The organism is Mycobacterium sp. 852013-51886_SCH5428379 (assembly GCF_001665575.1).
Classification (GTDB): domain Bacteria; phylum Actinomycetota; class Actinomycetes; order Mycobacteriales; family Mycobacteriaceae; genus Mycobacterium.
Genome location: NZ_LZSU01000035.1, coordinates 1 through 56641, shown reverse-complemented (window position 1 = coordinate 56641; position 56641 = coordinate 1). Strand labels below are relative to the sequence as shown.

The following is a 56641-nucleotide window of genomic DNA, read 5'->3' as shown; positions in this document are numbered from 1 at the left end:
CCCGGCGATCTCGACCTCGTAGCGGCGCAGCAGATGCACGATGCCGCGCGGGGTACACGGCAGCGGCGCCGGCTCGTTGAGCACCAGCCGGCCGAGGTTCGTCGGATGCAGGCCGTCGGCGTCCTTGACCGGGTCGATGCGCTCGAGCGCCGCGTTCTCGTCGAGATGTCTGGGCAGCGGGAGCTGGACGATGTACCCGGTGCAGGACGGGTCGGCGTTCAGCTCGTCGATCGTGTCCTCGAGCTGCGCCTGGGTGATGTCGGCCGGCAGATCGCGGCGGATGGAGTTGATGCCGACCTTCGCGCAGTCGGCGTGCTTCCCGCGCACGTAGGCCTGCGAGCCGGGATCGTCGCCGACGAGAATGGTGCCCAGCCCGGGCGTGCGTCCCTCCGCGGTGAGCGCGGCCACCCGTTCTTTGAGGTCGACGAAGATCTCGTCGCGCGTGGCTTTTCCGTCCAGAGTTATCGCACCCACATCGGACATTGTGACAGGAGCCTGTGGCAGGCTTCGGGTATGAACACCACGCCGGATGTGTTCACCCCGGCCAAGCTCGGCCCGGTGACATTGCGCAACCGCATCATCAAGGCCGCCACGTTCGAGGCGTCGACGCCGAATGCCCTGGTCACCGACGACCTCATCCATTACCACCGGCTCCCCGCCGCGGGCGGGGTCGGCATGACCACCGTCGCCTACTGCGCGGTGGCCCCCGGAGGACGCACCGACGGATGGCAGATCTGGATGCGCCCGGAGGCGCTGCCCGGCCTGCGGCGGCTGACCGAGGCCGTGCACGCCGAGGGCGCGGCGGTCAGCGCGCAGATCGGCCATGCCGGTCCGGTCGCCAACTCCCGCACCAACAAGGCCAAGGCACTGGCGCCGGTACGGTTCTTCAATCCGCTGTCGATGCGGTTCGCGAAGAAGGCCAGCCGTGAGGACATCGCCGACGCCACCGCCGCGCACGCCACCGCCGCACGGCTGGCGATCGACGCCGGTTTCGACGCCGTGGAGATCCACCTCGGCCACAACTACCTCGCCAGCTCGTTCCTCAGCCCGCTGATCAACAAGCGCAGAGACGAGTACGGCGGATCGCTGGAGAACCGGGCCAAGGTCGCGCGTGGGGTGGTCAGAGCGGTCCGCGACGCCGTGGACAGGTACGGGGCCAAGCAGTTTGCGGTGACCGCCAAACTGAACATGACCGACGGCATCCGCGCCGGGATTCCGCTCGAGGAGTCGCTGCAGACGGCCAAGTGGCTCGAGGAGGACGGCGGGCTGGACGCCCTGGAACTCACCGCGGGCAGCTCACTGGTCAACCCGCTGTACCTGTTCCACGGCGACGCCCCGGTCAAGGAGTTCGCCGGCGCGTTCAAGCCGCCGCTGAGCTGGGGCATCCGGATGACCGGCAAGAAGTTCTTCCGCGAGTACGCCTACCGCGAGGCGTTCCTGCTCGACAAGGCCAGGTTGTTCCGCGCTGAGCTGACGATGCCGCTGATCCTGTTGGGCGGCATCACCAACCGCGAGACGATGGATCTGGCGATGGCCGAGGGCTTCGAGTTCGTCGCGATGGGTCGCGCGCTGCTCGCCGAACCGGACCTGCTCACCCGCATCCAGGCCGAAGAGCAGACCGGGTCGGTCCGCTCGGCATGCACCCACTGCAACAAGTGCATGGCGACGATCTACAGCCACACCCACTGCGTGGTCACCGGAGCGCCGGACTCGCTGCGGGTCTGAGACGACGTGTCCGACACCGCCTGAGGCACCGCTCGATCCGGGCCGGGTACCTATACAGTTGACCCCGATGAGCCGACCTGTCCCACCTGCGCTTTCCGTTCGGTACGAGGGATCGACCCGCACTTTCGCCCCCGGCAACGACGTGGTCATCGGCCGCGATCTGCGGGCCGACGTGCGGATCGCCCACCCCCTGATCTCGCGGGCGCACCTGGTGTTGCGCTTCGACCAGGGGCGGTGGGTGGCGATCGACAACGGCAGCCTCAACGGCATGTTCGTCAACGGTCGCCGGGTACCCGCCGTCGACATCCGCGACGGTCAGACCCTGAACATCGGCAACCCCGACGGGCCGCAGCTGACCTTCGAGGTGGGCCGGCACCAGGGCGCGGCGGGCAGTCCCCCGCAGACCACCGTCGTCCCCGTCGCGCGGCCCGCCACGTCCGGTGGTTGGGGCCAGCAGCAGTCCGCTCCTCCTCCGGCGCCGCCGATGTCGCGGCCGCAGCCCCGGTATCCCACCGGACCGCACCCGACCGGCTATCCGGCCAGCGCACCGCAGCGCCACCCGACCGCCGGCCAGCCGGTGCGCCACACCGCGACCAACAGCGCGCTCGCGCCGCCGCTGTCCCAGCAGGCCGGGCTCGAACCGGTCACCCGGATGGGCCCCACGGCCGCACCCCGCGCGAGCGCCGGCGAGGGCGGCGGCAACCTCGCGACCAGCATGCTCAAGATCCTGCGCCCGGGTAAGCCGGCGGAGGCGCCCCCCGGCGCGATCAAGATCGGCCGCGCCAGCGACAACGACATCGTCATTCCCGACGTGCTGGCCTCCCGCCACCACGCCTCCCTGGTCCCCGTGGCCGGTGGCACCGAGATCGTCGATGCGCGCAGCATCAACGGCACGTTCGTCAACGGCAACCGGGTCGAGTCGGCCCGGCTCAGCGACGGCGACGTCGTCACCATCGGCAACATCGACCTCGTCTTCTCCGGCGGCACGCTGGTGCGCCGCACCGAGTCGGCGATCGCGACCGGTACCGGCGGCCTGGACGTGCACGGCGTCACGTGGACGATCGAGAACAACAAGACGCTGCTGGACAACATCTCCCTGACGGCGCGGCCCGGGACCCTGACCGCCGTGATCGGCCCCTCCGGCGCGGGTAAGTCCACCTTCGCCCGGCTCGTCGCCGGCTACACCCATCCGACGAACGGTTCGGTGCTGTTCGAGGGGCACAACGTGCACGCCGAGTACGCCTCGCTGCGTTCCCGGATCGGGATGGTGCCGCAGGACGACGTCGTGCACGGACAGCTGACCGTGCGGCAGGCGCTGATGTACGCCGCCGAACTGCGGCTGCCCCCGGACACCACGAAGGCCGACCGCGAACAGGTCGTCATGCAGGTGCTCGAGGAACTCGAGATGACCAAGCATCTCGACACCCGGGTGGACAAGCTGTCGGGCGGGCAGCGCAAACGCGCGTCGGTGGCCCTGGAGCTGCTGACCGGCCCGTCGCTGCTGATCCTCGACGAACCGACCTCCGGTCTGGACCCGGCGCTGGACCGCCAGGTGATGACGATGCTGCGCCAGCTCGCCGACGCCGGCCGCGTGGTGCTGGTGGTCACCCACTCGCTGACCTACCTGGACGTCTGCGATCAGGTGCTGCTGCTGGCCCCCGGCGGGAAGACGGCGTTCTGCGGTCCCCCCGCCGAGATCGGCCCATCGATGGGCACCACCAACTGGGCCGACATCTTCAGCTCGGTGGCCAGCGATCCCGAGGGCGCCAACCAGCGCTACCTGGCCCTGCACGGCCCACCGCCGCAGCAGCCACCCACCTCCGAACCGGTCAACCTCGGCGAGCCGTCGAAGACCAGCCTGCGCCGCCAGTTCTCCACGATCGCGCGACGGCAGATGCGGCTGATCGTGTCCGACCGCGGCTACTTCATCTTCCTGGCGCTGCTGCCGTTCATCATGGGCGCGCTGTCGATGTCGGTGCCCGGCACCGTCGGGTTCGGCGTGCCCGACCCGATGGGCAACGCCCCGAACGAACCCGGCCAGATCCTGGTCCTGCTCAACGTCGGCGCGATCTTCATGGGCACCGCCCTGACGATCCGCGACCTGATCGGCGAACGTGCGATCTTCCTGCGCGAACAGGCGGTCGGTTTGTCCACGACGGCGTATCTGCTGGCCAAGGTGTGCGTGTACTCGGTGTTCGCGATCGTGCAGTCGACGATCGTCACCGCCATCACCATCGCGGGCAAGGGCACACCCACCCAGGGCGCCACGTTCCTGGGCAGTGCGACGCTCGAATTGTTCGTCGGGATGGCCGCCACGACCGTCACCGCGGCGATGGTCGGCCTGGCGCTGTCCGCGCTGGCGCGCACCAGCGAGCAGATCATGCCGCTCCTGGTGGTGGCCATCATGAGCCAGCTGGTGTTCTCGGGCGGCATGATCCCGGTGACCGACCGCATCGGGCTCGACCAGCTGTCCTGGATCACGCCGGCCCGCTGGGGCTTCGCCGCGTCGGCTTCGACGGTCGACCTGACCAAGCTGGTGCCCGGTCCGCTGACCCCGAAAGACGCCCATTGGGAGCACACCAGCAGCGCCTGGCTGTTCGACATGGCGATGCTCGTCGTGCTGAGCCTGTTCTACGTCGGGTTCGTGCGCTGGAAGATCCGACTCAAGAGCGGCTGATCCGCTGCCCGCGGACGCCGGATGAGCGTGCGGCAAAGCCATGCACCTGCCCGTTGAGCCACGGTAAGGTCACCCTATCGAGGAGCTGACGTGGGAGGAACGTCAGTCGCCGTGGAGTAACGCCCGTAGGGGTCCTGGTATGGCAACGGAGATCCAGCACACGAGCTGGACGACCACCGATCTCGGCGAGGCCTGCGACAGGCTGGGCACCGAGTTCGGCGCCCGACTGCGCGTCGGCGAGTTCCGGGGCGCCGCGAAGCGGTTGAGCGTCGACAAGCGCGGGACCGAGCAGTTCCAGTGCGGGACCGTGCGCCTACCCACCCAGCTGCACTTCGACTGCGTCGACAACGACGTCGTCATCGTCAACACCATGCAGGCGGGCATCCTCGGCGGGATCGGCGGGCTGCACGATTTCGCCTACCGCCGCGGGGACGTCTTCCTGTCCAATTTCCCCGGCGCCCACTACCGCTGCCACACCGACCACACCGCGGCACACATCGTCGCCCTGCCGACCTCCTACTTCCTCGACGCCGTCGGCGCCTCCTCCGCGCTGCGCTTCCTGTCGGTCAACCCGGTCAGCCCCGAGGCGACCAAACGCTGGATCGAGACCGTCAACCACGTCGAGCAGATCCTGCGCACCAAGGACGCGCAGACCGAGCTGTCACTGGCCAACACCGCCAGGACGCTGGCCGCACGAATCCTCGAGACCTTCCCCACCACCACGACGCCGGCCACGACCTATCCCGGCCGGCTGCTGCCCAACACGCTGCGCCAGGCGATCGACTTCATGGAGGAGAACGCCGGTGTCGACATCGGGGTCTGGGAGATCGCCCGCGCGGTCGACGTCACCCCGAGCGGGATCGCCTACCTCTTCCGCCGCCACCTCGGCATCACCCCGATGGCCCACCTACGGCAGATCCGGCTGCGCAACGCCCATCAGGAACTCGTCGACGCCGATCCGGCCGCCACGACCGTCGGCCGCGTCGCCGCCCGGTGGGGCTTCGCGCGGCCCGGATCGTTCGCCGCGCTGTACCGCACGTGTTACGCCCAGAGTCCGTACGTCACGTTGCGGGGCTGATCTGTAGGGTCGCAAGGTGATCCGCGCGTGGCAGGTAGTGGTCCGACACGTCTCGCAGGCCCCGGCCACGTTCGGCTGGCTGCTGGTGCTGCTGGCCACCACCCGCGTCCAGCGCTCCGCCGGCCACGACCGCGGGCAGCTGATCCGCAGCCAGTCGACCAATCTCCACCATCTGTCGAACGAGCCGACCCGTGTGCTGACCGCGAGCCTGTTCTGGCTCGACGGCCGCCGGTGGTGGCCGTACGTGCTGCCCTACGTCACCGTGCTGGCCCCCGCCGAACGCCGGCTGGGCACCTCGCGCTGGCTGGCGGTCGGGTTGGCCGCCCACGTCACCGGCACCTACCTGGGGCAGGGCTATCTGCGCTGGTCGATCGAGCGGGAGAAGGCGCCGCCGAAGCTGGCCGAGGCCAGCGACGTCGGGGTGAGCTACTTCCTGCTCGGGGTCGCGGGCGTGCTGTCGGCATACGTCCCGCGGCGGTATCGGTGGCTCTGCCGGGGTGCGGCGGTCACCACCCTCACCGCCAACGTCGTGGTGCGCCCCACGTTCACCGAGGTCGGGCATCTGAGCGCGTACCTGACGGGCCTGGCGCTCGGCCCGCTCGCACCCGATGCGCATGAGCGGCCGTATCCGGGTATCCACCGGCATGCGGACAGCTGACATCAGAGCCCTCGGTGAGGTCGCCGGCGAGGGCCTCCACGTACTCAACGACATCGTGCGCGGTATGCATACCGGGATCTCCGGACGGGTGTTCTCCTCGATCGGGCCGGTGGCGCGGCCCGTCGAGATGGTGCACGACGCGATCGCCCACACCGTCTACGGCGCCGTCGGTCTGGCCGGGCAGCGGGTTCCGGCCGCGGTCGGCGCGCTGGCCGCCTCGGGTGCCGGCGCAGACACCGACGCCCCGATCGACGAGCAGCCCGCGGCCAGTCTGGCGATCGCGGCGTTGAACGGCCTGTACGGCGACGAGCTCGCCGACCGCGGCAATGCGCTGGCCCACGGTATGGCGGTGCGGGTGGACGGTCGCCGGGTCGACGTGACGCCGGAGGCGGTCGCGGCCGCATTCCCGGATGCGACGAACCGGGTCGTGGTGTTCGTCCACGGGCTCATGCAGACCGAGGCATCGTGGTGCAGGCCGCCGCGCCCCCAGGTCGAGGCACCCGATCCGCGACCGTACGGTGAGCGGCTGCACGACGACCTCGGGTTCACGCCGGTGTACGTGCGCTACAACACCGGTCTACACATCTCCACCAACGGCCACGAACTCGACGAGTTGCTGACCGCGATGGTCGCGGTGTGGCCGGTCCCGGTCCAAGACATCGCCCTGGTCGGGCATTCGATGGGCGGACTGGTCGTCCGCAGCGCCTGTCACTACGCGGCAGACGGTGACCGCCGATGGGCGACGCTGGTGCGGCAGGTGGCGTGCCTGGGCTCGCCGCACCTGGGTGCGGATCTGGAGAAGGGCGTCAATGCGGCGTCCTGGGCGTTGGCCCGCCTGCGCGAGACCCGCGCCATCGCACGGTTTCTGAACCTGCGCAGCGACGGCATCAAAGATCTGCGGTACGGCGCGCTGCTCGACGAGGACTGGCGCGACGGCGATCCCGACGAGTTCCTCCGGGACCGTTGCGGAGAGGTGCCGTTCCTGCCCGACGCGTCGTACCACTTCGTCGCGACGTCGACGGCGCCCCGGGTGGCCGGTGCGGTGTTCGGCGACGTGCTGGTGCGGCCGGCGAGCGCCTCGGGTCGGGGTAAGACGCGGCGGATTCCGTTTGAGGAGTCGAACGGTCTCGTGCTGACCGGTCTGCACCACTTCGACCTACTCAACCACCCCGAGATCTACGACCGGCTGCGCGCTTGGCTCGGCGTCACCGCAGGGTGACGAGCTCCTGAACGGAGTCGCGCGGCAGGTCCCCCTCGACGATCGCGGTGACGACCATGTTCTTGAGTTCGATCTGGCCGCGATGGTTGTCGAGGAACGCGGTGTCCGCGGCGTCGCGCCCGGTGGCGATGCGCACCATGGATTGCCGAGGCGCCAACAGGGTCGCGTCGACGACGCGCCATTGATCCTCGACGTAGGCCTCGGCGACGGCATGGAAGTCCATCGGGCTGCAGCCGGGTGCGTACACCGAGACCAGGCGGGCCGGGACGTTGACGGCACGCAACAACGCGACGACCAGGTGGGCGTAGTCGCGGCACACACCCGCGCCGGCGAGCAAGGTGTCGGCGGCACCGTCGATCGGATCACTGGAACCGGGCACATAGTTGAGCCGGGTGCCGACCCACGAGGCGATCTTCTCGAGCAGGGTGGTGGTGTCGGCGAGATCGCCGAATTCGGTTGCGGCGAAACCGAAGAACTTGTCGGCCTCGGCGTAGCGGCTGGGCCGCAAATAGGTCGACAGGTCGATCTCGCGCACGGGCGGCGGGTCGGCCAGTCCGGTCACCGTCGCCTCGTAGGTCGCCCGGACGAGGCCCTCTGCGGCGTCGAACTTGTGGATGCGGGTGCCGTGCTCGCCGATGATCTCCTGCGGCGTGACGGGATTGCCGTCGTGCAGGAAGGTCAGTTGCTCTTTGACCTCGGCGCCCGGCTGGGGGGCGAGGGTGATCTGGAACTCGAGCGTGGTGGCTGCGGTGACCTCCACGTCGAGTTCACAGCCGACCGTGCGGATCATCGTGTCGCTGGGCATCGGCCAAGTGTCCTCTCGATCCTGGGCGGACGCAGCGCGGGGGTGGGTCGAGAAAGCAGCCGTCGTGTCACGTCCCCTGACATACCCGGACACACGTTCGGCACACGTTCGACTGCCTCACTCCCCGTGGACGTCGAGTCCGTGTGCCGCCGCGTACAGCAGCGCCTGTTCGATGTCGACGCGCGCACCGCGCAACTTGGCTGTCGTCCAGAACGTCGGATCGGCTCGCGCCCCACGCAGATCGGCCTTCTCGAAGCGGGCATTCTGCACCCGTGCGCCCTGGAGGTCGGCCCGGCGCAGCACCGCATCACGCAGGTCGGTACCGACGAGGCTGGTCTCACGCAACCGGCAGTCGGAGAGGTCGACGCCGCGCAGATCGCACCCGGCCAGCACTGCGAGGGTGAAGTCCATCTCCACGACAGTCAACGGGCGCAGGCGGCACTCGGTTATCTCCGAGCCGAGCATGCTGCAGTGTCGAAAGGTGCTGTGCCACAGCGATGTCCGCCGAAACTTACAGTTGCGGAAGGCCGACCCGACATGCTCGGACTCTGACATGTCCGCCCCACTGAAATCGCAGCCGTCGAACACCACGCGTTCGGTGCGCAGCCCGCTCAGATCCTCGTCGCGGAACTCATGGCCGACGAACTCCTGATCACTCCACTCAGCCACCGGTCAGCCCGGCAATGCCGAGAGGCGGTTGAGCGAATACTCGGTGATCGTGATCAGCGCGGCGCGGGCCGACTGCCGGTTGCGGGCGTCGACGCTGATGAGCGGAACGTGGTCGGCCAGCGCGAGCGCTTTGCGCACCGACTGCGCCGGATACACCGGCGCGCCGTCGAATTCGTTGACGGCCACCAGGAACGGCAGCCTGCGGGCCTCGAAGAAGTCGATCGCGGCGAAACTGTCCTGCAGGCGACGGACGTCGACCAGCACGATCGCGCCGATGGCCCCACGCACCAGGTCGTCCCACATGAACCAGAACCGGCGTTGCCCCGGCGTCCCGAACAGGTACAGCACCAGATCGTCGGCCAGGGTGATGCGGCCGAAATCCATCGCCACGGTGGTGGTGCGCTTGTCCGGCGTGGTCTCGAGCCCGTCGACACCGGCGGAGGCGTTCGTCACCAGCGCCTCGGTTCGCAGCGGCATGATCTCCGAGACCGCTCCCACGAATGTGGTCTTGCCGGCACCGAAGCCGCCGGAGACGACGATCTTGGTGGCGGATGAGCGCTCGCGCGAAGACCATGTGGGAGCGGAGTGCCGGCGGCGGTCAGAGTGCTCGTAGGCCACGCAGTGTCCTTCCTAAGAGTTCGCGCCGCTCGTCTGTCGTCGAATCACCGAGGGTGGTGTGCACCCGCAGATAACCCTGCGCCACGAGGTCCCCGACAAGCACGCGCGCCACGCCGAGAGGCACCGACAAACGTGCCGAGATCTCCGCCACGGACGGTCGTCCCTCGCACAGCGCCAGGATGTCGCCGCGGACATCACCGGCTGGCCAGCGTGGTGCATCCGACGTCTCCAGGGTCTCGACCGGAGCCTCCACCGGCAAGTCGACGCCGGCTTCGGTCCGCCCCGCGGTCAGCGTGTAGGGCCGGACCAATCGCGGTTCGGAAGCGGATACCGGATCGTCCACGCGTCACTCACGAGTGCTGATGCGACCGTCGGGCCGCCTGCACGACAGTCCCCACGCGCTCGACGAGGATCGCCATCTCGTAGCCGATCTGACCGATGTCGCACGACCGCGTCGCCAGGGTGGCGAGGTTCGACCCGTCCCCCACCCGCATCAGCAGCAGGAATCCCTGCTCCATCTCCACTACGGATTGCAGCACGTAGCCGCCGTCGAACAGCTGCGCCGCACCCGTGGCCAGACTGGCCAGTCCGGACGCCACCGCGGCGAGCTGGTCGGCCCGCTCGATGGGCATGTGTTCGCTGGCGGCCATCAGCAGACCGTCGGCCGACACCAGCACCGCGTGCGAGACCCCGGCCACGTCGCGGGCGAATCGCGAGACCAGCCAGTCCAGCGATTCCCGTTGCGTCGGACGTGGCGGATAGGTCATTCGCGGTCGGTTCCTCTGGTTTCTCGAGCGTGTTGCCGCCCGGCTGCCACGCCACCGAAATGGCTGCTGATGCTGGCGCGGACGGCCTGCGGATCACGCTGCGGTTGCGCCGCCGATGCTACCTCGCCCGGCGTGTCGTCGCCGCTGCCCGGAACGAGCCGGGCGCCGGGATCGCGGACCGGCAGACCGTCGTCGGTGACCTCACGGACCGGGGCTTCGTCGGCGGCAGCGGCGGCCGACCAGCCGTGGTCCCACACCGTCTTCCAGTCCAGATCGGTGCTACTGCCCAGCTCGGTCGGGTCGATCAGCCATTCCGAGAGCATGGACTGGTAGATCGCATCGTCGGATCCGGCGTTGGCGCTGACCGCGGGCGCGGGCGGACTCGCCGGGACGGGATCGGGCTCGGGCACGGGGTCAGGTTCGAGGGCTGGCGCGACCGTGATCCCGCTGGCCCCCGGATCGCGTTGCGGCAACAGCAGCCCGGGCTCCTCGACAGGCTCCCGGGTCGGCAGCGGCGGCGGCGCAGGTTCGACGGCCGCGACGGGCGGCTCCGGGTCGCGGACCGGCGGCGGCGCCTCGTATCCGGCCAGCAGTTGGGCCGGTACGTACACCCCGGCCGTCATCCCGGAGTTGGGTTCGTCGGCCACCGTGCTGCGCAACCGCACCACGAATCCATGCTGGGCGGCCAGCCTGCCGACGACGAACAGACCCATGTGACGTGCGGTGTACGGGGTGACCTCGCCGCCGGACTGCAGGCGCGCGTTCGTCACCCGCAGATCGGTCTCGGTCATGCCGAGCCCGAAATCGCTGACCTCGATGACCAGCCCGCCGTTGCCGGTGTGCACCCCGGAGACCCGTACCTCGGAGCCCGGCGGCGAATGGCGCAGCGCGTTGTCGAGCAGTTCGGCGAGCAGATGAATGAGATCGCCCGCGGCTGACCCGACGATCCAGCTGTCGGGCACCGTCGTGGTGACAACCCGGGTGTAGTCCTCCACCTCGGAGGCCGCCGCGTTGATGATCGCCGTCACCGGCATCGCTTCGGCGCGGTCGCGCGGGATCCTGGCCCCGGACAGCACCAGCAGGTTGGCGCCGTTGCGCCGCATCCGGGCGGCGAGGTGGTCGAGACGGAACAGACTGTGCAGCCGCTGCGGATCGTCCTCTTCGCGCTCGAGTTGATCGATCAGGGCCAGCTGCTGATCGACCAGCGACCGGCTGCGCCGCGACAGCGTTTCGAACATGTCGCCGACCTGCAGCTGCAGCCGGGACTGTTCGGCGGCCAGCAGTACGGCCTGTTCGTGCAGCTCATCGACGGCGTGTGCGACCTGACCGATCTCCTCGGTGGTGTGCACCGGGATCGGGGTCACCGGTCCTGGTTCGGCGCCGCCGCGCACCTGCTCCACCTCCCGCGGCAGGTCCTCGTGCGCGACCCGCAGCGCACTGTCGCGCAGCCGGCGCAGCGGCTGCACCAGCGAACGCGCCACCAGCAGCACGACGGCCAGCGCGGCCACGATCGCCACCAGGACGATCACGGTGTCGCGGATGGCCGCGGAGCGCTGCGCGTCGGCCCGGTCCGCGACGGCAGCCGGGATCTGCTCGGCGTTGTCGGCGATCAGCCGGTCGGCGATGGCGGCCGTCACCTGCTGGGAGGCCAGAAGTTCGGGATTGCCCGCGAGGACGACCGCGGGGTCGGCGATCAGCGCCATCCTGGCGAACATCTCGCGGCGCAGATCGGCGGCCTCGGTGGAGGCGCCGCCGAGCAGTTCGGCCATCCCCGAGACGGTCGACGGTTCCGTGCCGGCCAGGGTCACCAGCGCGGCCCGCAGCACCGGTTCGGGCAGCTCGGCGCCCCGCGTGACGAGCATCGTCTGCATGGCCATCTGCCCGCGGGCACCGATCGCGCGCGCGAGGCCGTCGGCCCGCGCCTGCACGTCCCCGGCGTCGGCACGGGTCGATCCGGTGACGGCCGTCTCCGCGGTCAGCAGCAGCGGTGCGTAGGTGGTCACCCGCTCGCGTACGTCGATCGAACCGTCCGCGACCCCGTCGACCAGCTTCTGTCCCAGGTCCAGCAGGTTGGTCACGGCCAACCGCACATCCGGCAGGGCGTCAGTCTCCGCGAGCCGCTGCCGCAGGCTGTCTCTGCGGTCGTCGAAGTCGGCGGCCGAGGCGTCGGTGAAGACGGCGCCCTCCAAGGCGGCCAGGTAGTCGCTGATCGCGGGGATCAGTTCGGCGCGCTGCGCGGCCAGCCGCGAGTCGGTGGCGTCGTCGACGTTGGCGGCGATCCGCAGCCCGCCGAAGACGCCGGCCAGGATCAGCGGCACCAGCACGATGGCGAACACCTTCCAGCGCACCGGCCAGTTCGCCGGCGACCACCGGGCCGGCCGCCGGGTGGGCGGTGAGGTGTTATGCCTGATAGGAGTGGAGATTCGCCGATTATGGCAGTCGCCGACACCGGTTTGAAGAGTTGTTCCGAACGGGGATCGGTTCGTGACCGGACCGATGCGCCGCCATCATCGTCGGATGTGCGGGTTACGCCGGCCGGAGCAGGGCGACGAGGAAATCCGAATCCGCGGTGAACGGTCGCAGATCCCAGCTGGACAGCAGCAGATCCGGCTCCAGCCCCGCCTCGGCGGCGTCGGCGAGGAACTGGCCGAACTCGTAGTCGCGGCCCGCGCCGAAACCGATCACCGCCCGTCCGTCGTCGCTCAGGTGGGCGCGCAGCCGCGACAGCACCTGCGTCCGGGTGCTCGGGGCGAGGAAGGTCATGACGTTGCCGGCCGACACGATCACGTCGAACGGCTCGGCGATGCCGCGTGCGGGCAGGTCGAGTTCGGCGAGATCGCCGACGAGCCAGCGCGGTCCGGGATGGTCGTGTTCGGCCGCCTCGATGAGTTCCGGGTCGACGTCGACACCGACCACGTCGTGACCGACCTCGGCGAGATAGCCGCCGACCCGACCGGGGCCGCAGCCGGCATCGAGGATGCGGGCGCCGCGCGGGACCATCGCGTCGACGAGGCGCGCTTCGCCGAACAGATCGTCACCGGCGCGCGCCATGGCGCGGAATCGCTCGATGTACCACCGCGAGTGCCCCGGATCGGCCTCGACTTTCTGCATCCAGAGACTGGTGTCGGCCATGCGAGCATTATCGCTGTGTTCAAGGTGATGTTTTATTCACCCCGGATCGCGCCCAACACCGGCAACGCCATCCGCATGGTGGCCGGCAGCGGATGTGAGCTGCACCTGGTGCAGCCGCTCGGCTTCGATCTGTCCGAGCCCAAACTGCGCCGGGCTGGTCTGGACTACCACGATCTCGCCTCGGTGACCGTGCACGACGATCTGGCCGCCGCGTGGCGGGCGATCGCGCCGACGCACGTGTACGCCTTCACCGCCCATGCCACCACGTCGTTCGCCGACATCGCCTATGAGCCCGGCGACGTCCTGATGTTCGGCCCTGAACCGACGGGTCTGGATGCCGAGACGCTGGCCGATCCGCACATCACCGCCCAGGTGCGGATCCCGATGCTGGCGGGCAGGCGCTCGCTGAACCTGTCGAACGCCGCCGCGGTCGCGGTCTACGAGGCCTGGCGTCAGCACGGATTCACGGGAGCGGTTTGAGCTGCTCCTGCTGCTGCGCCGGTTACGCCTCGCGGGTGCGGTCGGCGGTGATGTCGATGATCTGCGAGATGAAGCACTGCGGCTGGTCGCGCGGGGCGCGCACGAGCACGACGGTCAGCGCGCCCCACACGACGCGGCCGTCGGCGGCGAGGTAGCGCTTGTCGATGCGGTACGAACGTCGGCGGCCCTCGAGGCAATCGTTCAGCAGCGACAGATCGGTGTCGAGATCGTCGGGATGGGTGATGTCCTGGAACGTCCGGCTGGCCAGCGCCCGCCGCCCGTATCCGAGCATCGAACGCAGCGCCCGGTTGGTGCGCAGGAACTTCCCGTCCAGTCCGACGACCGCCATTCCGATGGGTGAATGGGCCAGCGCAAGCTCGAATCGCCGCTCCCCCAACAGATCCACGGCGGTGGGCAAGGGCGCATCGCGCGCGGCGGCCACACCGGCGGGCGGGAATCCGTGCGTGTACGGCCGGGGACGGCCCAGATAGAAGCCCTGCGCCCACGTGATGCCCGCCGCGCTGAGGGCGTCCAGTTCACCCTGGGTCTCCACCCCCTCGGCGATCGCAACGGCGCCGATCTGACCGGCGAACTCTGCGATCGCGTGGGCCAGTCGCCTGCGGGCGTCGTCGACGTCGATGTTGCGGGTGATGGATTTGTCGATCTTCAGGAAGTCCGGCGCCAGCTCGAGCACGTGGGAGAACGAGGCGAACCCGGCGCCGACGTCGTCGACCGCCACCCGCATGCCGAGCAACCGGCAGGTCTCCAACACGTCGTCGAGTGCGCCGTAGTTGGGCACGGCGTCGTGTTCGGTGATCTCCAGGACGAGTCGCGACGGGTCGACGTCGTTGAGCAGCGTGCTCCATGACGCCTTGAGCGCGGCCGCGGGTGAGATGTTGATCGACACGAACACGTCGGCGGGCAACTGCCGCATCAGCGTGAGGACCCGCTCGACGATCGCCGTCTCCAGTTCGATGCCCAGTCCCAGCCGGCCGGCCTCCTCGAAGAACAGGTCGGGTCGGAACGGTTCGCACGGGAAGCGGGCGAGCGCTTCGAGCCCCAGCACCTTGCCGGTCGCCACGTCGTGCATCGGCTGGAAGACGACCTCGAAATCGCGTTCGGCCACGACCCGGCGGATGGCGCGGTGCTGGTCGACCGCCGAGCCGGCGTCCGGTTCGTCGTCGGACGGCCGCATCAGAGTGCCGAGGAGTTCGGCGACCTGTCGGACGGTGCGGAGGTCGGCGTCGGCGAGCTGCGGTTTGGGTTCGTCGCTCGCCGCGCACAGCATGCCCATCGGGGTGCCGTCGGCGCCCATCACGGGCACCCCCACGTAGGCGCCGAGGTTCCACTCGCGCGTGACGGGGAGCATGGCGGTGATCTGGTTGGCCGAGGTGTCCGGGATGACCGACGGTAGACGTCCGTCGATGACCCGGACGCCGTAGGACTCCGACAGCGACGCCCGGTCGCCGGGCCAGCGGCCGAGTGCCGCGGCGTTTCCGTCGACGACCTCGAAGGTCTGTATACCGCCGTGGAACGACGACAGCCACGCGGTGTCCAGGCCGAGCCGGTGGCGCACGAACTCCAGCAGGTTTTGAATGAGCTCGACCGGGATGGCGTCGTCGGCGACGACGCCGTCACCCCGATCGACGGTCATAGCGAAATGGTAAGTGGACCTACGGGTGTATCAGCGCACATTCACACACCGTCACCAGGAATCCCAGTGAGTGAGCTGCTCAGCGGGCAACCGCTTGGCCTTCTTGAACTCGGTGCCCTTGGTGTAGGCGATGGGGAACAGCCCACCCTGGGCGTAGGTGTCGAACGGGATCCCGAGCAGGTCGGCGGCCTGTTTCTCGCCCTCCCCCATCAGGTGCAACGTCGTCCACGCCGAGCCCAGACCACGCGAGCGCAGCGCGAGCATGAAGCTCCAGACCGCCGGCAGCAGCGATCCCCAGTACGACGCGCTGATCCCGGCGGGCGCCCCGTCGGGCCGGCCCTCCAGGCACGGGATCATCAGCACGGGTGCCTCGTGGAAGTGCTCGTTGAGATATTTCGCGGAGCTCATCACCGCGTCCATCTGGGAATCGCGGATGTCACCCCGCTCCGGTTTGGGCAAATCGAGATACGGCGTGGCGTTCGCGGCGTAGATGTCGGCGAGCGCCCGTTTCTTGTCGGGGTCCTCGACGAACACCCACTGCCAGCCCTGCGCGTTGGACCCGGTCGGCGCCTGCAGCGCGAGGTCCAGGCATTCCATGATGACCTCGCGGGGCACCGGCCTGTCGAAATCGAGACGCTTGCGCACCGAGCGCGTGGTGGTCAGGAGTTCGTCGACGCTGAGGTTGAGGGTCATGTCGACGAGGCTACCGAGGTGGCGACTAGCTACCGGAAGTCCCGCGACTTCGACCCCACTCGCATGTCGAGCCGGTCGAGGCGGTCGGCCACCACCGTGACCGCACCAGTGGCGTTCTGCACGATGCCGCGGATCACCATCGCCGACGCGCTCTGGGCCAGCCTGCGGTGCCGGGCCCACAACTGGGGGGCGCACAGCACGTTCACCATGCCCGTCTCGTCCTCGATGTTGATGAACGTCACCCCCTGTGCGGTCGCCGGGCGCTGCCGGTGGGTCACCGCCCCGGCCACCAGCACCCGGGTGCCGTCCGGCACCTCGAGCAACCGGGCGGCGGGGACGACGCCCATGGCGTCGAGATCCCGGCGCAGGAACTGGGTGGGATAGCTGTCCGGGGAGACCCCGGTGGCCCATACGTCGGCGGCGGCCAGTTCGAGCTTGCTCATCCCCGGCAGCGACGGGACCTGCCCCGCCGATCCGACCCCGGGCAACCGGTCCGGCCGTTCGGCGGCGGCCGCACCCGCCGCCCACAGTCCCTCACGGCGGGTGATGTCGAAGCAGCCCAGCGCCCCCGCCGTGGCCAGCGCCTCGATCTGCGGCACCGACAGCTGCACCCGACCGGTGAGATCCAGCAGATTCCGGAAGGGGCCGTTGACTCTTCGCTCGTCGACGATCCGCTCGGCGAGGTCGTCGCCGATGTGGCGGACCGCGCCCAGACCCAGCCGAACCTCGGTCCCGGCGTTCTCCAGCGTCGCGTACGCCAGGCTGGCATTGACGTCCGGTTCGTGCACGAGGACACCGTGGCGGCGGGCATCGGCGACCAGGGACTGCGGCGAATAGAAACCCATCGGCTGCGCCCGGAGCAGGGCGGCGCAGAACGCGGCCGGATGGTGCAGCTTGAACCACGACGAATAGAACACCAGCGAGGCGAAGCTCAGCGAATGACTCTCCGGGAAGCCGAAATTGGCGAAGGCTTCGAGCTTCTCGTAGATCCGGTCGGCGACGTCGCCGGTGATGCCGTGCCGCACCCGCATACCCTCGTAGAACCGGCCGCGCAGCCGGCGCATCTTGTCCGTCGACCGCTTGGAACCCATCGCCCGGCGCAACTGGTCGGCCTCGGCGGCGGTGAACCCCGCACAGTCGACGGCCAACTGCATGAGCTGCTCCTGGAACAGCGGCACCCCCAGCGTCTTGCGCAGCGCCGGTTCCATCGACGGGTGGTCGTAGGTGACGGGCTCTTCGCCATTGCGGCGCTTGATGTACGGATGCACCGAGCCGCCCTGGATCGGGCCGGGCCGGATCAGCGCGACCTCGACCACCAGGTCGTAGAACACCCGCGGTTTGAGCCGCGGCAGGGTGGCCATCTGCGCGCGGGACTCCACCTGGAACACCCCGACCGAATCGGCCTTCTGCAGCATCTCGTAGACGCCCGGTTCGGACAGGTCGAGCTTCGACAGGTCGACCTCGAGACCCTTGTGTTCGGCCACCAGGTCGATGCAGTAGTGCAGCGCCGAGAGCATGCCCAGACCCAGCATGTCGAACTTCACCAAACCGATTGCCGCACAGTCGTCTTTGTCCCACTGCAGAACGCTGCGGTTCTCCATCCGCGCCCACTCCACCGGGCACACGTCGGCGATCGGACGGTCGCAGATCACCATGCCGCCCGAGTGGATGCCCATGTGCCGCGGCAGATTCGAGATCTGCAGCGCCAGATCGACCACCGGCTCGGGGATGCCCTCGACGTCGGGAGAATCGGCCAGCCCGTTCCACTTGCTGAGCTGTTTGCTCCAGGCGTCCTGCTGTCCCTGGGAGAAACCGAGCGCGCGGGCCATGTCGCGGATCGCGCTGCGGCCTCGATAGGTGATCACGTTGGCCACCTGCGCGGCGTAGTCACGGCCGTAGCGCCGGTAGACGTACTGGATCGCCTCCTCCCGCAGATCCGACTCGATGTCGATGTCGATGTCGGGCGGACCGTCACGGGCCGGGGACAGGAACCGTTCGAACAGCAACTCGTTGGCGATCGGGTCGACGTTGGTGACGCCGAGGGCGTAGCAGACCGCGGAGTTTGCCGCCGACCCCCGGCCCTGGGACAGGATGTTGTTCTCCTTGCAGAACCGCGTGATGTCGTGGACGACGAGGAAGTAGCCGGGAAAGCAGAGCTTCTCGATGACCCGCAACTCGTGCTCGATCTGGGTGTATGCCTGCGGCGCGCGTTCCGGAGGGCCGTAGCGGTCCCGCGCGCCGGCCATCACCAGATGGCGCAGCCAGCTGTCCTCGGTTTCACCGGGCGGCACATCTGGGTACGGCGGCAGCTTCGGGGCGATCAACGCCAGGCCGAACGCGCACTGCTCACCGAGTTCCGCCGCGGCGGTCACCACCTCGGGGCAGTGGGCGAACAGCCGGACCATCTCCTGCCCCGACCGCAGGTGCGAGCCGCCGAGCGGGGCCAGATATCCGGCGGCCTCGTCGATCGAGTGGCGGGCCCGGATAGCTCCCATCGCCATCGCCAGCCGGCCGCGCGACGGTTCGGCGAAATGCGCCGCCGTGGTGGCCACCACGGTCAGCCCGAAGCGCGGAGCCAGCGCGGCCAGGGCGGCATTGCGTTCGTGGTCGAGGGGGTGACCGTGGTGGGTCAGTTCGACGGTGACCCGCTCGCGGCCGAACCGGTCCACCAGGTCGGCCAGCGCGCGTTCCGCCGCCTCCGGCCCACCCTGGGAAAGCGCCTGCTGGACATGGCCTTTGCGGCACCCGGTGAGGATCTGCCAGTGACCGCCCGCGGCCTCGGTGAGCGCGTCGTAGTCGTATCGCGGTTTACCCTTCTCACCGCCGGCCAGGTGGGCGTCGGCGATCTGACGGGACAACCTGCGGTACCCCTCCGGTCCGCGGGCGAGCACCAGCAGGTGCGGTCCGGGCGGATCCGGCAGCTCGGTGCGGGCCACGTTGCCCAGCGACAGTTCCGCGCCGAACACCGTACGCATGTCGAGTTCCCTGGCCGCCTCGGCGAACCGGACGACGCCGTAGAGCCCGTCGTGGTCGGTCAGCGCGATGGCCCGAAGGCCGAGCCGGGCCGCCTCCTCGACGAGCTCCTCCGGAGTGCCCGCACCGTCGAGGAAGCTGTACGCCGAATGGGTGTGCAGTTCGGCGTACGGGACGGTCGACGATCCGGAATCGGCATGCGGGAGCTCGGGCGGCTGGTAGACCCCGCGTTTGCGTGACCAGGCCGGGCTGTCACCGCCGTCGCCCGCGGGTTCGGCCAAGGACGTACCGGCGCGGCGCGGCTTGCTGGAGAGCACCCGCTGCATCTCCGGCCAGTTCGGCGGCCCGTCGTTCCACGCCACCCCACGAGTGTATCGAACAAATGTTCGACAGGAGTCAGGACTGGGCGTCTCCCCCGGCCTGGGCGCGTGGGACCACGACCATCGGCACGTCGAGGACCCGCAGCATCTTCGCCGCCGTGGAGCCGAGGAACAGCCGTCGCGGTGCGCTCAGCCGGCTGGACCCCACCATGATCAGATCGCCGTCATGCCACACGAGATCGCCGACCGCCGCTTCGACGGTCTGCCCGAAGACCACTGCGGAGGTGACCGTGAAGTCCTCCGGCAGATCTCGTTTCGCGGCCTCGACCGTGCGGTTGGCGTGGTCGAGCGCCTGTTCGCGCACCGCGTCGACGTCACCGCGCAGGGTGCCGAACGTCGGGTCGAGCGCCACCAGCGACACCAGCCGCAGCGGGGTGCCCGCGGCCCGGCTGAACCGGACCGCGGACTCGAGCAGCAGATCCGCGCCCTCACGCCTACCGATCGCGCAGGTCACCTCACGTACCCGGCGGACGGGTGATTCGCGGAGACCGCGCGGCGCGACGGCGACCGGCACCGGCGCCGAGTGCAGCAGCGAGTTGACGACGCTGCCCAAGGAGAAGCTGCCGACCAGACCGCCTCCCGAGCCGCCGACGACGATGGCCGTCGCCTCGAGATCCACCGCCTGGCGGATGAGGCCGTCGGCGAAGGAGTCGTCGAACGTGACGTGGCCCTGGGCGGTGACATCGTCCGGGATGTCCGCCAGCGCTTCGGTGAGCCACCCCTGGGCCTGTTCGGCGAGCAACTCGTCGTAGCCCTCGGTCTGCACCACCGTGCGCAGCATCCGTTCCGGGGGCAGGACGATGCACACGTCGAGCGCGGCGCCCAGCGTGCGCGCCAACCGGACGCCCAGCGCGAGCGCGTCAGCGCCGCCCGGGGTGGCGAGGTAGCCGACGACCAATCTCATGCTCGAATCCTGTCAACCTCCGGCACGGTGCACCACGCCTTTCCCGGAAACTCCTCCGAGAAATCACGCGTCCGAGATCACGTGAGGTATTCGGCGGTTCCGTCTTCGAGCACCACCCGGGAATCCGAACCGTCGGAAGCCGCGGCCTCGGTGCGGAACACCGCTGCGCCATCGCCGGTGCGCCAGATGGAGGTGGTGAGGGTTTCGCCCGGGAACACCGGGGAGGTGAAGCGGGCGCCGACGGCGGTGATCTTGGTGGCGTCACCGCCGCCGAGTTCGGCGACCAGCGCGCGGCCCGCGACGCCGTACGTGCACAGGCCGTGCAGGATCGGCCGCGGGAACCCGGCCAGCTCGCGGGCGAACCACGGATCGCTGTGCAGCGGATTGCGGTCTCCGGACAGTCGGTAGATCAACGCCTGATCCTCGCGGGTCGGCAGCGCGATGCGCGCGTCGGGCTCACGGTCGGGGATCTCCGGGGCCGCCGGCCGCGAGCCGGGCCGACCGCCGAATCCACCCTCACCGCGGATGACGGCGGTCGACACGGTCTCGGCGAGCACCTCACCGGTGTCGGGATCGCTGCCGGTGCCCTTGAACACCAGGATGGCGTTCTTGCCCTCCCCCTTGTCCTGGATGTCGGCGACCTCGGAGACGACGCTGAGCCGGCCCGCGGGCGGTAGCGGCGCGAAGAGCCGCACCGTCTGCGACCCGTGCAGCAGCTGGCTGAAGTTGAACGAGCCGACCGCCCCGACCGCACCCCAGGCCGGGCTGGCGATCACGGCGTAGGTCGGCAGCACCTGCTGGTCGATGTCATGGCTGTTCTCGGTGGTGAACGCGAGGTCGGCGGTCCCGGCGCCGACGCCGAGGGCGTAGAGCAGGGTCTCGCGATCGGTCCACTCGTAGAGCTGCGGCTCGGACTTCCGGCCAATGGCGTTGGGATCGATCGGCATGGACACTCCCTTCGTGGCGTGGATCGGACCCTATCGTCGGTGAATAGTCCGCCCGATTGCGGCTATCGAATACCGCATGGCCGACCCTCGCGCGATGCGTTCGGTCCTGCTGCTGTACCGATCCATGACGGCCGTGCTCGACACCGAACTCAAGAACGGCTTCGGGTTGCGGGTCATCGATTACGAGATCCTGCAGCACCTGCGGTCGCGGGATGCGGGTACGGGTCTGCTCAGTGCCCTGGCCCGTGAGCTCTCCGTGCACGCGACGACGGTCAGCATCGCCACCGACCGGCTCGCGCCGCGAGATCTGGTGCGGCGCAGCACGCACCCCACCGACCGCCGCGCCGTGCTGGTCAGCCTGACCGACGCCGGCCGTGACCTGGCCGATGCGGCCACGGCGGCGCTGGCGAAAGTCGAATTCGGATTGGCGGGTCTGACCGCCGGTCAGCGCGAGACGCTGTCCGGTCTGGACGCCTGCCGTCCGGCGCACCGGTGATGGCTGTTGGGCAGCTCGGGCCCGCGTATCGTCTGCGCAATGTCGGATGACCAATCCCCGCGGCGGATACCGGTTTTCGCCGACGTGGACACCGGGGTCGACGATGCGATGGCGCTGGTCTATCTGCTCGCCAGTTCCGAGGCCGCGCTGGTGGGCGTCGCGTCGACCGCGGGCAACGTCGGCGTCGACCAGGTCTGTGTGAACAACCTGGGGCTGCTGGACCTGTGCGGGGTCACCGACGTTCCGGTCTCGCGGGGGGCCGACGGTCCGGTCGCCTCGCCGTTGCGTACCGCCGAGGACACCCACGGACCCGAAGGACTGGGGTACGCGCGGATGCCGTCACCCGGGCGGGAGCTCACCGCGTATGACGCGGCGCAGGCGTGGGTGCGTGCGGCGCGCGCCCATCCGGGCGAACTGGTCGCCATCGCCGTCGGTCCGCTGACGAATCTCGCACTGGCCCTGCGCATCGAACCCGCGCTGCCGACGCTGGTGCGCCGACTGGTCATCATGGGCGGCGCGTTCGACTACCGCGGCAACACCACCGCGGTCGCGGAGTGGAACATCAGCGTGGATCCGGAGGCGGCGGCGGAGGTGTTCGCCGGCTGGGTCACCGGACCGGATGCGGGACCGGTGCGTCCGCCGATCGTGTTGGGCTTGAACCTGACCGAGCACATAGCAATGACGCCGGCGCTGCTCACCCGGCTGGCAGAGGCCGCTGGGTCGACGTCGACGCGGATGAGTGTGCTCGACCCGCGCGGCACCCGCTCGACGGCGTCCAACCCGTTGATCCGGGTGCTCGAAGACGCGATGCGGTTTTACTTCGAGTTCCACTTCGACCAGGGCGAGGGGTATCTGGCGCATCTGCACGATCCACTGGCCGCGGCGGTGGCACTGGACCCGGACCTCGTCGAGTACCGGCCGGCGACGGTCGACGTCGAACTGATGGGCACACTGACCCGCGGGATGACGATCGCCGACTGGAACGGCCGGTGGGGACGCCCGCCGAACGCGCTGGTGGGCGTGAGCGTGGATGCGGACGTGTTCTTCGACCGCTTCATCGCCCGGGTCGGCCCGTTCGCGCAGCGCGTCGGCTGACGTCTGTGCCGGCCGTGAGCGCTAGTCGTCGGTGACGTTCACCGTCACGTCGATGTTGCCGCGGGTGGCGTTGGAGTACGGGCACACCTGGTGGGCTTTGTCGGCGAGCCGGCGGGCGGTCTCCTGGTCGACATTGGGCAGCGCGACCTCGAGTTCGACGGCGAGGCCGAAGCCGCCGTTGTCGAGCTGGCCGATCGACACCCGCGCCCCGACCGTCGAGTCGGTGACGTCGGCCTTGTCCTGACGGGCGACCAGGCGCAGCGCCGAGTGGAAGCACGCCGCGTAGCCGACGGCGAACAACTGCTCGGGGTTGGTGCCGTCGCCGCTGCCGCCCATCTCCTTGGGGATCGCCAGATCGAAATCGAGGCGGCCGTCGGAGCTGCGGCCGTGGCCGTCGCGCCCTTCGCCGGTGGCGAGCGCTTCTGCGGTGTAGAGAGGCTTCATGTCGATTCCTTCCGGGGGCGTGGTGAGGCCCGTGTGTGTTCTGCACTGAGCACGTCGCTCAGCTGCCGGACGGCGTCGCGCAGCTCTTCGGCGTCCGCCACCGACATCCCGGTGGCGGCGAAGAGCTGTTCCGGGATGCACTGCGCGCGCTCCTCGAGTGCGCGGCCGGCCGCGGTGAGCACGACCTCGACCTGACGCTCATCGGAACGCGAGCGGTGACGCTCGAGAAAGCCGTTGGCCTCCAAACGTTTCAGCAGCGGCGAGAGAGTGCCCGAGTCGAGATGCAATCGCTCGCCGAGCCTGCTGACCGTCACCGGCCCCTCCTCCCACAGCACCAACAGCACGAGGTACTGCGGATAGGTGAGGTTGAGTTCGGTCAGCACCGGCCGGTAGGCCGCCGTCATGGCACGCGTGGCCGAGTACAGCGCGAAGCACAGATGCTGATCGAGGCGGAGCGTGGCCATGACACGAAGGTAGCGCGCAATTAAGTTGTGCGCAATCAAAATGAGTCTCTATTCGTAGACCCCCTCGACGTACCAGTGCCGCTGCCGGTAACAGAGCAGGAGCGCCGCCTGCCCCTTGGCGCCGTCGACCAGCACCTGCGCCCGCGCGGTGCGGCCCTTCGCCCGGTCCGGGTCCCACCAGCGCTCGTCGACCGGCCACGGGCCCGTCCACCACGACAGCCGGCCCCGGTAACCGGCACCGTCCAGCCGGGCCGGCGCACCGGAGAACAGACCACGCGGGGTCACCCGAACCGGATCGCCTGCGTCGTCGAGCACCTCGACCGGATCGTCGAGCAGCACCGCGGGAGCCGGTTCGGGCAGCTGGCCCGGCCACGGCTGCCCCGGATCGGCCTGGGGCACCGGCTCGTCGCCGAACGCGGCGAAGGTGATGCGCTCGGCCGGTCCCCGCCCGCCGCTGAGCACCGGCACCTGCACCGCCTCGGGACCCAGCAGACCCTGCACCCGCACCAGCGCCCGGCGAGCCCGCAGCCGGTCCTCCTCGCCGAGCCCGCCCCACAGCGGAAGCTGCAGCGCCTCAGCGGAAATCACCTCCACCGGCCGCAACCGCAGCACGGTCACCGGGGCGGTGGGCCGATCGCGGGGGTTACGCCGGTTCAGCCAGCCGTCGAGCTGCCAGCGCACCCGGTCGGCCGTGGCGTCCTCGGTCAGCGGTTCGGCGCAGCGCCAGACCCGCTCCAGTTCCTGTCCGTTCTCGGTGACGGCGTGGATGGCCAACCGGGTACAGCCCACCCCCGCCGCCTCGAGGCTGCGATGCAACTCGCCGGCCAGGGTGCGGCCGGCGAACGCCGCTGCATCCACCCGGTCGATCGGCGGGTCGCAGGTCAGCACCGCGTCGAGTTCGGCCGCCGCCTCCCGGCCCGACGGACCGCGGGCCGCCTCGCCGCAGGCGAACCGGTGGGCGGTCACCGCGTCCACACCGAAGCGGGAGGCCACATCGGTGCGCGACAGCGTGGCGAACTGGCCGATCGTGCGGATACCCATGCGCCACAACAGATCCGCCAGTTCCTCCCGCCCTGGGGCGGCGAGGCTGGGTTCGGTGGCGAGCTGGCGGATCGACAGCGTGGACAGGAACGCGGCGTCGCCACCGGGGTCGACGATGCGACCCGCCCGAGCCGCGAACACCGCGGTGGGCAGCTGATCGGCGATGCCGACCTGACATTCGGCCCCCGCGGCGGCGACGGCGTCGACCAACCGCTCCGCGGCCGCCTGTTCGGAACCGAAATAGCGGGCGGCGCCTCGGACCGCCAGCACCAGTAGCCCGGGCCGCAGCACCTCGGCGCGCGGCACCAGATCGTCCACCGCGGCGATGATGTTCTCGAAATGCCGGGCGTCGCGCGCCGGATCGGCGGCGGCGACGTGCAGTTGCGGACACCGGGCCTGGGCCTCTCTGCGCCGCAGACCGCGCCGCACCCCGGCCGCCCGCGCCGAGGCCGAACACGCGATGACCCGGTTGGCCAGCGTGACCGCGACCGGCGTGGTCGGCTCCAGGCGGGCAGCCGCGGCGGCGGCGACCGCGGGCCAGTCCATGCACCACACCGCCAGCACCCGCGCCGGCACGCTACTCACCGACCGCACGTCCGGGGCCGAAGCCCCGGCCACGTCCGCGCATCGCCAGCCGCACGCGGCCGATCCGCCCACATCCCGGTCGCGGCGCACCGGCACCCGCACCCGTCACGTCGAAACCGCTGACCCGGGCGTCCAACCGGACCGACGCCCCCGGCCAGTCGCCGTCGGTCACCGCCAGGGTGCAGCCCTTCTGCCGCGCCCGCGCCGTGACCGCGCGCGCCCGCCCCGCGGGCACCGAGCGCCCGCCGAGGCCGAGCACCACCAGATCCATCCCGTCCATCAGCACGGCGGCCACCTCGACCGGATCGGCTCCCGGATCGGGGATCACCGCCACCCGGCTCAGATCGGCGCCCATCTCGACGGCGGCCAGCAGCCCGGCATCCGGACGACCGATGAGGGCTGCATGACCACCGTCGGCCGTCACGGCGGCGATCATGCCCAGCGGGAGCGATCGGGCCCCCGACAGCACCGCCACCGTCCCACGCGGCAACGACACCGGCAGCTGCCCAGCCAGCATTTCGGGCAACGGCAGCAAAGTCTCCGGCTCCGAAATCGGCTCCGCCGTCGCAACGGGACCCCGCCGCCCGGGCCCGACCTTCCCCGCCACTGCAGCCATCTGCTTGCGCAGGCGTTCGACCTGCTCAGCGCGGGTGAGATAGCGTAGGTCGAGGCTCGTCGCCGCTGTCACAACCGCACCTCCAGCCTCACCAGAATCACCCGTTGTTCGAATGTATGTTCGATACGATGAGTAAACACTTCCCCACCGACAAGCGTCAAGCGTGGAGTGTTACCGCTGATCGATCAGATCAGCGGGATTCTGCTGGGTGGGTCACTCCCATTCGATGGTGCCCGGGGGCTTGCTCGTCACGTCGAGCACCACCCGGTTGACCTCGGACACCTCGTTGGTGATCCGCGTCGAGATCCGCTCGAGCACCTCGTAGGGCACCCGCGTCCAGTCCGCGGTCATCGCGTCCTCACTGGACACCGGCCGCAGCACGATGGGATGCCCGTAGGTGCGCCCGTCGCCCTGCACCCCGACCGAGCGGACATCGGCCAGCAGCACCACCGGGCACTGCCAAATCTGGGCGTCCTGACCGGCGGCGGTGAGTTCCTCACGGGCGATGGCGTCGGCGCGACGCAGCGTCTCCAGCCGCTCGGCGGTCACCTCGCCCACGATGCGGATACCGAGGCCGGGGCCCGGGAAGGGTTGGCGCGCCACGATGTCCTCGGGCAGCCCGAGTTCGCGGCCGACGGCGCGGACCTCGTCCTTGAACAGCAGTCGCAGCGGTTCGACGAGGCGGAACTTCAGATCGGCGGGCAGACCGCCGACGTTGTGGTGACTCTTGATGTTCGCGGTGCCCGATCCGCCACCGGACTCCACGACGTCTGGATAAAGCGTGCCCTGCACCAGGAATTCGACCGGCTCTCCGCCACCTGCCACGATGTCGGCCACGGCACCGTCGAACGCGCGGATGAACTCGCGGCCGATGATCTTGCGCTTGCCCTCGGGGTTACGCACCCCGGAGAGCGCCTCGAGAAAGCGTCCCGCGGCGTCGACAGTGACGAGCTTGGCACCGGTAGCGGCGACGAAGTCGCGCTGCACCTGTGCGCGCTCCCCCGCCCGCAGCAGGCCGTGGTCGACGAAGACACAGGTGAGCCGATCGCCGATGGCGCGCTGGACGAGTGCGGCGGCAACCGCGGAGTCCACCCCGCCGGAGAGCCCGCAGATCGCCCGGCCGTCGCCGATCTGCCGGCGGACCTGTTCGACCAGGGCGTCGGCGATGTTGGCGGGCGTCCACTTGGCGCCGATGCCGGCGAAATCGTGCAGGAACCGGCTGAGGATCTGCTGGCCGTGCGGCGAGTGGAGCACCTCGGGGTGGTACTGCACGCCGGCCAATCGCCGCGCCCGGTTCTCGAACGCCGCCACCGGCGCGCCGCTGCTGCTGGCCACCACGTCGAAACCCTCGGGGGCCTCGGTGACGGCGTCGCCGTGGCTCATCCACACCGGCTGGGTCTCCGGCAACTCCGAATGCAGTTCTCCGCCGGTCACTTTCAGCTCGGTGCGGCCGTACTCGCTGGTGCCGGTGTGGGCGACGGTGCCGCCGAGTGCCTGCGCCATCGCCTGGAAGCCGTAGCAGATGCCGAACACCGGGACGTCCAGATCGAACAGCGCGGGGTCGAGGTGCGGCGCGCCGTCGGCGTACACACTGGCCGGACCGCCGGACAGCACGATCGCCTGCGGGTCCTTGGCCTTGATCTCCTCGACGGACGTCGTGTGCGGGACGACCTCGGAGAACACCCGGGCCTCCCGCACCCGGCGGGCGATGAGCTGCGCGTATTGCGCGCCGAAGTCGACGACCAGTACGGGCCGCGGTCCGGGGGTGTCGGCGGGGGAATTCACCGCATCAGTCTAGTGGGGCGGGGCGTGCGCGCCGCGTCGGTCACCGCCGCCACAGCACCTGGACGCCGTCCTTGGCGCGCGAGGCCACCGCCCGGTCGACCGCCTCCGCGTCGAACCCCGGAAGCCGGCCCAGACCCGGCAGCACGGCCTGGACCTCGTCGAGATCGAGCACGATGTCGGGTCCGCTGCGCTGATGCAGGACGACGAAGACGTCGTCGTTCGTCGGCCCGTTCCGCACCAGCGTCACCTCGACGAGAGCATCCCACCGCACCGATTCCACATCGCAAGTATGCCGCCGACCGAAATCGGGCACTGTGTTGAGGAGAACTGATCATGCTCGACGACCGCGAATCGAGGACTGCCGTGCTGGGCCTGCCCGAGCAGATCACCGCGTGCCTGTTCGACCTGGACGGGGTGCTGACCGACACCGCCAGCGTGCACACCCGCGCGTGGACGGCGATGTTCGACGAGTTCCTGCAGAACCGTGCGCAACACGACGGCAGCGAGTTCGTGCCGTTCGACCCGGGCGCCGACTACCAGCGCTACGTCGACGGCAAGCGGCGCGAGGACGGCGTCCGGTCCTTCCTCGACAGTCGCCACATCGAGCTCCCAGAGGGCGGACCCGACGATCCCGTCGACGCCGAGACCGTGCACGGGTTGGGCAACCGCAAGAACGAGATGTTCCACGAGACGTTGCGCAAGGACGGGGTCGAGGTGTTCGAAGGGTCACGCAGATATCTGGAGGCCGTGAGCGCGGCGGGACTGCGGGTGGCGGTGGTGTCGTCGAGCGCCAACACCGGAGAGGTGCTCGACATCACCGGGATGGCGCGATACGTCGAACACCGCGTCGACGGCGTCACCATGCGCGAGGCGAAGATCCCCGGAAAGCCGGCCCCCGATTCATTCCTGCGTGCCGCGGAGCTTCTCGGGGTGACGCCGGCGCACGCGGCCGTCTTCGAGGACGCGCTGGCCGGGGTGGCGGCGGGCCGCGCCGGGAAGTTCGGCTACGTGGTCGGTGTCGACCGCGTCGGTCAGGCCGACGGGCTGCGCGAGAACGGCGCCGACATCGTTGTCACCGACCTCGGCGAGCTGCTCGAGACGGCCGCCTCGTGATCGGACAGGACATCTTCCCCGTCGAACCGTGGCGGATCCGGGAGACCAGGCTGGAATTCGAACTCCTCGACGAAGCGGAATCGTTGTTCGCACTGTCCAACGGTCACCTCGGCCTACGCGGCAACCTCGACGAGGGAGAACCGCACGGCCTTCCCGGCACCTATCTGAACGGCTACTTCGAGGTTCGGCCGCTGCCCTACGCCGAAGGCGGATTCGGCTATCCGGAGGCCGGACAGACACTCGTCAATGTCACCAACGGCAAGATCTTCCGGCTGTTGGTCGACGACGAACCGTTCGACGTGCGCTACGGCGAACTCCTGGACCACGAGCGCGTGCTGGACCTCCGCGCCGGCACCCTGACCCGCGACGTGCACTGGCGTTCACCGGCAGGCAAACAGATCAAGGTGCACTCGACCCGGTTGGTGTCCCTGGTGCAGCGGAGCGTCGCGGCCATCGAGTACGTCGTCGAGGCGGTCGACGAATTCGTCCGTGTCACAGTGCAATCCGAGCTCGTCACCAACGAGGACCAACCGGAGGCCTCTGACGACCCCCGGGTTTCCGACGCCCTCAAGGATCCGCTCGAAGCCGTTCACCACGAGCACGGCGACTTCCATGCTCTGCTCGTCCATCAGACCCGCGGCAGCGAGTTGATGATGGCCGCGGCGATGGATCACGACATCGACGTGCCCGGCCGCGTCGAGACCACCACCGACGCCCACGACGATCTGGCGCGCACCACCGTGATCTGCGGTCTGCGGCCCGGCCAGAAGCTGCGAATAGTCAAGTACCTCGCCTACGGCTGGTCCAGTCTGCGCTCCAGACCTGCGCTGCGCGATCAGGTCTCGGCCGCCATTGCCGGTGCCCGCTACACCGGCTGGCAGGGCCTGCTCGACGCGCAACGCACGTTTCTCGACGAGTTCTGGGACTGTGCGGACGTCGAGGTCGACGGTGACGCGGACATCCAGCAGGCGGTGCGGTTCGGACTCTTCCACGTCCTGCAGGCCAGTGCCCGCGCGGAACGTCGCGCGATCCCCGGCAAGGGGCTGACCGGCGACGGTTACGACGGTCATGCGTTCTGGGACACCGAGGGTTTCGTGCTGCCGGTGCTGACCTACACCATGCCGTCGGCGGCAGCCGACGCGCTGCGATGGCGGGCATCGACCCTGGACCTGGCCAAGGAGCGGGCGGAGACCCTCGACCTCGAGGGCGCCGCCTTCCCGTGGCGCACCATCCGGGGCGAGGAGTGTTCGGCATACTGGCCCGCGGGCACCGCGGCGTGGCACGTCAACGCCGACATCGCCATGGCCTTCGAACGCTATCGCCTTGTTACGGGCGATGATTCGCTGGAGCAGGAGTGTGGGCTGCCGGTCCTGGTGGAGACCGCACGGTTGTGGAATTCGCTGGGACACCATGACCGGCACGGCATCTGGCATCTCGACGGCGTCACCGGACCGGACGAGTACACCGCGGTGGTGCGCGACAACGTGTTCACCAACCTCATGGCGGCGGGAAATCTGCGCGCCGCGGCCGAGGCGTGCGGCCGCCACCCCGACGCCGCACACGATCTCGGGGTGTCCAACGACGAGATGGCCGCCTGGCGCGACGCCGCCGACGCCGCGCACATCCCGTTCGACGAGGAACTCGGCGTGCACGAACAACACGACGGGTTCACCACTCTGCGGGAGTGGAATTTCGACGCCAACACCGAATATCCGCTGCTCCTCAACGAACCCTACGTCCGGTTGTACCCGTCGCAGGTGGTCAAACAGGCCGACCTGGTGCTGGCGATGCAGTGGCAGAGCCATGCGTTCACCGAGGAGCAGAAGGCCCACAACGTCGATTACTACGAACGGCGCACCACCCGGGACTCGTCGCTGTCGGCCTGCACTCAGGCAGTGATGTGCGCCGACGTCGGGCATGTCGAACTGGCCCACGACTACACCTATGAAGCTGCGCTGATCGATCTGCGCAACCTGCACAAGAACACCCGCAACGGCTTACACATGGCGTCGCTGGCCGGCGCGTGGACCGCGCTGGTGGCCGGATTCGGCGGCCTGCGCGACGACGCGGGGTGTCTGTCGCTGAACCCGCACCTACCCAACGGGATCACCCGGCTCCGATTCCGCCTGCGGTGGCGCAACTTCCGGCTGACCGTCGACGTCAAGCACGACGATGTCACCTACATCCTGCGCGACGGCCCGCACGGCGAACTGAACATCCGCCACGCCGGGGAGGACCTGCGGCTGACCACCGACGAGCCCACCACCGTGGCCATCCAATATCGGGAGCCGCTGCTGCCGACGCCCCGACAGCCACCCGGCCGGGAGCCGTTCCGACGAGGAACCGGCAGCACGGACTGAATCGCTAGGCGCCCTGCGCCTCGGCGGTGGTGGGATCCCGGCGGTTGACCTCTTCGCGGCTGGCGTTCCAATCGAGGGCGGCAGGCGCGCCGGCGGGCACCACCGGCTGCGCGGGCACGATCGGGTCGATGCGCCGGTAACCCTCGCCCTGCGCGGGCCGCAGATCCTGCTCGCCCCTGTTCGGCCACAGCGAGGCCGCCCGCTCCGCCTGGGCGGTGATGGTCAGCGACGGGTTCACGCCGAGGTTGGCCGAGATGGCCGCGCCGTCGACGACGTACAGCGAGGGATAGTTGTACACCCGGTGGTACGGGTCGATGACGCCGTGCTCGTCGCTGTCGCCGATGACCGCGCCACCGAGGAAGTGGGCGGTCAGCGGGATGTTGAAGAGTTCGCCCCAGGTGCCGCCGGCGACGCCGTCGATCTTGTCGGCGATCCGGCGCGTCACCTCGTTGCCCGCCGGGATCCAGCTCGGATTCGGTTCGCCATGGCCCTGCTTGCTGTCCAGACGGCGGATGCCCAGCTTGGTCTTGCGGGTGAAGGTGGTGATCGAGTTGTCGAGGTTCTGCATGACCAGCGCGATCATGGTGCGCTCGCTCCAGCGACGGGGGTTGAGCAGGCGCAGCGTGCCCCGTGGATCGGCGGCGGCGTTCTGGAACAGCTGCTTCCAGCGCGGCACGTCGGTGCCCTCGGGCCCGTCGCCGTCAGTCATCAGCGTCTGCAGCAGACCCATCGCGTTGGAGCCCTTGCCGTACCGGCAGGGTTCGACGTGGGTGTCCGACGTCGGGTGGATCGACGAGGTGATGGCCACGCCGTGGGTGAGGTCGAGATCGTCGCGCGCCTCGAGCCGGCCCGCACCCACGATGGATTCCGAGTTCGTGCGGGTCAGCAGGCCGAGACGATCCGACAGCTTCGGCAGACGTCCGGTGTCGCGCATCTTGAACAGCAGCTTCTGGGTGCCGTAGGTGCCCGCGGCGAGGATGAGGTGGTTGGCGGTGAAGGTGCGCGGTTTGCGGCGGACCTTGCTGCCGGTGCGGACGGTCTGCACCTCCCACACGCCGTCGGACCGCTGTTCGAAGCTGGTCACCGTGGTCAACGGATGCACTTCGGCGCCCGCTGATTCCGCGAGTCCGAGGTAGTTCTTCACCAGGGTGTTCTTGGCACCGTAGCGGCAGCCGGTCATACAGGCGCCGCACTCGATGCATCCGGTTCGCTCGGGGCCCGCGCCGCCGAAGTACGGATCGGCGAAGGTCTGGCCGGGTGCCTTCTCGCCGTCCGGACCGAAGAACACCCCGACCGGGGTCGGCACGAAGGTGTCGCCGACGCCCATGTCGTCGGCCACCTCTTTCATGATGCGGTCGGCGTCGGTGAACGTGGGGTTGGTGACGACGCCGAGCATCCGCTGGGCTTGCGCGTAGTGCGGCAGCAGCTCGTCGTTCCAGTCGGTGATGTGCTTCCACTGCGGGTCGTTGAAGAACGGTTCGCGGGGCACGTAGAGCGTGTTCGCGTAGTTCAGCGAGCCGCCGCCCACGCCCGCGCCGGCCAGGATCATCACGTTGCGCAACAGGTGGATGCGCTGGATGCCATAACAACCGAGCTGCGGCGCCCACAGGAACTCGCGGAGCCGCCAGGACGTCTTGGCGAACTCGTCGTCGGCGAATCGCCGGCCGGCTTCCAGGACGCCGACGCGGTAGCCCTTCTCGGTCAGCCGCAGAGCGCTGACACTGCCACCGAATCCCGAACCGATGATGAGGACGTCGTAGTCAGGCTGCATCACTCCAGTATGAGTTACCGGCTGGTAACGAGCTAGACAGGTGGCCCTAACTTGTCAAGGATTCTGCGGGTCCGGTCGCGACAAAGTCCGCGCTCCGCGAATGTGAAGCTGTTGCGACCGTGGACTCGATTTCTCGCAAACGATTCACATTCGCTGCAGGCAAGAGTCGCGAGAGGAAAGGTCAGACCCCGACGGTCAGGCCGACCTTCTGGAATTCCTTCAGATCGCAGTAGCCCGCCTTGGCCATCGACCGGCGCAGGCCGCCGACCAGGTTCAGCGAGCCGAACGGATCGTCGGACGGGCCGTTGAGCACGCGTTCCAGTGACGGCCGCTCCCCCAGCGCCACCTGCAGCAGGGCGCCGCGCGGCAGCGACGGGTGCGCGGCGGCCGACGGCCAGAACCAGCCGCCGCCCTGCGCCTCCTGCGCGCTGGCCAGCGGTGTACCGAGGACCACCGCGTCGGCGCCGCAGGCGATGGCCTTGGCCAGATCACCGGAGGTGTGGATGTCGCCGTCGGCGAGCACGTGGACGTACCGGCCGCCGGTCTCATCGAGGTATTCACGGCGGGCGGCGGCCGCGTCGGCGATCGCGGTCGCCATCGGGACACTGATCCCGAGCACCTCGTCGCTGGTGGTGACGCCGCTGGTCGAGCCGTAGCCGACGATGACGCCTGCGGCCCCGGTGCGCATCAGGTGCAGCGCGGTCCGGTGATCGAGCACGCCGCCGGCCACGACGGGGATGTCGAGTTCGGAGATGAAGGTCTTGAGGTTCAGCGGTTCACCGTCCGACGCGACCCGCTCCGCGGAGATGATCGTGCCCTGGATGACCAGCAGGTCGACCCCGGCCTGCACCAGCGCCGGCGTCAGCGACTGCGCGTTCTGCGGGCTGACCCGCACCGCGGTCGTCACACCGGCCTCGCGGATGCGGGCGACGGCGGCGCCGAGCAGCTCGGGGTCCAACGGTGCGGCGTGCAGCTGCTGCAGCAGCCGGATCGCGGCCGACGGCTCCGGCTCCTTCTCGGCGGCCTCCAGGACCTGCGCGAGCTTGTCCTCGACGTCGGCGTGCCTGCCGATCAACCCCTCGCCGTTGAGCACCCCGAGCCCACCGAGCCTGCCGAGCTCGATCGCGAACTCCGGCGAGACCAGCGCGTCGGTCGGGTGGGCCAGCACCGGAATCTCGAACCGGTAGGCGTCGAGCTGCCAGGCGGTCGACACGTCCTGCGACGAGCGGGTGCGCCGCGCGGGAACGATGTTGATCTCGCCGAGCTCATAGGTACGTCGAGCCGTCCGGCCCATCCCGATCTCGACCATGTCGCGCATGCTGCTCAGCCTCGGGTGGTGTAGTTGGGGGCTTCGACGGTCATCGTGATGTCGTGGGGGTGACTCTCCTTCAGGCCCGCCGCGGTGATCTGCACGAACTGCGCCTGCTGCAACTGCTCGATGGTCGCCGATCCCGTGTAGCCCATCGCCGCGCGCAGACCGCCGGTCAGCTGGTGGATCACCGTCGACAGCGGCCCGCGAAACGGCACCCGGCCTTCGATGCCCTCGGGCACCAGCTTGTCCTCAGACAGCACGTCGTCCTGGAAGTACCGGTCCTTGGAGAAGCTGCCGCGGACGGCGCCGGCCGAGCTGCGGCCCTGCATCGCCGCCAGCGAACCCATGCCGCGGTAGCCCTTGAACTGCTTGCCGTTGACGAGAATCAGATCGCCGGGTGACTCCGCCGTCCCCGCCAGCAGCGATCCCAGCATCGCCGTCGACGCACCCGCCGCCAGCGCCTTGGCGATGTCGCCCGAGTACTGCAGCCCGCCGTCGGCGATCACCGGTACGCCGGACGGCGCACAGGCGGCGACGGCCTCCAGGATCGCGGTGATCTGCGGCGCACCGACGCCGGCGACCACGCGCGTGGTGCAGATCGAACCCGGGCCCACGCCGACCTTCACCGCATCGGCGCCGGCCTGCACCAGCGCGGCCGCACCGGCACGGGTCGCCACGTTGCCGCCGATGACGTCGACGCGGTCGCCCAGCACGGTCTTGACGCGGTGCACCATCTCCAGCACCGACCGGTTGTGCGCGTGGGCGGTGTCCACGACCAGCACGTCGACACCGGCGTCGGCCAGCGTCATGGCGCGGGTCCACGCGTCGTCTCCGACGCCGACCGCGGCGCCGACCAGCAGCCGGCCGTCCCGGTCCTTGGTGGCCAGCGGGAACTGTTCGGTCTTGACGAAGTCCTTGACGGTGATCAGGCCGGTCAGCCTGCCGTTGCCGTCGACGATCGGCAGCTTCTCGATCTTGTGGCGGCGCAGCAGGCCCAGGGCGGCCTCCGCGGACACACCTTCCTGCGCGGTGATCAGCGGCGCCTTGGTCATCACCTCGGAGACCGGCTTGGACTGGTCGACCTCGAAGCGCATGTCGCGGTTGGTGATGATGCCGACAAGGGAGCCGTTCTTGTCGACGACCGGGAGTCCGGAGATCCGGAACCGCGCGCACATCGCGTCGACCTCGGCGAGCGTGTTGTCCGGCGAGCAGGTGACCGGATCGGTGACCATTCCCGCCTCGGACCGCTTGACCGTCTCGACCTGGCCGGCCTGTTCGGCGACCGGCAGATTGCGGTGCAGCACACCCATCCCGCCGGCGCGGGCCATCGCGATGGCCATCCGCGATTCGGTCACGGTGTCCATGGCCGAACTCACCAGCGGCACCCGCAGGCGGATGCGCTTGGTCAGCTGGCTCGAGGTGTCGGCGGTCGCGGGCACCACATCCGATGCCGCGGGCAGCAACAGCACGTCGTCGAAGGTGAGTCCGAGCATCGCGATCTTGGTCGGGTCGTCGCCGCCGGTGGGGACCGGTACGGCGAGGGAAACGCTGCTCTCAGCGAGCGACATGGGCGATAGCCTCCATAAGGCGCGAAGCGGAATACACGATTCTATCGCTGCGCCGACCGGCCGGCGTTCCGCACGCTGCCCGGCGCGCGCCAACAGCTAGCGCGATGCGCGCGGGGCTGAGTAATGTGGGGGCCGTGCGAGACCACCTGCCACCTGGTTTGCCGCCTGATCCGTTTGCCGACGACCCCTGCGATCCTTCCGCGGCGCTCGACGCACTGGAACCCGGCCAACCGCTTGACCCGCAGGAACGCACGGCCGTCGAGGCCGATCTCGCCGACCTCGCCGTGTACGAGGCGTTGCTGGCCCACAAGGGCATTCGCGGACTCGTCGTGTGCTGCGACGAATGTCAGCAGGATCACTACCACGACTGGGACATGCTGCGGGCGAACCTGCTGCAGCTGCTGGTCGACGGCACCGTCCGCCCGCACGAACCGGCTTACGATCCCGAGCCCGACGCGTATGTGACGTGGGACTACTGCCGCGGCTACGCCGATGCCTCGCTCAACGAGGCGACGACCGAATCCGACGGCTACCGCTGATCGTCAGATCCTCAGCCCGGTAACCCGGGCAGCCCTACCACCGTCGTGGTGGTGATCGGGATCTCTGCTTCTGGACTCTCCGGCTCCCCTGCGGGGCTCTCCGCGCTCGCCGGCGGCACCGTCACTGTCGTGGTCGGCACGGGTGTCGTGGTTGGCACCTGAGTGGTGACCGCCGTCGTGGTCGGTACCTGAGTCGTCGTCGGCACCGGAGTCGTCGTGGGCGCCGGAGTCGTCGTGGGCGCCGGAGTCGTGGTCGGCGCGGGCGTCGTGCTGCGCGGGACGGACGTGGTCGGCGCCGCCGTGGTGGACGGCGCCGGACTCGTGGCCGCGGGCTCTGACGTCGGTGACGGGGTCGTCGGTGTCGCGGGCGACGACGGCGGCGCGGACGACGCGGGTGTCGACGACGCGGCCGGGTCCGGCGAGGTGGTCACCGGCGACGACGGCGACGTCGTCTCCAGCGAGGTACCCCCGGGTGAGGTGGTGACCGGCGAGGTCGACGTGACCGAATCCGGCGACAGCAGCACCGGCAGCGGTAGATCCGAAGGCACCTCGGGCAGCACGACGGGCGGCGCATCCGGCGGAACCGTGGCGTTGATGTCGCGGCTCTCGACCTTCACCGCCAGCTCCTGCCACTGGTCGACGAGGTCCTGCTGACGTTCGACGTCACCGACGGCGGCGACCGTCGTGGTGATGGTCTGCAACCGGTCCTGCGCGGCGGTCCAGTCACCCTGGTCGATGAGCTGCTGCACCTCGGCCATCTGACTCTGGGCGGCGAGGGCCACCTGGTCGTCGCGGGTGACCTCCTGCTCACCGAAGAACATCGTGCGCAGGTTGTACAGCGCGTCACCGGGCCCGGCGCCGTAAATCACCGAACCGAAGCCACCGAGGCACAGCACGGCCGCGGCGACCGAACCGGCCACCGCCAGCCCCAGCCGCCGTCGCGGTGGTGCGACCGGCGCGGATCCGCGGTCGAGTGCGAGCGCCGCGTCACGCGGGGTGACCGTCGCCGTCAACGGTGCCTGACGCACCTCGTCGCGCCAACCGCCGAGCAGATCGGCCAGCTCGGACTCCCCCGCGTCGTTCGGATAGACCGGCCGTTCGGTGGCCAACGCGTCGAGGAGTTGATCGGTGTAGTTGATCTCGGGCAGCGACGGTTCGCTCCCGTAGTCGAAGCTGCGGCGTGGGAAATCAGGCATGGTCGGGCCCCGTCGAGACGATCTCGGCTTTGAGCCGAGCCAGCGCACGGTGCTGCGCGACGCGAACCGCGCCTGCGGTGCTGCCGACGGCCTCCGCGGTCTCCTCGGCACTCATGCCGACGACGACGCGCAGGATCAGGATCTCCCGCTGCTTCTCCGGCAGGATGCCGAGCAGCTTCTTCATCCGCGCAGACGCCTCGGAGTCGAGGGCCATCTGTTCGGGGCCTGCGTCGGTGGAGAACCGTTCCGGAACCACATCGGTCGGCTCTGCACGGTTGCGGCTCGCCGCGCGGTGTGCGTCGGCGATCTTGTGCGCAGCGATGCCATAGACGAAGGCGAGGAACGGTCGTCCCTGGTCCTTGTAGCGCGGCAGCGCCGTGATGGCGGCCAAGCAAACCTCCTGCGCAACGTCATCTGCTGACAGACCACTTCGTTCGGTCGCGCCGATCCTGGCTCTGCAGTACCGGACGACGATCGGACGAATGATCTCGAGCACTTCCCGGAGCGCGCCTCGATTCCCCGCCACAGCCTCAGCGACGACAGAGTCGAGACGTTCTCCCGAAATTGTCATCGTGGGCGGTATCTCCAACGTTACGTCCGGGGTTCGTCCCGGCAGCCTGGCTGAGCTAAACAATAACGATCCATCGGGCCGTTTCGGCTCAGCGACGGAACCACACGCCGCCGCGTTCTCGCACTTCGGCCGCGGCGGCCTCCATGATCTCGGTGACGCGCGCCGGCGGATGCCTGTCGCTGCCCACCCCCGCGAGCAGGCTGGCCAGCGCCCAGCGCAGCGGAACCAGCCCCAACCGGCCTACCGACTCGATCGTCGCGTCGGCGATCTCGCGGCACCCCGGCAGATCGCCGACCGTGCACCGGGCGGCCGCGAGCACCACGTCGGACTTCACCCGGTGCCGGGCGGAGCCGAAGTCCGCCGCCGCCGCGACGGCACGCTCCGCCTGCCGGACCGCCTCGGTCCCGTCGCCGCGGGCCATCGCCAATTCGGCGCGCACCCAGCCGAGCCGAACCGGCAGCCGCGCTTCGAACGACCCGTCGCTACCCGTCCGGCAGGCGTCGGCGGCACGGTCGAGCAGGCGCTGAGACGCGGCGAATCGGCCGACGCCGAGCGCGTCGGCGGCCAGCCCGATCAACGCATCGGCGCGTGCCACCGCACCGGCGCCGGTCACCGCTGTGCTTTCGAGGAGGGCGCGCCCGTCCCACCGCGCGGCCTCCCGGTGCCCGCCGAGTTGACGGAGGAACGACGCGCGGGTGCTCATGGCGAGCGACGTCAACGACGGATCGGCGCACCCGGTCAACGCGTCCAGATCGGTGGACGCCGCGGCGTAGCGGCCCTGACCGCCCGCGGCGACCGCCCGCAGCCAGAGCTCGTACGGCGTCGTCGCCGCAGGCAGCGGCCAGCGGTTCGGAGCGGTCCCGAAGGCCGCGTCGGCGAGCACGTCGGGACCGGTCGCAGAGGTCGTCGTCATGGCCCCGCGACCGTACCAACGGCCCCGCAGACGGTGCGGCAAACCCCGTCGTCAATTTCGGGTTCTGTAGGGGTTAACAATTGATAGTGCGGGTGTTACGCCAGTGTTACGCGAAGCCGGCCCCCGGTCGACGCCAGCTGGACGCGAACTGGACAAATGCCATCGCCGGGTGGCGCCATACCACCTTTCGCGCCGACGGCAAGTCCTAGGAATGAACGTGACGTAAATTCTGGGCCTGGGGTTATGCGATTGAGCACATGATCGGCCTATTGACGGAAATTCTTTCGCCCTTCTACGTTGTGTGCACGAGTGGTCACCGGCGACAACAGCTCGGAACACCTTCCGCACAACCGGCTCTACCGCGTTGCCGAATTCGGCGCGTAGATAGGGGTTTTCCCATGCCACAGCCGCAGCAGTTGCCTGGCCCCAACGCCGACATCTGGGATTGGCAGATGTCGGGGCTTTGCCGGGGTGAAGACTCAGCGATGTTCTTTCATCCCGACGGCGAGCGTGGCCGGGCCCGCGCCCAGCGCGAGATGCGCGCCAAGGAAATGTGCCGACGCTGCCCCGTGATCGCGCAATGCCGCTCGCATGCGCTTGCGGTGGGCGAGCCCTACGGCATCTGGGGCGGATTGTCGGAGGCTGAACGCGAATTGTTGCTGAAACGCGGAATTCGCCGCAGCGCCTGAATCGACCTCGACGAAAGACACCCGCTCAGCAAACGCCCGTAGTTGGGCTTCCCCTGGGTTGTGCTCGATGCGCGCCGCTATCGCGCGCCCGCGGCCAACCACTGATCGAACGTCGTCGGTCCGAGACGCGCGTTCTCGCCGGGCAGCAGAACATTGCCCGCAAGCTCCACGCCGAGCGGGCCGGACCACGAAGGGACCAGCCGCACGGTGCGGCCCAGGACGGCGAAAGTCCGCCGCGCCATGTCGACGAGGTCCTGGGTCTCCGGCCCCGCCACATCGACGTGTCGTCCTTTCGGCGCCCTCGTGGCGACCTCGGCGAGGATCTCCGCGACGTCATCTGGTGCGATGGGCTGAACGAGCAGCGGCGCGATCGTGGCGACGCCGTCGCGCTCGGTCCATCCGGCCGCCATGGCGGCGAAGTCGTGGAACTGGGTGGCCGGCACGACGGTCCACGGCACCGGTCCGTCGGCGAGCAGCCGCTCCTGTTCGCGCTTACCCGCGTAGTGCGCGGTGCCGCCGTCAATCCTGTCGATACCGACGATGGACAGCAGCACGTGGTGCCGGACGCCGGCGCGTTGCTCGGCCGCGAGCAGATGCCGGGTGGTCGTGCCGAAGTACTCGCGGGTCGCGACGGGGTCGAACGGGGGTGAACTGATGGTGTCGACGACTGCGTCCACACCGTCGAGCGCCGCGTCGAGCCCCTCGCCGGTCACCAGATCGACGCCGAGGGAACGGCTGATCCGGACGACCGTGTGGCCGTCCCGCTCGAGGAAGCCGGCGGTGCGGGATCCGATGTTGCCGGTGGCGCCGGCGACCGCGATGCGCATGATCGGATGCTCGCACAGCCCGACCGCCCGCTTCCCCGGTTCAGCAACTGCGGCGGGCGAGCTCCTCGAGCACCGACTCCGTGGCCGTCCAATCCATGCACTTGTCCGTGACGGACTGTCCGTAGGTCAGCGGTCGGCTCTCGGCCGACTGGGCGCCGGCGACCAGGAAGCTCTCCAGCATGACCCCGCTCACCGGCAGACCGTCCCGGACCATCTGCGCCACCTCGGCGGCGACCCCCGCCTGACGCACGTGATCCTTGCCGGAATTGGCGTGACTGCAGTCGACGACGACCCGCCCGGGCAGGCCGGCCGCAGTGAGCTTGGCGGCGGTGTCGGCCACCGCATCCGCGTCGTAATTGGGCCCGTGGGTGCCACCGCGCAGGATGACGTGGCAGTCCTCGTTACCGGCCGTGCTCACCAGCGCGCCGCGGCCGAGGTCGTCCATCCCGAAGAAGACGTGCTGGGAGGCGGCGGCCTTCACCCCATCGATGGCGACCTGGATGTTGCCGTCGGTGCCGTTCTTGAAGCCGACCGGCATCGACAGCCCCGAGACGAGCTGACGGTGCACCTGGGACTCGGTGGTGCGGGCCCCGATGGCGCCCCAGGCCACCGCGTCGGCGATGTACTGCGGGCTGAGCGGTTCCAGGAACTCGCAACCCACCGGCAGCCCGATGTCGATGATGTCGAGCAGCAGCCGGCGGGCGACGCGCAGACCGCGCGCCACGTCGAAGCTGCCGTCCATACCGGGGTCGTTGATCAGGCCCTTCCAGCCGATCGTGGTGCGCGGTTTCTCGAAGTAGACCCGCATGACGATCTCGAGCCGATCACTGAGCCGGTCGGCGACCGCGGCCAGCCGGGCAGCGTAGTCGACGGCGGCGACCGGGTCGTGGACCGAACACGGTCCCACCACGACGAGTAGCCGGTCGTCGCGGCCGGCGAGGATGTCGGCGATTCGGTTGCGGTGGTCGGCGACCAGTTCGGCGCGCCTGGCGCCCAGCGGGAACTCGGTGAGCACGGCGTGCGGGCTGGGGACTTCGCTGAAACCGCGGATCCGCCGGTCAGAGGTGGCGGGCGGGGTGGCTGTCTGCGCCAGGTTCATCGGGATTCAGTGCCTTTCTGGTGGCGGGCACTGAGCGGAAGTCCGGTGCCCTTGAATGACGAAAGGCAGCGACCGTGTGGTCACTGCCTGGGCTCCGGGTGGGTTGCGTGCGTTAGCGCTGCGCTCGATCGGCTCCGCCCGGAGCCTCGATAAAGCGCCAATAGGCGACGCGCACACCGGTGTTCACGCGGCCGACAGTACACCACCGCCTCCGGTGCACAGAACCGGGCCCCGTCTCATCAGATCGGCGCGAACCTCTCGGCCCACGGCACCGCCCGTTCGAGTTGGGCGGCCAGCTGGATCAGCAGCGCCTCACCCGCGAGCGGTGCGACGAACTGGACGCCCATCGGGAGGCCGTCGGCGGTCCAGTGCAGTGGCAGCGTGATGGCCGGGCGTCCGGTCAGATTCGCCAGCTGGGTGTAGGGCACCCAGCCGAGGTTCTGGTCCACCATGTCGTCGACGATGTTGGTGTGGCGCAGGAGCCGGGCGGTGCGGGTCTTGAGCAGTGCGTCGGCGCCGCGCTGCACCAGCGGGGGAAGCTCGAACTCGCCGACCTTCGGTGGCGGCGTCGCCAGCGTGGGCGTCAGCAGCAGGTCGTAGGAATCGAAGAACTCCGTCAACCGCCGCACGTAGTCGTGGCGCCGCTGGACGGCGGCGACGTAGTCGACGCTACTGGTGGCCCGGCCGATCGCCGCCATGATCAACGTGTCGCGTTCGAAGGCTTCGTCTCCCGCGCCGGTCAGGCGTTTCGCGTCGGCGAGCTCCCAGGCGACGTAGACGAACCAGGTGAGCAGGAAGTCTTTCGCCAGCGCCGCGTCGTCATAGGGCGCCTCGGGGAGTTCGTCGACGTGGTGGCCCAGCTCGGTCAGGGCGCGGACGGTGGCCTCCACCGCCGCGTAAGCCTCGCGGTGCGGCGTGGCGGTGATCGCGGACGGTACCCGGACGCCGATCCGCAGAGGGCCCGGATCGCGGCCTACGCACTCCGCGAAGGGCGTTTCGGGGACGGCAGGGAGGTAATCGCCGGTGGGTTCGCCGCCGCTGATGACGTCGAGCATCGCCGCGGTGTCGCGGACCGTTCGTGAGACGACACCCTGGACCGCCGCACCGTGCATGGCTTCGCCGGTGCCCGGACCCATCGGCGTCAGACCGCGGCCGGGTTTGAGGCCGACGAGGCCGCAGCACGCCGCCGGAATGCGGATCGATCCGCCCCCGTCGTTGGCGCCGGCGCACGGGACGATCCCCGCCGCGACAGCGGCCGCGGATCCGCCTGACGATCCACCCGGTGTCCGCCCGAGATTCCACGGATTGCGGGCCGGACCCCAGACCACGGGTTCGGTGATGCCCTTCGCGCCGAATTCTGGGCAATTCGTTTTGCCGAAGATCACCAGCCCGGCGTCGACCCAGCGCTGGACGACGGTCGAATGCTCGGGCACCGGCATGGACAGCAGCGCGCGCGAACCCTGCGACGACGGCAGGCCGGCGAAGTCCTGCGCGAGATCCTTGATCAGGAACGGGACCCCGGCGAACGGCCCTGTGCGCGCGACGGGCGAACCGGTGGGCACCTCGCGGACGATGGCGTTGATACGCGGATTCACCGCGGCTGCCCGCTCCTGCGCCAGCGTCAGCAGTTCGGCCGCCGACACGTCTCCCGCTGCCACCAGTTCCGCCAGGCCGACCGCGTCGTAGCCCCGGTATTCGTCGAATCTCACCGGACGACCGTATCCCGGTGCAGCTTTCGAGGACGCCGACTAGGGGCGGCGGGCCCGCAGGATCCGGATGACGGCGTAACCGATGCCGGCTGCTGAGGCCACCACCACCAGCCACGGCACCAGCAGCCCGAAGACCAGTACGAGGCGGCCCGCCACGGAAACCATGACGTCCCAACCCTGTTCGACCGATCCGAGGAAACCCCGATACTCCTTGGGTGCCGGGCCGCCGATCGCATCGGCGACGAAGGACACCTCGATGGTGCTGTATTCGATTCTGTCGCCGAGCGCCTCGCGCTGCGCTCGCAGACTGTCGAGCTCCGCCTGGCGTTCCGACAACGCGTCCTCGGCCGTGATCAGCGCGGCCGGGTCACGGGCATCGCGCATGATCGCGAGCAGTCGGTCCACCGAGGTGCGCAACGCGGTGATACGCGCGTCGAGGTCGACGCGCTGGGCTGTGACGTCCTCGGTGCTGATCTCGGCACGTTCGACGGTGCCCAGTTCCTTCAACTTGTCCAACGCGTCGTCCAGGTCGGCGGCGGGCACCCGCAGCGTCATCGTGCTACTCGCCCGCCCGGTGCCCGACCCGGCGTCGTCGGTCCGGCTGTCGACCCGGCCCCCGGCGGCGCCGACGACGTCGGCGGCCTTGTCCGCGGCCTGAGCGGGGTCGGGGACGGTGACCGTCATCGACGCGGTCTTCACCAGATCCCGCTGCACCGGCGGGGCCTGCTGCGGCGCATCCTGCGGCAGTGGCGCCCCTACCACCTCGGCCGTGCCGCCGGACGAATCCGCGGGTCGCTCAGGCGCCTCCGCACACGACGATAGCAGCGCGAAGACGGCGACTGCGCAGCTGAGCACCACCACGCGCGAGACCTTGATCATGACCGAATCTAACGCGGGATCAGGGCACCCGGGTCCAGGGTTGACAGTTCCGGGTCTCGAACGCCTTCACCGACGCGTTGATGTTCGCGAACATCGGCCCGATCGACATGTTGGTCGCGACGACGTTGTCCTTGTTCGTGTCCGGGGTGCTGTAGGTGAACCACACGCACATCGAGTCCTGCGTGGGCACGTCGTTGATCCAGATTCCGAACGTCGAAGCTGTACCGCCGGTGTTGTAGAGGCCCGGCGCGACGTCAGGCCCGACCAGGAAGAAACCGTTCCCGGGAATCGGATTCAGCGGATCGGCGGCAGCCGGCGACGCGAACGTGGTCGCCACCGCGCTCGCGACCAGGACCGCGCAGCACCCGGCCGCAGCGTGTCGAAGACGCCTGAGGGCCATGAAACCGCAGCGTATGCCGTCGGGACGGCCCTCGGTGGAGTTTCATCACGCCTCACTGCAATCCAGTCCCGTGGGAGCGCGCACGACCATGCGCCAGCGTGGGTGTACCGCACCCTCCCACAACAGGTCTCGCGGCCATACGTTCGAGGTATGCCCCTGAAGCAGTGGACCAAAGCCGTCGTCGCCGCCGGACTTCTGGCCGTCGGGCCGACATCCGGATGCGCCATCACCAACGCCGCCCCGCTGCCCGACCCGGCACAACGCAACACCCAGATCGTGCGGGACGCGTTCGAGCGCGGCGTCGGTGGACCGGACACCTTCTACGCGATCCTCGCCGACGACGTCACCTGGACCGTGGCGCGCGCAGGCCGGCAGACCACCTACACCACGCGACAACAGTTCCTCGACGACGGTGCCCGACCGGTCGTCGACCGGCTCACCGGTCCCATCCAGGCTGACGTCCACGAAGTGGTGGCCGACGACGACCAGGTCGTCGCGCGTTGGCGGGGCACCGCAACCGCCCTCGACGGCCGGCCCTACGTCAACGAGTACGCGTGGTTCCTGACCATGGCCGGCGAGCGGGTCACCCGCGTCGTCGCCTACCTCGATCTCGTGGCGCTCGACGATCTGCTGACCCGCGTGCCGCCGCCGTCCTGATCCCCGGCCCGGAACTCAGCGGTCCGGGGCTCGTCTTCGACCCCGGCTCGTCACCACGGACGCTGCCTCAACTCGCGCCGAGAAGACACTCCGAGCTTGGCGAAGATCTTGCTCAAATGCCACTCCACAGTGCGGGGACTGATGAACAGGTGGCCGGCGATCTCGGAGTTGCTGTAACCGTCACCCGCCAGTCGGGCGATATAGCTTTCCTGCGTCGTCAATGTCACCGTTGAACTCCCCGTCGACCTGCCGCCACGCTCGTCCGGTAGTGGCTCGCCTGCCGCCGCGAGTTCACGGCGCGTCCGCTCGGCGAAGCCATCGGCCCCCATCGCGGTGAACATCTCGTGAGCGATGCGCAGCTGCCGGCGAGCGTCGATGCGGCGGTTCTGCCGCCGTAGCCACTCGCCGTAGACGAGATGCGTGCGCGCGTAGTAGACGACGACAGGGCTGCGCTGGAGGTTCGCGATGGCTACGTCGTACTCGGCCTCGGCGGTCGGACCATCATCGACGAGGGCCCTGCAACGGGCTGCGAGACCCAGCGCGCTGTCCGACCCACTGGCCGCCGCCCGCTCCGCGAGTTCGTCGAGCGCAGTCTCGGCCGCGCTCCGGTGCCCGCTCCTGATGGCCGCCTCCACCATCTCGACCAGGATGTAGCCGCGCAGCGCGATGTCGTCGTACTCCAATGCCGAGCTACATGCGGCGAATGCTTTGTCGTACTGACGAAGTCCGGTGCGGAGGATCGCCGCGGCAAAGTGTGCCTGGGCGATTGCGGCACCCTCGCCGCGTTCGGTTGCCTCGTCGATCGTCGCCTGCACCATCTCGACGCACACCCGCTCCTGCCCGCGGTATGCGGCGAGATACGCCTCGACCGAGCGGTGGGGCGGCGTGCCCGTCGCTTCGGATATCGACCTGGACTGCTCGATCAACGCGACGGCCTGCGCGAAATCGCCGGTGTTGACACACGCCCCTGCGTTGGTGGTCAGAACGTTGGGGAGGGCCGTCAATTCTCCTGTCGCGGTGAGTATCTCGAGCTGGCGACGACTCAACGCGTTATAGGTGGCCTCTTCGAATCGGTCCAGCAGGACACGCAGGGCGATCAGATGCCATCGCGGATCGGCGGTGCCGTTCTTGTCGTCGTCCAGGTACGCGTCGATGGCGCGTTTCAGCAGCGGGGCGGCGGCGACGTATCCGTCGGTGAGTCTGACGACCGTCCCGTCCAGCAGCAGGTCGACTGCTCTGGGCGGTCCTGACATGGTGGGGGCGTTGCGCGCCGCCTCCGCAACGGCCACCGCGGTGTCGTACCGGCCGACGACCGCCGCCGCCATCAGCGCTTCGAGATAGGTCTCTCGCGCAAGCGCGGGATCCAGGTCACGCAGTCGTTCGGCAGCGGCCAGCAGCAACGGGGGTGCGTCGCTGCCACGGTTGGTGGCGAAGGCGATCTTGGCGCGCACCAGATCTGCTCGCGTACTGAGCAATTCGTCGTCAGCGCCACCTACTGCCTCGAGCAGCCGGGCCGCGGCCTCCGGATCACCCGCGTCCAGCTTGGACAGCGCCGCCGCCAGTGCGCGCTCGGCACGCCGGACAGGGTCCGGGGTGAGTTCGACGGCGTACGCCAAAAACGCTGCCGCCGCGGCACTTCCACCCCGTCGGCGGGCCCGATCGGCTGACTGCAGCAGCTCCACGGCGACCGCCTCGCTCGGTGCGTCTGCGGCGTGAGCGTGGTGCCACGCGCGGTGTTCATCCGCGACCGGGCCCGAGATCACTTCAGCCAGAGCGGTATGGGCCTGCCGCCGCTCCGACGGGATGGCGTCGCGGTATACCGCCGACCGCACCAGCGGATGCCGGAATCGCAGTCTGGTGTCCACGCTCACCAGGCCGCTCTGCTCCGCTGGGACGCCGGCGTCCGGACCGATCCCGAGGCGCGCGGCGGCGGCCCACAACCATGACGGCTCGCCGGTGGGTTCGGCGGCCGCCAGGAGCAGGAGCATCCGGGTCTGCGACGGCAGTTCGCGCAGTCGCCGGCCGTAGGTCTGTTCGATCCGCGTCGCCAGTGGCTTTGCGGCCACCAGTCCGTACCCGCCCGCCATCCGCGCCCGTGGCAGCGCACGGTTCAATTCGAGCAGCGCCAGCGGATTCCCGGCCGCTTCGGCCAGGATGTTGTCGCGAACGCCGTCGTCCAGGCGGGCGGGCATCATCGACGAGAGCAATGCGCGCGCATCGGCATCGGCGAGGCCGTCGATGTGCATGTGGGGTAATGCGGCCAACTCCTGCTCGGCCTGCAGGTCACGCGCGGCGAAGATCATCCCGACGGGGTCGGCGGAGAGTCGGCGTCCCGCGAAGGCGAGCGCCTGGAGCGAAGCGCGATCGACCCACTGCGCGTCGTCGATCAGGCAGAGGGTGGGTCGCTGCGTTCCCGCGTCGGCGAGCAGCGACAGCACCGCCAAACTCACCAGGAGGCGATCGGGCGCCGCGCCGTCACGAAGCCCGAGTGCCACGGCCAGCGCGTTCTTCTGCGGGTCGGGCAGCCTGTCGAGGGAACCCAGCAGTGGGGCACACAGTTGCTGAACCCCGGCGTAGGCGAGTTCCATCTCCGATTCCGCGCCGCTGAGGGCGATGACGCGCAGATCTGCGGCTCGATCACGGACGTCCATCAGCAACGCGGTTTTGCCGATACCCGCCTCTCCCCGGAGGACGAGAACTGCGCTGCCGCCGGCGCGGACGCGGTCGATCAAACCGGTCAAGGTGTGCTGCTCGGCGCTGCGACCCACCAGGGTGCCGTGTACGCCGTCGCCGACCATGCCGTGATCTTGACACGGTGGTTCGAGCACGGCAGCCGAAGCGGCCTGCGATCGCGGGGTGAGGACCGATCTCCGCGCTTTTCAGTGGGCGTGGCCGCGTCCAAGCCGTGCGGTTGTCGGTTGCAGCGCGCTATGTTGAATTGAATGGCATCGCCGTTAGACGACATCACCGCGCGCCTGCTCCGTACCCGCCGCTTCGTACGGGCACCGATCTGGCTGTATCGACATCACTTGGGCCGGTTGTTCGGGGAACGGATGCTCATGCTCGAACATCGGGGCCGCACAACGGGATTACCTCGATTCGTGTGCCTCGAGGCGATCGAACGGCCGAGTCGCGACACGATCGTCGTTGCCAGCGGCTTCGGCACGACAGCTCAGTGGTACCAGAATCTGCAGGCCCACCCGGACTGCCGCGTGAGCATCGGTGCGCGGTTCTCGGAACCCGCCACGGCCGTGATGATGTCGCCCCAGGATGCCGACGCCGTACTGGACAGGTACCAACAGGCGCACCCGGCGGCGTGGCGACGGCTGCGGGGAGCGATCGAGAATACGGTCCGACAGCCGGTCGAACGTCTGCCGATGGTCCGACTGACATTGGCGTGAGACCGGAACCGCACCATCAGATGGCCGCGATTTCGGTGTAGTTCGTCGCGCCCAGCGCGACGAACTACACCGAAATCACCTCTTAGTGGGCGTGGCCGTGATGTCCGTGGCCGTGATCGTCGGCCTCCTCGACCGGCTTGTCGACGACCGCGGTCTCGGTGGTCAGGATCATCCGCGCCACCGAGGCGGCGTTGAGCACCGCCGAGCGGGTGACCTTGGCCGGGTCGACGACGCCGTCGGCGAGCAGGTCGCCGTACGACAGCGTGGCCGCATTGAAGCCCTGACCGGTCGGCAGCTCGCTGACCTTACTCACCACGACCGCGCCGTCGAGCCCGGCGTTGGTGGCGATCCAGTACAGCGGGGCCGACAGCGCGGAGGCGAACACTCCGACGCCGAGCGCCTCATCACCGGAGAGCGACGACTTCAGGTTTTCGAGCGCGGACCGTGCCTGCACGAGCGCGCTGCCGCCGCCGGTGACGATGCCCTCCTCGACGGCCGCCTTGGCCGCGGCGACCGCGTCCTCGACGGCTTCTTTGCGCTTCTTCAGGTCGGTCTCGGTGGCCGCGCCGACCTTGATGACCGCAACGCCACCGGCGAGCTTCGCCAGCCGCTCCTCGAGCTTCTCGCGGTCCCACTCGGAGTCGGTGGCCTCGATCTCGGCCCGCAGCTGCTTGGCGCGATCGGCGATCGCCTCCTGACCGCCGCCGCCGTCGACGATCACCGTGCTGTCCTTGGTGACCACCACGCGCCGGGCGGAGCCGAGCACGTCGAGTCCGACCTCACGCAGCGTGAGGCCGACATCGGGGTTGACGACCTGACCGCCGGTGACGATCGCGAGGTCCTCGAGGAACGCCTTGCGGCGATCACCGAAGAACGGCGCCTTGACCGCGACGGCCTTGAGGGTCTTGCGGATGGCGTTGACGACGAGCGTCGACAGCGCCTCACCCTCGATGTCCTCGGCGATGATGACCAGCGGCTTACCCGATTCGGCCACCTTCTCCAGCAGCGGCAGCAGATCGGGCAGCGAGCTGATCTTCTCCCGGTGCAGCAGGATCAGGGCGTCCTCGAACACCGCTTCCTGGGTGTCGAAGTCGTTGACGAAGTACGCCGAGACGTAGCCCTTGTCGAAGCCGACGCCCTCGGTGATCTCGAGCTCGGTGTTCAGCGTCGAGGACTCCTCGACGGTGACGACGCCGTCGGCGCCGACCTTGGTCATCGCCTCGCCGACCAGGTCGCCGATCAGCTCGTCGCGCGAGGAGACGGTCGCCACCTGGGCGATCCCCTTCTTGTCGTCGACCGGGGTGGCCGCGGACAGCAGCGCCTCGGAGACCGCATCGGCGGCCTTGCTGATCCCGGCGCCGAGCGCGATCGGGTTGGCGCCCGCGGCGACGTTGCGCAGGCCGGCCTTGACGATGGCCTGTGCCAGCACGGTCGCGGTGGTGGTGCCGTCACCGGCGATGTCGTTGGTCTTGGTGGCCACCGACTTCACCAGCTGGGCGCCCAGGTTCTCGAACGGGTCCTCGAGGTCGATCTCGCGGGCGATGGTGACGCCGTCGTTGGTCACGGTGGGTCCGCCCCACGACTTGGCCAGCACGACGTTGCGGCCGCGGGGGCCCAGCGTCACCTTGACCGCATCGGCAAGCTTGTCGACACCGACTTCCATCGCGCGGCGCGCAGTTTCGTTGAACTCAATCTGCTTGCTCATGGATTGCGCTTCCTACTAGGTATTCGTGAATGCACGCCGCCCCGGGACCTTCTGCGTGAAGACGCGAAGGATCACCGGGGCGGGCACGAGGTGCTTACTTGTTGACGACTGCCAGCACGTCGCGTGCCGACAGGATCAGGTACTCCTCGCCGTTGTACTTGATCTCGGTGCCGCCGTACTTGCTGTAGATGACGGTGTCGCCCTCGGAGACGTCCAGCGGAATCCGCTTCTCACCCTCGTCGTCCCAGCGGCCGGGGCCGACGGCGACGACAGTGCCCTCCTGCGGCTTCTCCTTGGCCGTGTCCGGGATGACCAGACCGGATGCGGTCGTGGTCTCGGCCTCGTTGGCCTGGACGAGGATCTTGTCCTCGAGTGGCTTGATGTTCACGCTCGCCACGATGGAGCCCTCCACTTAGTTCGGTGTAGGTCCGGGACTTCCAGGACCTGAGTTTTCGGTGCGTTACCAGGTGTTCGGCATGCGTCCGGGCCCTGGTGCGTCGTCGTCGCGGGTGCCGACGCGGGGTTTTGGCCGCCTGCCACCTAGCACTCTATACACGCGAGTGCTAGCGCTCAAGGGTGGGTCGGTGCCATTTCACGCGACCTGGCTGCGCACCACGGGAAGGCCGGGGTTGCTGGCGGCATCCAACGGCGACGGCTGGGCGCCTGCCGCGATCAGATGGGCGGCGAACGACGCGATCATCGCGCCGTTGTCGGTGCACAACCGCGGCCGCGGGATGCGCAGTGTCACACCCGCTTCCGCGCAGCGCTGCTCGGCCAGTTCGCGCAGGCGGGAGTTCGCCGCGACCCCGCCGGCGATCAGCAGGGTCTTGACGTCCAGCTGTTCGCAGGCGCGCAACGCCTTGCGGGTGAGCACGTCGGCGACGGCTTCCTGGAATCCGGCGGCCACGTCGGCCTGGGACGCCTCCGGGTGGCTTTCCACATAGCGTGCGACGGCGGTCTTGAGCCCGGAGAAGCTGAACGCGAACGGATCGTCGCGCGGTCCGGTCATCCCGCGGGGGAAGACGATCGCGTCGCGGTCGCCCTCGCGGGCGAGTTCGTCGAGCGCCCGTCCGCCCGGATAGCCCAGTCCGAGCAGCCGGGCCACCTTGTCGTACGCCTCACCGGCCGCGTCGTCGACGGTGCTACCGAGTTCGAGGATCGGCTCGCCCAGCGACCGGACGTGCAGCAGATGGGTGTGCCCGCCCGAGACCAGCAGACCCACGCTCTCGGGTAGCCGCCCGTGGTCGTAGACGTCGGCGGCGAGGTGCCCGCCCAGATGGTTGACGCCGTAGAACGGCACCCCCCAGGCCGCCGCGTACGCCTTCGCCGCCGCGACCCCCACCAGCAGGGCGCCGGCCAGACCTGGGCCGATGGTGGCGGCGACGACGTCGGGCCGGGCGACGCCCGCGGTATCCAGCGCACGCCGCATGGTCGGGCCGAGCGCCTCGAGGTGGGCACGGGACGCGATCTCGGGCACCACCCCGCCGAAGCGGGCGTGTTCGTCGACGCTGGAGGCGACCTCGTCGGCGAGCAGGGTCACCGCGCCGTCGCCGGTGAGCTCGGCGATGCCGACACCGGTCTCGTCACAGGAGCTCTCGATGGCCAGAATGATCATGGTGGGTCGCGTCTCATCGTATAGGCGTCCGCCCCGCTGACCCGGTAGTAGCGCTTACGCAGGCCGGCCCGGACGAAACCGACGCTCTCGTAGAGTGTGATGGCCGGTTCGTTGTCGGTGCGGACCTCGAGGAAGACGGTGCCGTTGCCGGCGACGTCGAGCAGATCGGCCAATAGGCGGCGGCCGATCCCCCGCCCCTGGTACTCGGGGTCGACGCCGATGGTGTGGATCTCGTATTCGAACGGCTCACGGCGGCCCAGCCGCGCGATCCCCGCGTAGCCGACCAGCTTGCCGTCGGCGCGGGCCGCGGCGTAGTGGGTGTGCCCCGCGTCGAGTTCGGCGCGGAAGGCCCGCGCCGGCCAGGGGTCGTCGCCGGGGAACAGCAGCGACTCCAGCTCCGCGCAGCGAGCGGCGTCGTCCTTGGTCAACCTGTCGTAGGTGACGGTCATCGCGCCTCGGCGCGCGGAACGGCGTCGGGGCGGCGCAGATACAGCGGCACCAGCGGTTCCGGATCCGCGGTCCAGTCCGGTACCGCGCGGACCAATCCGGCGACGGTGGGATACCGCGGCGGCCGGGTCAGTTCCTCCTGCGCGCCTGCGACATCGGCAGGCGCGTTGACCGCGGGACCGGCGGTGCGTATGCCGTCGCGGTAGCGCGCCCAGTACACCTCGCGCCGCCGGGCGTCGGTGACCACGAGGACGTCACCGCCGGTCAGCACGCCGATGGCGTCGAGGCTGCACACCCCGTGCACGGGGATGCCGAGCGCATGGCCGTAGGCGGCGGCACTGGCCATCCCGACCCGCAGTCCGGTGAAAGGACCTGGCCCGCAACCGATCACCACCGCATCAAGGTCCGTCATCGCCACGCCCGCGTCGGACAGCGCTCCGATCACGTTGGGCGTCAGCTGTTCTGCGTGGGCGCGGGCGTCGACGGTGACGCGGTCGGCCAGCACCGTGACCTCTCCGCCGTCGTGCCGGGCCACCCCCGCGGTTACGGCGGGGGTGGCGGTGTCGAGCGCCAGGACGAGCCGGCTCACGGTCGGCTCCACTGCCAGATCGCGGTGCGGGTCTCGGTGTCCCTGGCTCGCTCGAGGCGGATGTCGAGGTGGTTGTCGGACAGTCGTTCGGCGATGCCCTCACCCCATTCGACGACGACGACCGCGTCCTCGAGATCGGTGTCCAGATCGAGCGAGTCGAGTTCGGCGAGCAGGTCGGTGCCCTGTTCCGAACCGCCCGGGTCGAGCAGTCGGTACATGTCGACGTGCACCATCGCGGGTCTGCCCTCCTGTCGGGCCCGGTGCACCCGAGCCAGCACGAACGTCGGTGAGGTCACCGGCCCGTCGACGTCCATGGCCTGGGCGATTCCCTTGGCCAGCACCGTTTTTCCGGCGCCCAGGGGTCCGGACAGCACGACCACGTCACCGGCGCGCAGTTGCGCGCCGAGCTCGGCTCCGAAGGCGACGGTCGCCTCGGCGGTCGGCAGCTCGGCCGTCCCGCCCGTGTGATCAGCCACGTGACCGGACCCGGTCTTTGAGTCGCCGGGTGAGGGCGACGAGCTTGGACGGTGTCGCGCGTTCGACCAGGCGCACGAGCGCGTCGTCGATGGCCTCGGGGTCCTCCAGCTGCACCAGATGGCCTGCGCCGTGGACGATCACCAATTCGCACCGGGGCAACGCATCGGCCATCTCCTCCGAGTGCTCCTTCGGGGTGAGCAGATCGCGGTCGCCGCACGCGATGAGCGTCGGGATCTTCGCCAGCGTGTCGAGTCCTTCGGTCTCGTCGTGCACCTCGAGCGCGTGCAGGAATTCGACCAGGGTGGCGATCGGGGTGTCGTGCATCATCTTCTCGGAGAACGCCACCACCGACGGGCTGATCTTCTCGTCGCCGTAGGACGCGGCACGCAGCACCGGACCGATCACCGTGCGGGTCAGGCCGCGGGTGCGGTGCACGGTCTTCGGGGCGTAGCGGGCGGCGAACCGCGCGGCCTCGAGCACCGGATTCTTGAGGATCTCGCCCAGCGGAGACCGTGAAACACCTTCGGCCGCCGAGGAAATCAGCGCCGCGCCGACGATGCGGGTGGGATAGCGGTCCGGGAACTGCCGGGCGTGGGACAGCACGGTCATACCGCCCATCGAGTGCCCGACGAGCACCACCGGGCCGCGGGGTGCCACGACGGCCAGCACGGACTCCAGATCCTGGCCGAGCTGGGTGACGGTGTAGGTGTCCGGAGGGGCCTCGCCGGACTGGCCGTGCCCGCGCTGGTCGTAGAACACCATGCGGACCTGGTCGCCCCACTGTTCGCTCAGCCGGGCGCGCTGGAAGTGGAACGCCCCCATGCGCAGACAGAATCCGTGGGCGAACACGACGGTCAGCGGGGCCTCGGCGGGGCCGACCTCGCGGACGGCCAGGGGCACGCCGTCCGCCGTGGTGACGACCGAGCTGCGGTCGGCGTCGAGGAGTTCGAAGTCCTCCCCCGCGTACGGGTCGTCCTTGCTGACCCGTCGGGTCAGCGACCGCGCGACGGTGACGCCGGCCAGCGAGCCGACGGCGGCCAGTCCTGCGGCGCCGGCGAGCCAGCCGGCGCCGAGGAACGACCGCCCCCCGTGGGCGGCCTGGTCGCTCACCGTGGTCCCCCGACGTAGCTGCGCGTCACCCGGCCGCGCGGGCTGGTGACGATCTCGTAGGTGATCGTGCCCAGCCGGTCGGCCCAGTCCTGGGCGGTGGGTTCGCCGCGGGTGCCGGGGCCGAACAGGATCGCCTCGTCGCCCTCGGTGACGGTGACGGGTCCGGGCCCCAGGTCGACGACGAACTGATCCATGCAGACGCGGCCGACGGCGGGATACCGGCGGCCGTTGATCGCGACGTCGAAGCGGCCACTGAGATTGCGGAACACCCCGTCGGCATACCCGATCGGCAGCAACGCCAAAGTGGTGTCCGACACGCTGACCCAGGCGTGGCCGTAGGACACGCCGGTTCCCGCGGGTACGGCGCGCACCTGGGCGACCGGGCAGCTCAGCGTCATCGCCGGGCGCAGGCCCATGTCGCCGAGCGCGGGGATCGGACTCTGCCCGTACACGGCGATGCCGGGCCGGACCATGTCGAACGCGAGGTCGGGCCGGGTCATCGCCGCGGGTGAGTTGCCCAGGTGGGCGATCTCGAAATGCACTCCGGCGTCGGCGGCCGCCCGGCGCATCGCGGTCAGCCGCTGCCCCTGCTGGTCGTTGACCGGGTTGTCCGGTTCGTCACCACAGGCCAGATGCGACATGATGCCGTGCACCCGCACGGCGTCGTCGGCGATGGCGCGACGCAGCGCGTCGAGTAGGGCCGGGTATTCGGCGGGGCTGACACCGTTGCGGCTCAGCCCGGTGTCGACCTTGACGGTCAGCTCGGCCGTGCGCCCGGTGCGGGCGACCGCGTCGAGCACCTCGCCGAGCTGACGCACCGACGAGACCGCGATCTGCACATCGGCCTGCAGGGCGGGCGCGAAGTCGGTGCCCGGGGCGTGGAGCCAGGCCAGCAGCGGTGCGGTGATCCCGTCGCCGCGCAGGGCCAAAGCCTCAGCCAGGGTGGCCACCCCGAGTTGAGTGACGCCTGCGGCGAGCACGGTGCGGGCCACCTGCGTCGCGCCGTGGCCGTATCCGTCGGCCTTGAGGACCGGCATGACCTGCGCCGAACCGGCGCGCCCCTGCAGTAACCGCACGTTGTGCGCAATGGCGTCGAGGTCGACGACTGCCCGCGCGCTCGGGGTCGCTTCGGGGATCGTCGGGTTCGTATCGGTTGTCTGCATGGTCATGTCACCGCTGTCGATCATCCCAGAGCCGGGGCGGCCGGTGCGTTCAGCATGAGGCATATTTGTCGGACCCCTCTGCTTTGATGGTGATATGTCCTCAGCGGCAGTGTCTTTGGTCGGTCGGGTCAGCCCGAAGGACCGCCTCGAGGTGCTGTTCGACGAGTTCGCCGAGCTGTCCGGTCAGCGCAACGCGATCGACGGGCGCCTGGTGGACATCATCGCCGAGATCGACCGCGACGAGCTGTGGGGGATGACCGGTGCCCGCTCCATGGAAGCGCTGGTGGCGTGGAAGACCGGTGTCACCCCCCGCAACGCCGAGGTCATGGTCGCCGTCGCGCGGCGGACCGAAGAGTTCCCGCGCTGCACCCAGGCGTTGTGCGAGGGGCGGCTGTCGCTGGATCGGCTCGGGGTGCTGGCCGAACACGCCGCCGAGGGCTCCGATGAGCACTACATCCAGACCGCCGAAGCCGCCACCGTCACCCAGTTGCGCACCGCGGTCAAACTCGAACCCCAGCCACCCAAAACACGGCCGGCGCCGAAACCCTCGATCACCAAACGCGACCACGGCGAGACCACCACCTGGACGATCACCCTGCCGAAGTTGGACGCCGCGACATTCGACG

The 56641-nt window shown here is 69.5% G+C and carries 54 protein-coding genes (1 of these 54 cut by a window edge); 15 read left to right on the top strand and 39 right to left on the bottom strand.

Annotated elements, in window-relative coordinates:
* Positions 1 to 474, bottom strand: partial view of a bifunctional methylenetetrahydrofolate dehydrogenase/methenyltetrahydrofolate cyclohydrolase gene (locus A5757_RS14470; RefSeq protein WP_197497344.1) — the 5' portion only. The gene continues 378 nt to the left of window position 1, outside the view; 474 of the gene's 852 nt are visible here — the first part of the coding sequence; its start codon is at positions 472 to 474; its stop codon lies off the left edge, out of view.
* A gap of 39 nt (positions 475 to 513) precedes the next feature.
* Between A5757_RS14470 and A5757_RS14465 the strand changes: the two genes are divergently transcribed.
* The 5 genes from A5757_RS14465 (at position 514) to A5757_RS14445 (ending at position 7357) form a co-directional block, all read left to right on the top strand.
* On the top strand, positions 514 to 1725 hold the full coding sequence (locus A5757_RS14465) for an NADH:flavin oxidoreductase (RefSeq protein ID WP_066835289.1): 1212 nt from the start codon (positions 514 to 516) through the stop codon (positions 1723 to 1725).
* Between the two features lie 67 nt (positions 1726 to 1792).
* Positions 1793 to 4402: an FHA domain-containing protein gene (locus A5757_RS14460; RefSeq protein WP_066835287.1), complete on the top strand. Its 2610-nt coding sequence runs from the start codon at positions 1793 to 1795 to the stop codon at positions 4400 to 4402.
* Positions 4403 to 4541: 139 nt separating this feature from the next.
* Entirely contained in the window at positions 4542 to 5480 is a 939-nt protein-coding gene (locus A5757_RS14455) for a helix-turn-helix domain-containing protein (protein WP_066835286.1), read from the top strand.
* A gap of 16 nt (positions 5481 to 5496) precedes the next feature.
* A complete protein-coding gene (locus tag A5757_RS14450; RefSeq protein WP_066835285.1) occupies positions 5497 to 6138 on the top strand; it encodes a rhomboid-like protein in 642 nt (213 codons plus the stop codon).
* Complete coding sequence (locus A5757_RS14445) at positions 6125 to 7357, top strand: alpha/beta fold hydrolase (RefSeq protein ID WP_066835284.1); 1233 nt, start codon at positions 6125 to 6127, stop codon at positions 7355 to 7357. The genes A5757_RS14450 and A5757_RS14445 overlap by 14 nt, the downstream gene beginning before the upstream one ends.
* On the opposite strand, the gene A5757_RS14440 is transcribed toward A5757_RS14445, so the two are convergent.
* From A5757_RS14440 to A5757_RS14410, 7 genes are all read right to left on the bottom strand, one after another.
* Entirely contained in the window at positions 7344 to 8162 is an 819-nt protein-coding gene (locus tag A5757_RS14440; RefSeq protein WP_082929475.1) for a transglutaminase family protein, read from the bottom strand. The genes A5757_RS14445 and A5757_RS14440 overlap by 14 nt on opposite strands.
* A gap of 117 nt (positions 8163 to 8279) precedes the next feature.
* The gene (locus tag A5757_RS14435) at positions 8280 to 8831 is read right to left on the bottom strand and encodes a pentapeptide repeat-containing protein (protein WP_066835282.1); all 552 of its coding nucleotides are present in this window, start codon (positions 8829 to 8831) and stop codon (positions 8280 to 8282) included.
* A gap of 3 nt (positions 8832 to 8834) precedes the next feature.
* Positions 8835 to 9371 carry an ATP/GTP-binding protein gene (locus A5757_RS14430; RefSeq protein ID WP_231983991.1) on the bottom strand — a complete coding sequence of 179 codons (537 nt, stop codon included), beginning with the start codon at positions 9369 to 9371 and terminating at the stop codon, positions 8835 to 8837.
* A gap of 58 nt (positions 9372 to 9429) precedes the next feature.
* Positions 9430 to 9792 carry a DUF742 domain-containing protein gene (locus A5757_RS14425; RefSeq protein ID WP_066835277.1) on the bottom strand — a complete coding sequence of 121 codons (363 nt, stop codon included), beginning with the start codon at positions 9790 to 9792 and terminating at the stop codon, positions 9430 to 9432.
* A gap of 7 nt (positions 9793 to 9799) precedes the next feature.
* Complete coding sequence (locus A5757_RS14420) at positions 9800 to 10216, bottom strand: roadblock/LC7 domain-containing protein (RefSeq protein ID WP_066835275.1); 417 nt, start codon at positions 10214 to 10216, stop codon at positions 9800 to 9802.
* On the bottom strand, positions 10213 to 12564 hold the full coding sequence (locus tag A5757_RS14415; protein WP_231983989.1) for an ATP-binding protein: 2352 nt from the start codon (positions 12562 to 12564) through the stop codon (positions 10213 to 10215). The genes A5757_RS14420 and A5757_RS14415 overlap by 4 nt, the downstream gene beginning before the upstream one ends.
* 178 nt (positions 12565 to 12742) lie before the next feature.
* Positions 12743 to 13348 (bottom strand): trans-aconitate 2-methyltransferase, encoded by a 606-nt coding sequence (locus A5757_RS14410; RefSeq protein WP_066835271.1) that lies wholly within the window; start codon positions 13346 to 13348, stop codon positions 12743 to 12745.
* Positions 13349 to 13375: 27 nt separating this feature from the next.
* Here A5757_RS14410 and A5757_RS14405 point away from each other — a divergent pair, with 27 nt between their 5' ends.
* On the top strand, positions 13376 to 13828 hold the full coding sequence (locus tag A5757_RS14405) for a tRNA (cytidine(34)-2'-O)-methyltransferase (RefSeq protein ID WP_369815952.1): 453 nt from the start codon (positions 13376 to 13378) through the stop codon (positions 13826 to 13828).
* Between the two features lie 22 nt (positions 13829 to 13850).
* On the opposite strand, the gene A5757_RS14400 is transcribed toward A5757_RS14405, so the two are convergent.
* The 5 genes from A5757_RS14400 to A5757_RS14380 all read right to left on the bottom strand — a co-directional run bounded on the left by A5757_RS14400 (position 13851) and on the right by A5757_RS14380 (position 21379).
* Positions 13851 to 15482, bottom strand: a complete 1632-nt coding sequence (locus tag A5757_RS14400; RefSeq protein ID WP_082929474.1) for an EAL domain-containing protein — start codon at positions 15480 to 15482, stop codon at positions 13851 to 13853.
* Positions 15483 to 15533: 51 nt separating this feature from the next.
* Entirely contained in the window at positions 15534 to 16175 is a 642-nt protein-coding gene (locus A5757_RS14395) for a nitroreductase family protein (protein ID WP_066835267.1), read from the bottom strand.
* Between the two features lie 29 nt (positions 16176 to 16204).
* Positions 16205 to 19510: an error-prone DNA polymerase gene (locus A5757_RS14390; RefSeq protein WP_066835265.1), complete on the bottom strand. Its 3306-nt coding sequence runs from the start codon at positions 19508 to 19510 to the stop codon at positions 16205 to 16207.
* A gap of 34 nt (positions 19511 to 19544) precedes the next feature.
* A complete protein-coding gene (locus A5757_RS14385) occupies positions 19545 to 20432 on the bottom strand; it encodes a universal stress protein (protein WP_066835263.1) in 888 nt (295 codons plus the stop codon).
* Positions 20433 to 20509: 77 nt separating this feature from the next.
* A complete protein-coding gene (locus A5757_RS14380; RefSeq protein WP_066835385.1) occupies positions 20510 to 21379 on the bottom strand; it encodes a MaoC family dehydratase in 870 nt (289 codons plus the stop codon).
* A gap of 76 nt (positions 21380 to 21455) precedes the next feature.
* On the opposite strand from A5757_RS14380, the gene A5757_RS14375 reads away from it, so the two are divergent.
* Both A5757_RS14375 and A5757_RS14370 read left to right on the top strand, forming a co-directional pair.
* Positions 21456 to 21875, top strand: coding sequence for a MarR family winged helix-turn-helix transcriptional regulator (locus tag A5757_RS14375; RefSeq protein WP_066835262.1), 420 nt, complete (start codon positions 21456 to 21458; stop codon positions 21873 to 21875).
* A gap of 39 nt (positions 21876 to 21914) precedes the next feature.
* On the top strand, positions 21915 to 22970 hold the full coding sequence (locus tag A5757_RS14370; protein ID WP_066835260.1) for a nucleoside hydrolase: 1056 nt from the start codon (positions 21915 to 21917) through the stop codon (positions 22968 to 22970).
* Positions 22971 to 22991: 21 nt separating this feature from the next.
* Here the strand turns inward: A5757_RS14370 and A5757_RS14365 are convergent, their stop codons facing one another.
* From A5757_RS14365 to A5757_RS14340, 6 genes are all read right to left on the bottom strand, one after another.
* Positions 22992 to 23414 carry an organic hydroperoxide resistance protein gene (locus tag A5757_RS14365; RefSeq protein ID WP_066835258.1) on the bottom strand — a complete coding sequence of 141 codons (423 nt, stop codon included), beginning with the start codon at positions 23412 to 23414 and terminating at the stop codon, positions 22992 to 22994.
* Entirely contained in the window at positions 23411 to 23878 is a 468-nt protein-coding gene (locus tag A5757_RS14360) for a MarR family winged helix-turn-helix transcriptional regulator (protein WP_066835256.1), read from the bottom strand. Before A5757_RS14360 ends, A5757_RS14365 begins: the two co-directional genes overlap by 4 nt.
* Before the next feature lie 48 nt (positions 23879 to 23926).
* Complete coding sequence (locus A5757_RS14355) at positions 23927 to 25465, bottom strand: DNA polymerase Y family protein (protein ID WP_066835383.1); 1539 nt, start codon at positions 25463 to 25465, stop codon at positions 23927 to 23929.
* Between the two features lie 31 nt (positions 25466 to 25496).
* Entirely contained in the window at positions 25497 to 26192 is a 696-nt protein-coding gene (locus A5757_RS14350) for a hypothetical protein (RefSeq protein ID WP_066835254.1), read from the bottom strand.
* 141 nt (positions 26193 to 26333) lie between these two features.
* Positions 26334 to 27905: a glutamine-hydrolyzing GMP synthase gene (gene guaA, locus A5757_RS14345; RefSeq protein WP_066835252.1), complete on the bottom strand. Its 1572-nt coding sequence runs from the start codon at positions 27903 to 27905 to the stop codon at positions 26334 to 26336.
* A 40-nt stretch (positions 27906 to 27945) separates the two neighbouring features.
* Positions 27946 to 28185 carry a hypothetical protein gene (locus tag A5757_RS14340; RefSeq protein ID WP_066835250.1) on the bottom strand — a complete coding sequence of 80 codons (240 nt, stop codon included), beginning with the start codon at positions 28183 to 28185 and terminating at the stop codon, positions 27946 to 27948.
* A gap of 53 nt (positions 28186 to 28238) precedes the next feature.
* Here A5757_RS14340 and A5757_RS14335 point away from each other — a divergent pair, with 53 nt between their 5' ends.
* Both A5757_RS14335 and A5757_RS14330 read left to right on the top strand, forming a co-directional pair.
* Positions 28239 to 29018: a beta-phosphoglucomutase family hydrolase gene (locus A5757_RS14335; RefSeq protein WP_066835248.1), complete on the top strand. Its 780-nt coding sequence runs from the start codon at positions 28239 to 28241 to the stop codon at positions 29016 to 29018.
* Positions 29015 to 31378 (top strand): glycoside hydrolase family 65 protein, encoded by a 2364-nt coding sequence (locus A5757_RS14330; protein WP_066835246.1) that lies wholly within the window; start codon positions 29015 to 29017, stop codon positions 31376 to 31378. Before A5757_RS14335 ends, A5757_RS14330 begins: the two co-directional genes overlap by 4 nt.
* Positions 31379 to 31382: 4 nt before the next feature.
* On the opposite strand, the gene A5757_RS14325 is transcribed toward A5757_RS14330, so the two are convergent.
* From A5757_RS14325 to guaB, 3 genes are all read right to left on the bottom strand, one after another.
* Positions 31383 to 33149: a GMC oxidoreductase gene (locus A5757_RS14325; RefSeq protein WP_066835245.1), complete on the bottom strand. Its 1767-nt coding sequence runs from the start codon at positions 33147 to 33149 to the stop codon at positions 31383 to 31385.
* Positions 33150 to 33330: 181 nt separating this feature from the next.
* Complete coding sequence (locus A5757_RS14320) at positions 33331 to 34458, bottom strand: GuaB3 family IMP dehydrogenase-related protein (RefSeq protein ID WP_197497345.1); 1128 nt, start codon at positions 34456 to 34458, stop codon at positions 33331 to 33333.
* A gap of 14 nt (positions 34459 to 34472) precedes the next feature.
* Positions 34473 to 36029 (bottom strand): IMP dehydrogenase, encoded by a 1557-nt coding sequence (gene guaB / locus A5757_RS14315; protein WP_066835241.1) that lies wholly within the window; start codon positions 36027 to 36029, stop codon positions 34473 to 34475.
* Between the two features lie 134 nt (positions 36030 to 36163).
* Between guaB and A5757_RS14310 the strand changes: the two genes are divergently transcribed.
* A complete protein-coding gene (locus A5757_RS14310; protein WP_066835381.1) occupies positions 36164 to 36568 on the top strand; it encodes a DUF5319 domain-containing protein in 405 nt (134 codons plus the stop codon).
* A gap of 11 nt (positions 36569 to 36579) precedes the next feature.
* On the opposite strand, the gene A5757_RS14305 is transcribed toward A5757_RS14310, so the two are convergent.
* The 3 genes from A5757_RS14305 to A5757_RS14295 form a co-directional block, all read right to left on the bottom strand.
* Positions 36580 to 37764: an anti-sigma-D factor RsdA gene (locus A5757_RS14305; RefSeq protein ID WP_066835239.1), complete on the bottom strand. Its 1185-nt coding sequence runs from the start codon at positions 37762 to 37764 to the stop codon at positions 36580 to 36582.
* Positions 37757 to 38335: a sigma-70 family RNA polymerase sigma factor gene (locus A5757_RS14300; protein WP_066835237.1), complete on the bottom strand. Its 579-nt coding sequence runs from the start codon at positions 38333 to 38335 to the stop codon at positions 37757 to 37759. The genes A5757_RS14305 and A5757_RS14300 overlap by 8 nt, the downstream gene beginning before the upstream one ends.
* Positions 38336 to 38423: 88 nt before the next feature.
* Entirely contained in the window at positions 38424 to 39248 is an 825-nt protein-coding gene (locus A5757_RS14295; protein WP_066835235.1) for a tetratricopeptide repeat protein, read from the bottom strand.
* A 398-nt stretch (positions 39249 to 39646) separates the two neighbouring features.
* Here A5757_RS14295 and A5757_RS14290 point away from each other — a divergent pair, with 398 nt between their 5' ends.
* Positions 39647 to 39937, top strand: a complete 291-nt coding sequence (locus tag A5757_RS14290) for a WhiB family transcriptional regulator (protein WP_066835232.1) — start codon at positions 39647 to 39649, stop codon at positions 39935 to 39937.
* A gap of 77 nt (positions 39938 to 40014) precedes the next feature.
* Here the strand turns inward: A5757_RS14290 and A5757_RS14285 are convergent, their stop codons facing one another.
* From A5757_RS14285 to A5757_RS14265, 5 genes are all read right to left on the bottom strand, one after another.
* Positions 40015 to 40764: an SDR family oxidoreductase gene (locus A5757_RS14285; protein WP_066835230.1), complete on the bottom strand. Its 750-nt coding sequence runs from the start codon at positions 40762 to 40764 to the stop codon at positions 40015 to 40017.
* 40 nt (positions 40765 to 40804) lie between these two features.
* The gene (locus A5757_RS14280; RefSeq protein ID WP_066835228.1) at positions 40805 to 41863 is read right to left on the bottom strand and encodes a 3-deoxy-7-phosphoheptulonate synthase; all 1059 of its coding nucleotides are present in this window, start codon (positions 41861 to 41863) and stop codon (positions 40805 to 40807) included.
* Positions 41864 to 42102: 239 nt separating this feature from the next.
* Entirely contained in the window at positions 42103 to 43572 is a 1470-nt protein-coding gene (locus A5757_RS14275) for an amidase (protein WP_066835226.1), read from the bottom strand.
* A gap of 39 nt (positions 43573 to 43611) precedes the next feature.
* On the bottom strand, positions 43612 to 44451 hold the full coding sequence (locus A5757_RS14270; protein WP_082929473.1) for a DUF4349 domain-containing protein: 840 nt from the start codon (positions 44449 to 44451) through the stop codon (positions 43612 to 43614).
* Between the two features lie 19 nt (positions 44452 to 44470).
* Entirely contained in the window at positions 44471 to 44851 is a 381-nt protein-coding gene (locus A5757_RS14265; RefSeq protein WP_066835225.1) for a hypothetical protein, read from the bottom strand.
* Positions 44852 to 45001: 150 nt separating this feature from the next.
* Here A5757_RS14265 and A5757_RS14260 point away from each other — a divergent pair, with 150 nt between their 5' ends.
* Positions 45002 to 45508: a nuclear transport factor 2 family protein gene (locus A5757_RS14260; RefSeq protein WP_066835223.1), complete on the top strand. Its 507-nt coding sequence runs from the start codon at positions 45002 to 45004 to the stop codon at positions 45506 to 45508.
* A 50-nt stretch (positions 45509 to 45558) separates the two neighbouring features.
* Here A5757_RS14260 and A5757_RS14255 read toward each other — a convergent pair whose 3' ends face one another.
* On the bottom strand, positions 45559 to 48306 hold the full coding sequence (locus A5757_RS14255) for a LuxR family transcriptional regulator (protein WP_066835221.1): 2748 nt from the start codon (positions 48304 to 48306) through the stop codon (positions 45559 to 45561).
* A gap of 144 nt (positions 48307 to 48450) precedes the next feature.
* Between A5757_RS14255 and A5757_RS14250 the strand changes: the two genes are divergently transcribed.
* The gene (locus tag A5757_RS14250) at positions 48451 to 48909 is read left to right on the top strand and encodes a nitroreductase family deazaflavin-dependent oxidoreductase (protein ID WP_066835220.1); all 459 of its coding nucleotides are present in this window, start codon (positions 48451 to 48453) and stop codon (positions 48907 to 48909) included.
* Between the two features lie 82 nt (positions 48910 to 48991).
* Here the strand turns inward: A5757_RS14250 and groL are convergent, their stop codons facing one another.
* From groL to alr, 8 genes are all read right to left on the bottom strand, one after another.
* Positions 48992 to 50614, bottom strand: a complete 1623-nt coding sequence (groL, locus tag A5757_RS14245) for a chaperonin GroEL (RefSeq protein ID WP_066835219.1) — start codon at positions 50612 to 50614, stop codon at positions 48992 to 48994.
* Positions 50615 to 50708: 94 nt separating this feature from the next.
* Positions 50709 to 51011, bottom strand: coding sequence for a co-chaperone GroES (gene groES / locus A5757_RS14240; protein ID WP_041310041.1), 303 nt, complete (start codon positions 51009 to 51011; stop codon positions 50709 to 50711).
* 195 nt (positions 51012 to 51206) lie between these two features.
* On the bottom strand, positions 51207 to 52229 hold the full coding sequence (gene tsaD, locus A5757_RS14235) for a tRNA (adenosine(37)-N6)-threonylcarbamoyltransferase complex transferase subunit TsaD (RefSeq protein WP_066835218.1): 1023 nt from the start codon (positions 52227 to 52229) through the stop codon (positions 51207 to 51209).
* A complete protein-coding gene (gene rimI, locus A5757_RS14230; RefSeq protein WP_066835217.1) occupies positions 52226 to 52678 on the bottom strand; it encodes a ribosomal protein S18-alanine N-acetyltransferase in 453 nt (150 codons plus the stop codon). Before rimI ends, tsaD begins: the two co-directional genes overlap by 4 nt.
* On the bottom strand, positions 52675 to 53265 hold the full coding sequence (gene tsaB / locus A5757_RS14225; RefSeq protein ID WP_066835377.1) for a tRNA (adenosine(37)-N6)-threonylcarbamoyltransferase complex dimerization subunit type 1 TsaB: 591 nt from the start codon (positions 53263 to 53265) through the stop codon (positions 52675 to 52677). Before tsaB ends, rimI begins: the two co-directional genes overlap by 4 nt.
* Positions 53262 to 53741: a tRNA (adenosine(37)-N6)-threonylcarbamoyltransferase complex ATPase subunit type 1 TsaE gene (gene tsaE / locus A5757_RS14220; RefSeq protein WP_066835215.1), complete on the bottom strand. Its 480-nt coding sequence runs from the start codon at positions 53739 to 53741 to the stop codon at positions 53262 to 53264. The genes tsaB and tsaE overlap by 4 nt, the downstream gene beginning before the upstream one ends.
* Positions 53734 to 54852 carry an alpha/beta fold hydrolase gene (locus tag A5757_RS14215; protein ID WP_066835213.1) on the bottom strand — a complete coding sequence of 373 codons (1119 nt, stop codon included), beginning with the start codon at positions 54850 to 54852 and terminating at the stop codon, positions 53734 to 53736. The genes tsaE and A5757_RS14215 overlap by 8 nt, the downstream gene beginning before the upstream one ends.
* Positions 54849 to 56015 carry an alanine racemase gene (alr, locus tag A5757_RS14210; protein ID WP_066835375.1) on the bottom strand — a complete coding sequence of 389 codons (1167 nt, stop codon included), beginning with the start codon at positions 56013 to 56015 and terminating at the stop codon, positions 54849 to 54851. The genes A5757_RS14215 and alr overlap by 4 nt, the downstream gene beginning before the upstream one ends.
* A 94-nt stretch (positions 56016 to 56109) precedes the next feature.
* Here alr and A5757_RS14205 point away from each other — a divergent pair.
* Positions 56110 to 56641 (top strand): DUF222 domain-containing protein (locus A5757_RS14205; RefSeq protein ID WP_156618403.1); only part of this gene is annotated, 532 nt, incomplete at its 3' end.

What these genes read in the sequence shown, in the direction of transcription:
- A5757_RS14420 (WP_066835275.1), bottom strand. Translation starts at nt 10,216, where the DNA reads ATGACCTATCCGCCACGTCCGACGCAACGGGAATCGCTGGACTGGCTG.
- groL (WP_066835219.1), bottom strand. Translation starts at nt 50,614, where the DNA reads ATGAGCAAGCAGATTGAGTTCAACGAAACTGCGCGCCGCGCGATGGAA.
- A5757_RS14380 (WP_066835385.1), bottom strand. Translation starts at nt 21,379, where the DNA reads ATGCCGATCGATCCCAACGCCATTGGCCGGAAGTCCGAGCCGCAGCTC.
- A5757_RS14335 (WP_066835248.1), top strand. Translation starts at nt 28,239, where the DNA reads ATGCTCGACGACCGCGAATCGAGGACTGCCGTGCTGGGCCTGCCCGAG.
- guaB (WP_066835241.1), bottom strand. Translation starts at nt 36,029, where the DNA reads ATGTCGCTCGCTGAGAGCAGCGTTTCCCTCGCCGTACCGGTCCCCACC.
- A5757_RS14280 (WP_066835228.1), bottom strand. Translation starts at nt 41,863, where the DNA reads ATGAACCTGGCGCAGACAGCCACCCCGCCCGCCACCTCTGACCGGCGG.
- A5757_RS14375 (WP_066835262.1), top strand. Translation starts at nt 21,456, where the DNA reads ATGGCCGACCCTCGCGCGATGCGTTCGGTCCTGCTGCTGTACCGATCC.
- A5757_RS14295 (WP_066835235.1), bottom strand. Translation starts at nt 39,248, where the DNA reads ATGACGACGACCTCTGCGACCGGTCCCGACGTGCTCGCCGACGCGGCC.
- rimI (WP_066835217.1), bottom strand. Translation starts at nt 52,678, where the DNA reads ATGACCGTCACCTACGACAGGTTGACCAAGGACGACGCCGCTCGCTGC.
- A5757_RS14325 (WP_066835245.1), bottom strand. Translation starts at nt 33,149, where the DNA reads ATGCAGCCTGACTACGACGTCCTCATCATCGGTTCGGGATTCGGTGGC.
- A5757_RS14320 (WP_197497345.1), bottom strand. Translation starts at nt 34,458, where the DNA reads ATGGTCGAGATCGGGATGGGCCGGACGGCTCGACGTACCTATGAGCTC.
- A5757_RS14460 (WP_066835287.1), top strand. Translation starts at nt 1,793, where the DNA reads ATGAGCCGACCTGTCCCACCTGCGCTTTCCGTTCGGTACGAGGGATCG.
- A5757_RS14270 (WP_082929473.1), bottom strand. Translation starts at nt 44,451, where the DNA reads ATGATCAAGGTCTCGCGCGTGGTGGTGCTCAGCTGCGCAGTCGCCGTC.
- A5757_RS14290 (WP_066835232.1), top strand. Translation starts at nt 39,647, where the DNA reads ATGCCACAGCCGCAGCAGTTGCCTGGCCCCAACGCCGACATCTGGGAT.
- A5757_RS14400 (WP_082929474.1), bottom strand. Translation starts at nt 15,482, where the DNA reads ATGACCGTCGATCGGGGTGACGGCGTCGTCGCCGACGACGCCATCCCG.
- A5757_RS14250 (WP_066835220.1), top strand. Translation starts at nt 48,451, where the DNA reads ATGGCATCGCCGTTAGACGACATCACCGCGCGCCTGCTCCGTACCCGC.
- A5757_RS14255 (WP_066835221.1), bottom strand. Translation starts at nt 48,306, where the DNA reads ATGGTCGGCGACGGCGTACACGGCACCCTGGTGGGTCGCAGCGCCGAG.
- alr (WP_066835375.1), bottom strand. Translation starts at nt 56,015, where the DNA reads ATGCAGACAACCGATACGAACCCGACGATCCCCGAAGCGACCCCGAGC.
- A5757_RS14365 (WP_066835258.1), bottom strand. Translation starts at nt 23,414, where the DNA reads ATGAAGCCTCTCTACACCGCAGAAGCGCTCGCCACCGGCGAAGGGCGC.
- A5757_RS14260 (WP_066835223.1), top strand. Translation starts at nt 45,002, where the DNA reads ATGCCCCTGAAGCAGTGGACCAAAGCCGTCGTCGCCGCCGGACTTCTG.
- A5757_RS14465 (WP_066835289.1), top strand. Translation starts at nt 514, where the DNA reads ATGAACACCACGCCGGATGTGTTCACCCCGGCCAAGCTCGGCCCGGTG.
- A5757_RS14355 (WP_066835383.1), bottom strand. Translation starts at nt 25,465, where the DNA reads ATGGACTGGCCCGCGGTCGCCGCCGCCGCGGCTGCCCGCCTGGAGCCG.
- A5757_RS14440 (WP_082929475.1), bottom strand. Translation starts at nt 8,162, where the DNA reads ATGCCCAGCGACACGATGATCCGCACGGTCGGCTGTGAACTCGACGTG.
- A5757_RS14385 (WP_066835263.1), bottom strand. Translation starts at nt 20,432, where the DNA reads ATGAGATTGGTCGTCGGCTACCTCGCCACCCCGGGCGGCGCTGACGCG.
- A5757_RS14285 (WP_066835230.1), bottom strand. Translation starts at nt 40,764, where the DNA reads ATGCGCATCGCGGTCGCCGGCGCCACCGGCAACATCGGATCCCGCACC.
- A5757_RS14410 (WP_066835271.1), bottom strand. Translation starts at nt 13,348, where the DNA reads ATGGCCGACACCAGTCTCTGGATGCAGAAAGTCGAGGCCGATCCGGGG.
- A5757_RS14360 (WP_066835256.1), bottom strand. Translation starts at nt 23,878, where the DNA reads ATGGCCACGCTCCGCCTCGATCAGCATCTGTGCTTCGCGCTGTACTCG.
- A5757_RS14395 (WP_066835267.1), bottom strand. Translation starts at nt 16,175, where the DNA reads ATGACCCTCAACCTCAGCGTCGACGAACTCCTGACCACCACGCGCTCG.
- A5757_RS14300 (WP_066835237.1), bottom strand. Translation starts at nt 38,335, where the DNA reads ATGACAATTTCGGGAGAACGTCTCGACTCTGTCGTCGCTGAGGCTGTG.
- A5757_RS14455 (WP_066835286.1), top strand. Translation starts at nt 4,542, where the DNA reads ATGGCAACGGAGATCCAGCACACGAGCTGGACGACCACCGATCTCGGC.
- A5757_RS14305 (WP_066835239.1), bottom strand. Translation starts at nt 37,764, where the DNA reads ATGCCTGATTTCCCACGCCGCAGCTTCGACTACGGGAGCGAACCGTCG.
- A5757_RS14445 (WP_066835284.1), top strand. Translation starts at nt 6,125, where the DNA reads ATGCGGACAGCTGACATCAGAGCCCTCGGTGAGGTCGCCGGCGAGGGC.
- A5757_RS14405 (WP_369815952.1), top strand. Translation starts at nt 13,376, where the DNA reads ATGTTTTATTCACCCCGGATCGCGCCCAACACCGGCAACGCCATCCGC.
- tsaD (WP_066835218.1), bottom strand. Translation starts at nt 52,229, where the DNA reads ATGATCATTCTGGCCATCGAGAGCTCCTGTGACGAGACCGGTGTCGGC.
- A5757_RS14265 (WP_066835225.1), bottom strand. Translation starts at nt 44,851, where the DNA reads ATGGCCCTCAGGCGTCTTCGACACGCTGCGGCCGGGTGCTGCGCGGTC.
- A5757_RS14370 (WP_066835260.1), top strand. Translation starts at nt 21,915, where the DNA reads ATGTCGGATGACCAATCCCCGCGGCGGATACCGGTTTTCGCCGACGTG.